Annotated in this window: 46 protein-coding genes; 6 read left to right on the plus strand and 40 right to left on the minus strand. The window is 66.5% G+C overall.

The window, feature by feature from the left end; all coding sequences use genetic code 11:
• Positions 1-63: 63 nt before the first annotated feature.
• The 31 genes from hisA to B0W80_RS21950 all read right to left on the minus strand — a co-directional run bounded on the left by hisA (position 64) and on the right by B0W80_RS21950 (position 30939).
• Entirely contained in the window at positions 64-810 is a 747-nt protein-coding gene (gene hisA / locus B0W80_RS21800) for a 1-(5-phosphoribosyl)-5-[(5-phosphoribosylamino)methylideneamino]imidazole-4-carboxamide isomerase (protein ID WP_077001258.1), read from the minus strand.
• Between the two features lie 48 nt (positions 811-858).
• Complete coding sequence (gene hisH, locus B0W80_RS21805) at positions 859-1515, minus strand: imidazole glycerol phosphate synthase subunit HisH (protein ID WP_256856647.1); 657 nt, start codon at positions 1513-1515, stop codon at positions 859-861.
• Positions 1512-2141 (minus strand): imidazoleglycerol-phosphate dehydratase HisB, encoded by a 630-nt coding sequence (gene hisB / locus B0W80_RS21810; protein ID WP_077001260.1) that lies wholly within the window; start codon positions 2139-2141, stop codon positions 1512-1514. The genes hisH and hisB overlap by 4 nt, the downstream gene beginning before the upstream one ends.
• Positions 2138-3232, minus strand: a complete 1095-nt coding sequence (hisC, locus tag B0W80_RS21815; RefSeq protein ID WP_077001261.1) for a histidinol-phosphate transaminase — start codon at positions 3230-3232, stop codon at positions 2138-2140. The genes hisB and hisC overlap by 4 nt, the downstream gene beginning before the upstream one ends.
• Positions 3233-3237: 5 nt before the next feature.
• The gene (locus B0W80_RS21820; RefSeq protein WP_256856646.1) at positions 3238-3525 is read right to left on the minus strand and encodes a Rap1a/Tai family immunity protein; all 288 of its coding nucleotides are present in this window, start codon (positions 3523-3525) and stop codon (positions 3238-3240) included.
• Between the two features lie 86 nt (positions 3526-3611).
• A complete protein-coding gene (gene hisD / locus B0W80_RS21825; RefSeq protein WP_077001262.1) occupies positions 3612-4937 on the minus strand; it encodes a histidinol dehydrogenase in 1326 nt (441 codons plus the stop codon).
• Between the two features lies 1 nt (position 4938).
• Complete coding sequence (gene hisG, locus B0W80_RS21830; RefSeq protein ID WP_077001263.1) at positions 4939-5580, minus strand: ATP phosphoribosyltransferase; 642 nt, start codon at positions 5578-5580, stop codon at positions 4939-4941.
• Positions 5577-6863, minus strand: coding sequence for a UDP-N-acetylglucosamine 1-carboxyvinyltransferase (murA, locus tag B0W80_RS21835; RefSeq protein ID WP_077001264.1), 1287 nt, complete (start codon positions 6861-6863; stop codon positions 5577-5579). The genes hisG and murA overlap by 4 nt, the downstream gene beginning before the upstream one ends.
• Before the next feature lie 18 nt (positions 6864-6881).
• The gene (locus B0W80_RS21840) at positions 6882-7124 is read right to left on the minus strand and encodes a BolA family protein (RefSeq protein ID WP_068675762.1); all 243 of its coding nucleotides are present in this window, start codon (positions 7122-7124) and stop codon (positions 6882-6884) included.
• A gap of 102 nt (positions 7125-7226) precedes the next feature.
• Positions 7227-7991: an ABC transporter permease gene (locus B0W80_RS21845; protein WP_077001302.1), complete on the minus strand. Its 765-nt coding sequence runs from the start codon at positions 7989-7991 to the stop codon at positions 7227-7229.
• Positions 7991-8938, minus strand: coding sequence for an ABC transporter ATP-binding protein (locus B0W80_RS21850; protein ID WP_077001265.1), 948 nt, complete (start codon positions 8936-8938; stop codon positions 7991-7993). The genes B0W80_RS21845 and B0W80_RS21850 overlap by 1 nt, the downstream gene beginning before the upstream one ends.
• Positions 8939-9002: 64 nt before the next feature.
• On the minus strand, positions 9003-9275 hold the full coding sequence (locus tag B0W80_RS21855) for a lipid asymmetry maintenance protein MlaB (protein ID WP_077001266.1): 273 nt from the start codon (positions 9273-9275) through the stop codon (positions 9003-9005).
• A gap of 13 nt (positions 9276-9288) precedes the next feature.
• Positions 9289-9939: a phospholipid-binding protein MlaC gene (locus B0W80_RS21860; protein WP_077001267.1), complete on the minus strand. Its 651-nt coding sequence runs from the start codon at positions 9937-9939 to the stop codon at positions 9289-9291.
• Between the two features lie 128 nt (positions 9940-10067).
• Complete coding sequence (locus B0W80_RS21865; protein WP_077001268.1) at positions 10068-10796, minus strand: VacJ family lipoprotein; 729 nt, start codon at positions 10794-10796, stop codon at positions 10068-10070.
• Entirely contained in the window at positions 10793-11296 is a 504-nt protein-coding gene (gene mlaD, locus B0W80_RS21870; protein WP_077001269.1) for an outer membrane lipid asymmetry maintenance protein MlaD, read from the minus strand. The genes B0W80_RS21865 and mlaD overlap by 4 nt, the downstream gene beginning before the upstream one ends.
• A gap of 12 nt (positions 11297-11308) precedes the next feature.
• Positions 11309-12091, minus strand: a complete 783-nt coding sequence (mlaE, locus tag B0W80_RS21875; RefSeq protein ID WP_077001270.1) for a lipid asymmetry maintenance ABC transporter permease subunit MlaE — start codon at positions 12089-12091, stop codon at positions 11309-11311.
• Positions 12088-12912, minus strand: a complete 825-nt coding sequence (locus B0W80_RS21880; protein WP_077001271.1) for an ABC transporter ATP-binding protein — start codon at positions 12910-12912, stop codon at positions 12088-12090. Before B0W80_RS21880 ends, mlaE begins: the two co-directional genes overlap by 4 nt.
• Positions 12913-13076: 164 nt before the next feature.
• A complete protein-coding gene (locus tag B0W80_RS21885; protein ID WP_077001272.1) occupies positions 13077-14555 on the minus strand; it encodes a glutamate synthase subunit beta in 1479 nt (492 codons plus the stop codon).
• A 39-nt stretch (positions 14556-14594) separates the two neighbouring features.
• Positions 14595-19340: a glutamate synthase-related protein gene (locus B0W80_RS21890; RefSeq protein ID WP_077001273.1), complete on the minus strand. Its 4746-nt coding sequence runs from the start codon at positions 19338-19340 to the stop codon at positions 14595-14597.
• A 192-nt stretch (positions 19341-19532) separates the two neighbouring features.
• Complete coding sequence (locus B0W80_RS21895) at positions 19533-20225, minus strand: transposase (protein WP_077001274.1); 693 nt, start codon at positions 20223-20225, stop codon at positions 19533-19535.
• Positions 20226-20229: 4 nt separating this feature from the next.
• Entirely contained in the window at positions 20230-21096 is an 867-nt protein-coding gene (locus B0W80_RS21900; protein ID WP_077001275.1) for an SAM-dependent methyltransferase, read from the minus strand.
• Entirely contained in the window at positions 21093-21668 is a 576-nt protein-coding gene (locus tag B0W80_RS21905; RefSeq protein ID WP_077001276.1) for a DUF1415 domain-containing protein, read from the minus strand. The genes B0W80_RS21900 and B0W80_RS21905 overlap by 4 nt, the downstream gene beginning before the upstream one ends.
• Complete coding sequence (locus tag B0W80_RS21910; protein WP_077001277.1) at positions 21665-22933, minus strand: CynX/NimT family MFS transporter; 1269 nt, start codon at positions 22931-22933, stop codon at positions 21665-21667. Before B0W80_RS21910 ends, B0W80_RS21905 begins: the two co-directional genes overlap by 4 nt.
• Positions 22930-24063, minus strand: coding sequence for a deoxyguanosinetriphosphate triphosphohydrolase (locus B0W80_RS21915; protein ID WP_077001278.1), 1134 nt, complete (start codon positions 24061-24063; stop codon positions 22930-22932). Before B0W80_RS21915 ends, B0W80_RS21910 begins: the two co-directional genes overlap by 4 nt.
• Before the next feature lie 109 nt (positions 24064-24172).
• Positions 24173-25273: a 3-dehydroquinate synthase gene (gene aroB, locus B0W80_RS21920; protein WP_077001279.1), complete on the minus strand. Its 1101-nt coding sequence runs from the start codon at positions 25271-25273 to the stop codon at positions 24173-24175.
• Positions 25274-25310: 37 nt separating this feature from the next.
• Positions 25311-25856, minus strand: a complete 546-nt coding sequence (locus B0W80_RS21925; protein WP_077001280.1) for a shikimate kinase — start codon at positions 25854-25856, stop codon at positions 25311-25313.
• Between the two features lie 24 nt (positions 25857-25880).
• A complete protein-coding gene (gene pilQ / locus B0W80_RS21930) occupies positions 25881-28025 on the minus strand; it encodes a type IV pilus secretin PilQ (protein ID WP_077001281.1) in 2145 nt (714 codons plus the stop codon).
• Positions 28022-28564, minus strand: coding sequence for a pilus assembly protein PilP (locus B0W80_RS21935; RefSeq protein ID WP_077001282.1), 543 nt, complete (start codon positions 28562-28564; stop codon positions 28022-28024). Before B0W80_RS21935 ends, pilQ begins: the two co-directional genes overlap by 4 nt.
• Positions 28561-29235, minus strand: a complete 675-nt coding sequence (locus B0W80_RS21940; RefSeq protein WP_077001283.1) for a type 4a pilus biogenesis protein PilO — start codon at positions 29233-29235, stop codon at positions 28561-28563. The genes B0W80_RS21935 and B0W80_RS21940 overlap by 4 nt, the downstream gene beginning before the upstream one ends.
• Before the next feature lie 7 nt (positions 29236-29242).
• The gene (locus B0W80_RS21945) at positions 29243-29863 is read right to left on the minus strand and encodes a PilN domain-containing protein (RefSeq protein ID WP_077001284.1); all 621 of its coding nucleotides are present in this window, start codon (positions 29861-29863) and stop codon (positions 29243-29245) included.
• Positions 29860-30939, minus strand: a complete 1080-nt coding sequence (locus B0W80_RS21950; RefSeq protein WP_077001285.1) for a pilus assembly protein PilM — start codon at positions 30937-30939, stop codon at positions 29860-29862. Before B0W80_RS21950 ends, B0W80_RS21945 begins: the two co-directional genes overlap by 4 nt.
• Before the next feature lie 242 nt (positions 30940-31181).
• On the opposite strand from B0W80_RS21950, the gene B0W80_RS21955 reads away from it, so the two are divergent.
• Entirely contained in the window at positions 31182-33593 is a 2412-nt protein-coding gene (locus B0W80_RS21955) for a penicillin-binding protein 1A (RefSeq protein ID WP_077001286.1), read from the plus strand.
• Between the two features lie 13 nt (positions 33594-33606).
• Here B0W80_RS21955 and cyaY read toward each other — a convergent pair whose 3' ends face one another.
• A complete protein-coding gene (gene cyaY / locus B0W80_RS21960; protein WP_077001287.1) occupies positions 33607-33939 on the minus strand; it encodes an iron donor protein CyaY in 333 nt (110 codons plus the stop codon).
• Between the two features lie 12 nt (positions 33940-33951).
• Here cyaY and B0W80_RS36245 point away from each other — a divergent pair, with 12 nt between their 5' ends.
• Both B0W80_RS36245 and lysA read left to right on the plus strand, forming a co-directional pair.
• A complete protein-coding gene (locus tag B0W80_RS36245; protein WP_077001288.1) occupies positions 33952-34209 on the plus strand; it encodes a lipoprotein in 258 nt (85 codons plus the stop codon).
• On the plus strand, positions 34206-35492 hold the full coding sequence (gene lysA, locus B0W80_RS21970; RefSeq protein WP_077001289.1) for a diaminopimelate decarboxylase: 1287 nt from the start codon (positions 34206-34208) through the stop codon (positions 35490-35492). Before B0W80_RS36245 ends, lysA begins: the two co-directional genes overlap by 4 nt.
• 7 nt (positions 35493-35499) lie before the next feature.
• Here the strand turns inward: lysA and B0W80_RS21975 are convergent, their stop codons facing one another.
• The 5 genes from B0W80_RS21975 to B0W80_RS21995 form a co-directional block, all read right to left on the minus strand.
• A complete protein-coding gene (locus tag B0W80_RS21975) occupies positions 35500-36147 on the minus strand; it encodes a sulfite oxidase heme-binding subunit YedZ (protein WP_077001290.1) in 648 nt (215 codons plus the stop codon).
• Between the two features lie 13 nt (positions 36148-36160).
• Entirely contained in the window at positions 36161-37159 is a 999-nt protein-coding gene (gene msrP / locus B0W80_RS21980) for a protein-methionine-sulfoxide reductase catalytic subunit MsrP (protein WP_077001291.1), read from the minus strand.
• Positions 37160-37253: 94 nt separating this feature from the next.
• Positions 37254-38570, minus strand: a complete 1317-nt coding sequence (gene ccsB, locus B0W80_RS21985; RefSeq protein ID WP_077001292.1) for a c-type cytochrome biogenesis protein CcsB — start codon at positions 38568-38570, stop codon at positions 37254-37256.
• Complete coding sequence (locus B0W80_RS21990; RefSeq protein ID WP_077001293.1) at positions 38567-40699, minus strand: cytochrome c biogenesis protein ResB; 2133 nt, start codon at positions 40697-40699, stop codon at positions 38567-38569. The genes ccsB and B0W80_RS21990 overlap by 4 nt, the downstream gene beginning before the upstream one ends.
• A gap of 106 nt (positions 40700-40805) precedes the next feature.
• Positions 40806-41486 carry a cytochrome c gene (locus B0W80_RS21995; RefSeq protein WP_077001294.1) on the minus strand — a complete coding sequence of 227 codons (681 nt, stop codon included), beginning with the start codon at positions 41484-41486 and terminating at the stop codon, positions 40806-40808.
• Positions 41487-41560: 74 nt separating this feature from the next.
• Here B0W80_RS21995 and yihA point away from each other — a divergent pair, with 74 nt between their 5' ends.
• Positions 41561-42316 (plus strand): ribosome biogenesis GTP-binding protein YihA/YsxC, encoded by a 756-nt coding sequence (gene yihA, locus B0W80_RS22000; RefSeq protein WP_077001295.1) that lies wholly within the window; start codon positions 41561-41563, stop codon positions 42314-42316.
• A complete protein-coding gene (locus B0W80_RS22005; protein ID WP_077001296.1) occupies positions 42313-43227 on the plus strand; it encodes an alpha/beta fold hydrolase in 915 nt (304 codons plus the stop codon). Before yihA ends, B0W80_RS22005 begins: the two co-directional genes overlap by 4 nt.
• Here the strand turns inward: B0W80_RS22005 and B0W80_RS22010 are convergent.
• Complete coding sequence (locus B0W80_RS22010; RefSeq protein ID WP_077001297.1) at positions 43221-44105, minus strand: lysophospholipid acyltransferase family protein; 885 nt, start codon at positions 44103-44105, stop codon at positions 43221-43223. The genes B0W80_RS22005 and B0W80_RS22010 overlap by 7 nt on opposite strands.
• Positions 44102-44989 carry a lysophospholipid acyltransferase family protein gene (locus B0W80_RS22015; protein WP_077001298.1) on the minus strand — a complete coding sequence of 296 codons (888 nt, stop codon included), beginning with the start codon at positions 44987-44989 and terminating at the stop codon, positions 44102-44104. Before B0W80_RS22015 ends, B0W80_RS22010 begins: the two co-directional genes overlap by 4 nt.
• Positions 44990-45171: 182 nt before the next feature.
• Between B0W80_RS22015 and metK the strand changes: the two genes are divergently transcribed.
• Positions 45172-46353, plus strand: coding sequence for a methionine adenosyltransferase (metK, locus tag B0W80_RS22020; RefSeq protein ID WP_077001299.1), 1182 nt, complete (start codon positions 45172-45174; stop codon positions 46351-46353).
• A gap of 70 nt (positions 46354-46423) precedes the next feature.
• Here the strand turns inward: metK and B0W80_RS22025 are convergent, their stop codons facing one another.
• Positions 46424-50032 carry an autotransporter-associated beta strand repeat-containing protein gene (locus B0W80_RS22025; RefSeq protein ID WP_218668933.1) on the minus strand — a complete coding sequence of 1203 codons (3609 nt, stop codon included), beginning with the start codon at positions 50030-50032 and terminating at the stop codon, positions 46424-46426.
• Positions 50033-50261 lie beyond the last annotated feature (229 nt).

A 50261-nucleotide genomic window follows, 5' to 3' on the forward strand; every position in this document is an offset into this window, starting at 1 on the left:
GTCGGGGGCCTGAGCGGTGGGCACCGCCAATGGTGGCGGCTGCCGATCGCGGTCAGCCGCCGTTCAATCGGCGTCGGCCAGTTCGTCCGCCCGGGCTTGCGCGGCCGCGAAGTCGAGGTCGCCCGAATAGATGGCACGCCCGCAGATCACGCCCTCGATGCCATCCGGCTCCGCCGCGCAGAGCTTGTCGATGTCGGCCATGTTCGACAGGCCGCCCGAGGCGATCACCGGGATGCTGAGTGCCTGCGCCAGCTTGACGGTGGCCTCGATGTTGATGCCCGACAGCATGCCGTCGCGGCCGATGTCGGTATAGATGATCGACTCGACACCGTAGTCTTCGAATTTCTTGCCCAGGTCGGCCACCTCGTGGCCGGTGAGCTTGCTCCAGCCGTCGGTGGCGACCTTGCCATCCTTGGCGTCGAGGCCGACGATGATGTGGCCGCCGAAGGCGCTGCACGCGTCCTTGAGGAAGCCGGGGTTCTTGACCGCCGCCGTGCCGATGATCACGTAGCGCAGGCCATCGTCGATGTAGCGCTCGATCGTGTCGAGGTCGCGAATGCCGCCGCCCAGCTGTACCGGGATGTCGTCGCCCACCTCGCGCAGGATGGCCTTGATCGCCGCGTGGTTCTGCGGCTTGCCCGCAAAGGCCCCGTTGAGATCGACCAGGTGAAGCCGGCGTGCGCCGGCCTCGACCCATCGGCGCGCCATGGCGGCCGGGTCTTCGCTGAAGGTGGTGGACTGGTCCATGTCGCCCTGCTTGAGGCGAACGCAGTGACCATCCTTGAGATCGATCGCAGGAATGAGGAGCATGGTGCGGGAGTGCGCGGAACGAGCGATGGTGAGCAGCGAAAAACTGCTTCAGGGATTCCAGTGGAGGAAGTTTCGGTAGAGCTGCAACCCATGGTCCGCGCTCTTCTCGGGGTGGAACTGGGTTGCAAAAATATTATCGCGTGCGATGGCGGCGGTAAAGCGTGCGCCATATTCGGCCTCGCCCGCACTGTGGCGCGAATCCGCCGGTCGCGCGTAGAAGCTGTGCACGAAATAGAAGTAGCTGCCATCCGGCACCTGCGCCCAGACGGGATGCGGCATGGTCTGGATGACCTGGTTCCACCCCATCTGCGGCACCTTGAAGCGGCTGCCGTCGGGCTGGACTTGCCCCTCGAGTTGAAACTTGACCACCTGTCCGGGGATCAGGCCCAGGCCATCCGTCGGACCCTCGTCGCTGGCCGACAACAGCATCTGCATGCCCACGCAGACGCCGAAGAGCGGCTTGTTCGCGGCGGCCTCGAGCACCGATTCCTGCAGGCCGGAGTCGCGCAGCTCGCGCATGCAGTCGGGCATGGCGCCCTGCCCCGGCAGCACCACGCGGGTGGCGCGGCGCACCACGTCGGGGTCGGCGGTGACGAAGACTTCCACGCCGACCTGGTCGGCCGCATGCTGCACCGCCTGCGAGACGGAGCGCAGGTTGCCCATGCCGTAGTCGACGACGGCGACGGTGTTTCCAGTACGGCTCAGAGCGACCCCTTGGTCGATGGGATGACGCCAGCCGAGCGCGGATCGAGTTCGAGCGCCGCGCGCAGCGCGCGCGCGAAGGCCTTGAAGACGGTCTCGCACTGGTGGTGGGCGTTGACGCCCTTGAGGTTGTCGATGTGCAGCGTGACGAAAGCGTGGTTCACGAAGCCCTGGAAGAACTCGTGGGTGAGCTGGGTGTCGAAGCCGCCGATCATGCCGCTGGTGTAGGGCACGTCGATCACCAGCCCGGGGCGGCCCGAGAAGTCGACCACCACGCGGCTGAGCGCCTCGTCGAGCGGCACGTAGGCATGGCCGTAGCGGCGGATGCCCTTCTTGTCGCCCACCGCCTGGGCCACGGCCTGGCCGAGGGTGATGCCCACGTCTTCCACCGTGTGGTGGCCGTCGATGTGCAGGTCGCCCTGGCAGTCGATGTCGAGGTCGATCAGGCCGTGGCGGGCGATCTGGTCGAGCATGTGGTCGAAAAAGCCGATGCCGGTGGAAAGCTTGGCGCGGCCGGTGCCGTCGAGGTTGACGCGCACGCTGATCTTCGTCTCCGCCGTGTTGCGGGTGACGGAAGCGATGCGCGCGCCGGCGGCAGTGACTGCTTCGGGGGCCGTGGGGGTGTTCATAGGGAGGCTTCGAGGGCCGCGAGCATCTGCGCGTTCTCGTCGGCGGTTCCGACGGTCAGGCGCAGGCAGTTCGCGAGCAACGGGTGCATTTTAGAAACGTTCTTCACCAGCACGCCGCGCGCCTTCATGCCCTCGAAGGTCTTGGCGGCATCGGGCAGGCGGACCAGGATCATGTTGGCATCGCTGGGCCAGCTCTTCACGCCTGGCATCGTGGCCAGTGCTTCGGCGACGCGGGTGCGCTGTTCGCGGATCTGCGCCGCCTGGGCCGCGAAGACTTCTGCATGCTCCAGCGCGAAAAGCGCGCACTCGCAGTTCAGCACGCTGATGTTGTACGGCGGGCGCACCTTGTCGATCTCGGCGACGAGCGCCGCCGGGCCGACCAGGTAGCCCAGGCGCACGCCGGCCAAGCCGAACTTGCTGAGCGTGCGCATCAGCAGCACATGGCCGTGCCGCGCCACGCGGTCGATATAGCTGCGGGCGGCGAAGGGCTGGTAGGCCTCGTCGATCACGACCAGCCCGTCCTGGCGGCCCTGGGCCTGGACGATGCGCTCGACGACGGTGTCGTCCCAGAGGTTGGCGGTGGGGTTGTTGGGATAGGCCAGGTAGACGATGGCGGGCTTCTCGCGCTCGATGGCGGCCAGCATCGCGGCCTCGTCCAGTTCGAAATCGGCAGTGAGGGGCACACCGATGAAGCGAAGGCCCTGGAGCTGCGCGCTCATCGCGTACATCACGAAACCCGGCTCAGGCGCGACGATGGCGGCGCCCGGCACATCGCAGGCCATGGCCAGCAGCGAGATCAGCTCGTCCGATCCGTTGCCCAGCATCAGGCCGAAGCCTTCGGGCACCCTGGCATGGGCCGCCAGGGCCCGCTGCAGATCGGCGCCGCGCGGCCCGGGATAGCGGTTCAGCGCCAGCGCACCCAGGCGCTCGCCCAATGCCGCCTGCAGCTCGGGCGGCAGGCCGTAAGGGTTTTCCATGGCGTCGAGCTTGAGCAGGCCGCGTGCGTCCTGCACGGCGTAGGCGTGCATCGATCGGACGTCGGTGCGGATGCGGCACGCCGCGCGGGCGGTGTCTTCGGAAGCGGAGGTCATTCGGATCAGTTGCAGCGATAGCTGTTGCGAAGCGCGGCCGAGACGACCAGCTGCACCGGCATGTCGGCCTCGTAGCTGTCGGCATTGCGCGTGAGTTCGGTCTGGTAGAGCGTACGCGCCATCGAGGGCTCGAGCCGGCGACCGTTGACGCAGAACAGCGGCTTCTGGCCGGCACGCTGCTCGGCCTCGCTGGCCTCGCGCAGGCCCTCGACCACGCCGACCAGGTAGTAGTTGGCGTAGAGCTTGCCGTCTTTCTCGTTCGATTCGAGCAGGCGCAGCTCGCGGATGCTCATGGCTTGGCTGGCAGTGCTTACCGCAAACAAGCCCAGCAGGGCCACGAAACCCAGGCAACGCGAAGACCAGCGCGCCGCAGATGTCATCACGGCTCCCGGCGCAGGCGCAGCCGCGCGGCCTCGGCGTGGGCCTGCAGGCCTTCGCCCTCGGCCAGCGTCACCGCCACCGGGCCCAGCACCTGTGCACCCGCCTCGCTGACTTCGATCAGGCTGGAGCGCTTCTGGAAGTCGTAGACGCCCAGCGGCGAGCTGAAACGGGCCGTGCCGCTGGTGGGCAGCACGTGGTTGGGGCCAGCGCAGTAATCGCCCAGGCTTTCGCTGGTGAAGGCGCCCAGGAAGATCGCGCCGGCGTGGCGCAACAGCGGCTCCCAACGGGCCGGCTCGCGGCTGCTGACCTCCAGGTGCTCGGGCGCGATGCGGTTGCTGATGGCGCAGGCCTCTTCCATGCTCTTCGTGTGGATCAACGCGCCGCGGCCGTCGAGCGAGGCCGCGATGATGGCCGCGCGCGGCATGGTCGGCAGCAGGCGGTCGATTTCCTGCTGCACGCGCTCGATGTAGGCGGCGTCGGGGCACAACAGGATGCTCTGGGCCAGCTCGTCATGCTCGGCCTGGCTGAACAGGTCCATCGCCACCCAGTCGGGCGGCGTGCTGCCGTCGGCCAGCACCAGGATTTCGCTGGGGCCCGCGATCATGTCGATGCCCACGGTGCCGAACACGCGACGCTTCGCGGCTGCCACGTAGGCATTGCCGGGGCCGGTGATCTTGTCGACGGCCGGGATCGTGGCGGTGCCGTAAGCCAGCGCGGCCACGGCCTGGGCGCCGCCGATGGTGAAGGCGCGGGTCACGCCGGCCACGTGTGCCGCGGCGAGCACGAGCGTGTTCTTCTCGCCGCCGGGCGTCGGCACGACCATGATGATTTCGCCCACGCCTGCCACATGGGCCGGAATGGCGTTCATCAGCACGCTCGACGGGTAGGCCGCCTTGCCACCGGGCACGTAGATGCCGACGCGGTCGAGCGGCGTGACCTTCTGGCCCAGCAGCGTGCCGTCGGCATCGCGGTAGCTCCAGCTCTCGCCGCTGGCCTTCTTCTGGGCCTCGTGGTAGCTGCGCACGCGCCGCGCCGCAGCTTCGAGCGCCTCGCGCTGCACGGCAGGCAGGCTGTCGAAGGCGGACTGCAGCTCGGAGGCGCGCAGCTCGAGCGCGTCGAGGCTGGCGACGTCCAGCCGGTCGAAGCGGCGGGTGTATTCGAGCACGGCCTCATCGCCGCGCTGGCGCACGTCGTCCAGGATGTCCACCACCACCTGCTCGATCGCGGCGTCGGTGTCCGCCGACCAATGCAGGCGCGCCTTGAAGTCGGCCTCGAAGGTGGCCGAGGCTGTCGACAGGCGGGCGGGCGTGGCTTTCAGGTTCATCTCAGGCGGAAGGAATGGCCGACGCGAACGCGTCGATGATGCGGCGGATCGGCGCCTGCTTGAGCTTGAGCGCGGCCTGGTTGACCACCAGCCTCGCGCTGATGTCCATGATGCGCTCGACCTCGAACAGTTGGTTCGCCTTGAGGGTGTTGCCGGTCGACACCAGGTCGACGATGGCATCGGCCAGGCCGGTGAGCGGCGCCAGCTCCATGCTGCCGTAGAGCTTGATCAGGTCCACGTGCACGCCCTTGGTCGCGAAGAAGTCGCGCGCCAGGCCGACGTACTTGGTCGCCACCTTGATGCGCGAGCCCTGGCGCACGGCCGAGGCGTAGTCGTAGTCCGCGCGCACCGCCACGCTCAGGCGGCAGGCCGCGATGCGCAGGTCCAGCGGCTGGTAGAGGCCCTGGTTGCCATGTTCCAGCAGCACGTCGAGCCCGGTCACCCCCAGGTCGGCACCGCCGTACTGCACGTAGGTGGGCACGTCGGAAGCGCGCACCAGCACCACGCGCACGTCGGGCCGCGAGGTGCCGATGATCAGCTTGCGCGATTTCTCGGGGTCTTCGCTCACCTCGATGCCGGCGGCCGCCAGCAGCGGCAGGGTCTCGTCGAAGATGCGTCCCTTGGACAGTGCGAGCGTGATCACGGCTGGTACTCCGCCGGGCCGGCGACCCGCTCGATGTCGGCACCCAGGCCGCGCAGCTTGCCTTCCATGCGGTCGTAGCCGCGGTCGAGGTGGTAGATGCGGTCGACCAGCGTCTCGCCATCGGCCACCAGGCCGGCGATGACCAGGCTGGCCGAGGCACGCAGGTCGGTCGCCATCACGGTCGCGCCCGACAGCTGAGGCACGCCCTCGATCACGGCCACTTTGCCGTCGGTCTGGATCTTGGCGCCCAGGCGCAACATCTCGTCCACGTGCATGAAGCGGTTCTCGAAGATGGTTTCGGTCACAGTCGAGGTGCCCTCGGCGATCACGTTGAGCGCCATGAACTGCGCCTGCATGTCGGTGGGGAAGCCCGGGTACTCGGTGGTGCGGAAGCTCTGCGCCTTCAGGCGGCCCTGGCTGCGCACGCGAATGCCTCCATCCACCGCACCGACCTCGGCGCCGGCTTCGCGCAGCTTCTCGATGACGGCGTCCAGGTGGTCGGCGCGGCCATGCCTGAGCAGCACGTCGCCGCCGGCGGCCGCGACCGCGCACAGAAAAGTGCCGGCCTCGATGCGGTCGGCCACCACGCGGTGGGTCGAGCCGTGGAGTTTGTCGACGCCCTGGATGTGGATGCGGCTGCTGCCGTGGCCTTCGATCTTCGCGCCCATCTCGATGAGCATCTCGGCCAGGTCGGTGATCTCGGGTTCCTGGGCGGCGTTTTCGAGCACGGTCTCGCCATCGGCCAGCGCGGCGGCCATCAGGAAGTTTTCGGTGCCGGTGACGGTCACCATGTCGGTGGTGATGCGCGCGCCGTGCAGGCGCCGGCGTCCGCCTGCGATGCCCGCCACCATGTAGCCGTGCTCGACCACGATGTCCGCGCCCATGGCCTGCAGGCCCTTGATGTGCTGGTCCACCGGCCGCGAGCCGATGGCACAGCCGCCCGGCAGCGACACCTTGGCCTTGCCGAAGCGCGCGAGCAGCGGCCCGAGGGCGAGCACCGAGGCCCGCATCGTCTTCACCAGTTCGTAGGGCGCCTCGGGCGTGTGGAGCGCGCCGGCATCCAGCGCCACCGTGCCGTTGTCGTCGCGCTCCGCCGTCACGCCCATGTTGCGCAGCAGCTTGAGCATGGTCGACACGTCGTTCAGGCGCGGCACGTTGTGCAACGTGATGGGGCGGTCGGTGAGCAGCGCCGCGCACAACTCCGGCAGCGCGGCGTTCTTCGCGCCGGAAATGAGTACCTCGCCGCGGAGCTGCCGCCCGCCGCGAATCAGGAGTTTGTCCATGAAAGGTCCGCGAGAAAACTAGGAGTTCTGGGCCGCCCATTCCGCGGGCGTGAAGGTCTTCATCGAAAGCGCGTGCACCTCGTCCGTGTGCATTTTGGCACCGAGGGTGGCGTAGACGCGCTGGTGTCGCTGGATGGCGCGCTTGCCCTCGAACTCGGTGGAAACGATGGTGGCGTACCAGTGACGACCGTCACCCTCGAGGGTGATGTGTTCGCAGGGCAGGCCGGCCTGAATGATGGATTGGAGTTCTTCGGCAGTCATAAGAGGGAAAGAGCCGGCGCCGGGCCGCCCCAAGGCGGCTCAGCCCCCTCGGGGGGTGGCGTTACGCGAGCGCAGCGAGTGAAAAGCCTGGGGGCCATGTCCTTAGCCTCGGATCTTGTAGCCGATGCGTAGGAGGTGGATGGCGATCGCGCTCACGACCAGCCAGGCCCCCCCGACAATCGACAGGCTCACCCAGGGCGAAATGTCGCTGATGCCGAAGAAGCCGTAGCGGAACCCGTCGATCATGTAGAAGAAGGGGTTCAGGTGGCTGACCTTCTGCCAGAACGGCGGCAACGAGTTGATCGAATAGAACACGCCCGACAGAAAGGTCATGGGCATGATCAGGAAGTTCTGGAACACGGCCATCTGGTCGAACTTTTCGGCCCAGAGTCCGGCGATCAGGCCCAGCGTACCGAGGATGGCGGCGCCCAGGAAAGCGAACACGACGATCCAGATCGGCGCCTCGAAGCCCGGCACCGCGAAGAGCGCCGTCACGATGAAGACCCCCAGGCCCACGGCCAGCCCACGCACGATCGACGAGCCGACATAGGCCATGAACCAGCCCCAGTGCGACAGCGGCGTCAGCAGCACGAAGACCAGGTTGCCCATGATCTTGCTCTGGATGATCGAGGACGAGCTGTTGGCGAAGGCGTTCTGCAGCACGCTCATCATGACCAGCCCGGGCACCAGGAAGGCCGTGTAGCTCACCGTCCCGTAAACCTTGACGTGGTCTTCCAGCACGTGGCCGAAGACCATCAGGTAGAGAAGCGCTGTCAACACTGGCGCGCCGACGGTCTGGAATCCGACCTTCCAGAAGCGCAGTGTTTCCTTGTAGAGCAGCGCGCGCCAGCCCAGCGCATTGATCATCATCGTGCGACCTCCAGGGGCGTCTGTTCGCCGGCCATCAGGTCGATGAACACATCTTCGAGATCGGCCTTGCGCATTTCCACGTCCTCGACGTCGAGCCCTGCTTCACGGATCGCGGCCAGCAGTTGCTCGACCTCGTGCGCGTTCTGGGCCGGCAGCTGCACGATGCGGCCGGTGATGCGCGCATGCTGCGCCAGTTCCCAGGGCAGCATGCCGTCGGTCTTGAAGCGCAGCACGTTGCTCGCCGCCGAGCGCAGCAGCTCGCTGGTGCGGTCGAGCGCGATCACGCGTCCCTGCTTGAGCATCGCGATGCGGTTGCACAACGCCTCTGCCTCTTCAAGGTAATGGGTGGTCAGCAGCACGGTGCTGCCCTGCTTGTTGAGCTTGGCGACGAACTGCCACAGAGTCTGCCGCAGCTCGACGTCGACGCCGGCGGTGGGCTCGTCGAGCACGATGACCGGTGGCTTGTGCACCAGCGCCTGCGCAACCAGCACACGGCGCTTCATGCCGCCCGAGAGCTGGCGCATGTTGGCGCTGGCCTTGTCGGCAAGGCCCAGGCTGCTCAACAGCTCGTCGATCCAGTCGTCGTTGTTCTTGATGCCGAAGTAGCCGGACTGGATTCGCAACGACTCGCGCACGTTGAAGAAGGGGTCGAACACCAGCTCCTGCGGCACCACGCCGAGCTGGCGCCGGGCCTGGCCGTAGTCGCGCTGCACGTCGAAACCATGCACGCTGATGGTGCCGGCACTGGGCCTGGAAAGGCCGGCCAGCATGCTGATCAGGGTGGTCTTGCCGGCGCCGTTGGGGCCCAGCAGGCCGAAGAACTCGCCTTCCTCGATCTGAAACGTGACCTGGTCGACGGCCTTGAGGCCGGGTTTTCCCTGGGCGCGCTGTTGGCGCGAGGCGGGGTAGGTCTTGGAGACCGATTGGAAGGAGATCGCGGGCATGAGAGCCCGGGATTTTAGGGCCCCGGCGTTTTCGCGCTGCCGGGGCGGCCAAAGGCCTCTCGGCTCAGGGTGCGGCAGGCAGCAGGCCCGCGACGCCGTAGAGCGACGCCAGCTCGCGCAAGCGCGGCGGCAGCCCCTTGACCGCGAAGCCGCGCCCCAACGCACTGGATTCACGCCGGCATTCGAGCAGCACCGCGAGTGCGGACGAGTCGAAATGCTCGAGGGCGGTCGCGTCCACCACCGTGGACGAGGCGCCCTGCCCCGCCAGGCCCTGGCGCAGCATCAGCACGCAGGCCGGCGCTTCGTCGTGCGTGAGCCTGGGCGGCAAAACGAGCATCGCGCGAATGCCCTTACTTCTTGCCGTTGCGCGAGTTGCGCTCCGCCAGCGCGGCGATCAGGCCGTCGATGCCCTTCGAGCTGATCTCCTGCGAGAACTGGCTGCGATAGGTATCGACCAGCCACACGCCGAGCACATTGAGGTTGTAGACCTTCCAGCCGCCGCCTTGGCCCGGGGTCTTTTCGAGGCGGTAGTCGAGTTGCACCGGATCGCCGGTGCCGCGGACCTCGGTGCGCACCAGCACTTCCTTGTCGTCGGGCGATCCGCGGAAGGGCCGCACGGTCACCGACTGGTCGCTCACCTGGTCGAGCGCGCCCGCATAGGTGCGCACCAGCAGCTTCTTGAATTCATCTTGCAGGCGCTGTTGCTGCTCGGGCGTGGCCTGGCGCCAGGCCGGGCCCACGGCGGAGGCCGTCATGCGCTGGAAGTTGACGTTGGGCATGATCTTGGCGTCGACCAGAGCCATGATCTTGGCCACGTCGCCGGCCTTGATGGACTTGTCGGCCTTGATGGTTTCGAGCACGTCGGTCGAGATGCGCTTGACCAGCTCGTCGGGCGTCTCGTCGGCAGCATGCACGGGGCGCACGAAGGCGGCGGCGCCCGCGAGCAGCAGCCCGGCCAGGGCCAGGCGTCCGAGGGAGCGTCGTTGCAGGGTCTGGATCATCGAAAAAAGTCCCTTTGTGAAGTTTCAGGTCCGGCGTCCGGTCTGGGATTGGAGGCAGCTCTGCAACGGCAGGTTCCCGCCGCAGGGCGGGCACCGGCAACGGGATGCAAACGCGCGCGTCTCCGACCTCAATCGGTGTCGTCGTCCGGCGTCTCGCCGTTGTGGATCTCGCTGCGCCGGCGCTGCAGATAGGCGTCGCGCGTGAACGAGTACTTGTCGAGGGCGGCTTCGCCCAGCAGTTCGCTGGCGCGCAGGAAGTTGGAGCGGGTGTCGACGACGCGCAACACGTACATCGAATTGCGCCACGGGATATCGTGGATCCGGTTGACCAGATCGCCCTGGCGATCGACCAGCAAAGCCGAGCCGTCGCGAACGGTGGACGGGCCGAGCAGCGGAAGCACCAGGTAGGGGCCGCTGGGCACGCCCCAACGCCCGAGGGTCTGGCCGAAGTCTTCGGAATGGCGATCGATGCCGGCTTCGGTGGCGATGTCGAGCAGCCCGCCCAGGCCGAAGATGGTGTTGACGTTCACCCGCATGAAGTTGTCGGCGCTGTAACGCAGGTTGAGCTGCAGCACGCTGTTGGCGAAGCTCCAGACGTCCGACAGGTTGCCGAAGAAGTTGTTCACGCCGGTGCGCACGAAGGACGGCAGCACGCGGCGGTAGGCGCTGGCCACCGGCTTGAGCACCGCGTCGTCGACGCTGTCGTTGAACCGCGAGACGCCGCGATTGAATGGCTCGAACGGATCGCGGGGGTTGGCGCCCGGGCCGGTCGCGCAACCGGCCAGCAGGGCCAGGGCGGCTGCCGCCACCAGGGTGCGGAGGCCCGGCGAGGTGGGTCGTGGGGTCGGAGTTTTCATTTCTTGTTGCTGTTGGCCGGCGCGCTCGCGGCCGGTGGGGTGCTGCCGTCGGCGGCCCTGTTGTAGAGGAACTGGCCAATCAGGTTTTCGAGCACGACGGCGGACTGCGTCGAGGTGATGACGTCACCGGCTTGCAGGTTCTTCTCCTCGGCGCCCGCTTCGATGCCGATGTACTGCTCGCCGAGCAGGCCGCTGGTCAGGATCTTGAGCGAGCTGTCTTTCGGGAAACTGTAGCGGCTTTGCAATGCGAGCGTGACGCTGGCCTGGAAGTTCTTGTCGTCGAACGTGATCGATTCGACGCGGCCGACCACCACGCCGGAACTCTTGATGGCGGTCTGTGGCTTCAATCCGCCGATGTTGTCGAAGCGCGCGGTGACCGCGTAGGTCTTCTGGAAGTTCAGGCTCAGCAGGTTCGCGGACTGGAGCGCGAGGAACAGCAGCGCGGCAGCGCCGATGAGCACGAACAGGCCGACCCAGACGTCGTTCTTGGAGCGTTGCATGGTTGGTTTCTACTAGATGCTGAACATCATGGCAGTGAGAAGGAAGTCGAGGCCGAGGACGGCCAAGGATGCAGCGACCACCGTGCGCGTGGTCGCACGCGACACGCCCTCGGGCGTCGGCTGCGCCTCGAAGCCCTGCAGCAGCGCGATGAAGGTCACGGTGAATCCGAACACGATGCTCTTGACCACGCCGTTGCCCACGTCGCGCCAGACGTCGACGCCGCCCTGCATCTGGCCCCAGAAGGCACCGGGGTCGACGCCGAGCATCAGCACGCCCACGACGTAGCCGCCGATCACGCCGACCGCGCTGAACACCGCGGCCAGCAGCGGCATGGTGATCACGCCGGCCCAGAAGCGCGGCGCCAGGATGCGCTGCACCGGGTCGACCGCCATCATTTCCATGGCGCTGAGCTGCTCGCCGGCTTTCATCAGGCCGATCTCGGCCGTCAGCGACGTGCCGGCGCGGCCCGCGAAGAGCAGAGCGGCCACCACCGGGCCGAGTTCGCGCACCAGGCTGAGCGCCACCAGCAGTCCCAGCGCCTCGGACGAGCCGTATCGCTGCAGCGTGTAGTAGCCCTGCAGCCCGAGCACGAAGCCGACGAACAGGCCCGACACCGCGATGATCGCCAGTGAATAGTTGCCGAGAAAATGGATCTGGTCGCGCACCAGGCCGAAGCGGCGCAGGCTGCGCGCGCCGCGGAAGCTGAGGCTCAGGAACAGGCGCAAGGCCGCGCCCAGGTCGACCAGCTTGGAGCGGACCGCGAATCCGACGTCGGCGGGCTTGTACCAGCTCACGCGCGTTCCCCGTGACTGTTGTTGCCGAAGTCATCCTCCACGGTGACCCCGGGATAGTGGAAATGAACCGGCCCGTCGGGCAGCGCGTTGACGAACTGATGCACCAGCGGCTCGGTGCTTTCGCGCACCTCTTCGGGCCGGCCCTGCGCGGCGATGCCGCCGTTGGCCAGGATGATCACGTGGTCGGCGATGCGGAAGGTCTCTTCCAGGTCGTGCGACACGACCACGCTGGTGAGGCCCAGCGTGTCGTTGAGCTGGCGGATCAGCCGCGCCGCCGTGCCCAGCGAGATCGGATCGAGGCCGGCGAAGGGCTCGTCGTACATCACCAGGTCAGGGTCGAGCGCGATCGCCCGGGCCAGTGCCACACGGCGGGCCATGCCACCCGACACTTCGCTGGGCATCAACTGGCGCGCCCCACGCAGGCCCACGGCATCGAGCTTCATGAGCACGATGTCGCGCACCAGCGCCTCGGGCAGCCGCGTGTGTTCGCGCAGCGGGAAGGCGACGTTCTCGAACACGCTCATGTCGGTGAAGAGCGCACCGAACTGGAACAGCATGCCCATTCGGCGACGCGCGGCATAGAGCGCGTCGCTGCCCATGCGGCCGATGTCCTGCCCATCGAGCAGCACTTCGCCGCGCTGGGCGCGCACCTGCCCGCCGATCAGCCGCAGCACGGTGGTCTTGCCGCCGCCGGACGCACCCATGAGCGCCGTCACCTTGCCGCGAGGCACGGTGAAGGACACGCCGTCGAGGATCGCGCGATCGCCATAGCCGAAGCGGACGTCGCGAAACTCGACCAAAGAGGGATCTGATTGATTCATGGGCAACAAAAAAGCCGGGGCGCCTGAGGCATCCCCGGCTCACGGAGGCCGACCATGATAAATGAAGCATGGGGCGTGCCCATCCGACGAACGGAGGGGCTAATCGCCCGCTAATTCCCCACGATAACCTGGGATTTCCTGCGATTCCTTGCTGACTGGCCTCGTCAGCGCGGCAAATCGCTGTAGCCCATCAGAAATTCGTCGACCGAGCGCGCCGCCTGGCGGCCTTCGCGAATGGCCCACACCACCAACGACTGGCCGCGGCGGATGTCGCCGGCAGCGAACACCTTGGGCACGTTGGTCGCATAGCCACCAATGAACTCGACCGAGGCCTTGGCATTGCCGCGCGCGTCCTTCTCGACGCCGAAGGCGTCCAGCACGTTGCCTACCGGGCTCACGAAGCCCATCGCCAGCAGGACCAGGTCGGCTTTGAGCACCTGCTCGCTGCCCGCGACCTCGACCATCTTGCCGTCCTTCCACTCGACGCGAACCGTCTTGAGGCCGGTGACCTTGCCCTTCTCGCCGATGAATTCCTTGGTGGAGATCGCGAACTCGCGCTCGCAGCCTTCTTCGTGGCTGGAGCTGGTACGCAGCTTGTAAGGCCAGTACGGCCAGGTCATCGGGCGGTTCTCTTCCTCGGGCGGCTGCGGCATCAGCTCGAACTGCGTGACGCTCACCGCGCCATGGCGGTTGCTGGTGCCCACGCAGTCGGAGCCGGTGTCGCCGCCGCCGATCACGATCACGTGCTTGCCGTCGGCCCGAAGCTGGCCCTTGACCTTGTCGCCGGCATTGAGCTTGTTCTGCTGCGGCAGGAACTCCATGGCGAAATGAATGCCGTCGAGCTCGCGGCCCGGCGCCGGCAGGTCGCGCGACTGCTCGGCACCGCCGGTCAGCAGCACGGCGTCGAATTCCTTGTCGAGCTGCTCGGGCGTCACGATTTCCTTGGCCCAGTTGGTGACCTTGGAGCCCTTGCCCAGCGGGTCCTTGGCCGCGCCGACCATCACGCCGGTGCGGAAGGTCACGCCCTCGGCCTTCATCTGCTCGACGCGGCGGTCGATGTGGACCTTCTCCATCTTGAAGTCGGGAATGCCGTAGCGCAGCAGGCCGCCGATGCGGTCGTTCTTCTCGAACAAGGTGACGTCGTGGCCGACGCGCGCGAGCTGTTGCGCCGCGGCCATGCCGGCCGGGCCGGAGCCGACCACGGCGACCTTCTTGCCGGTCTTGTGCTTGGCCGGGCGCGCCGCGACCCAGCCTTCGTCCCAGGCCCGGTCGATGATCGCGTGCTCGATCGACTTGATGCCGACCGCGTCGTCGTTGACGTTGAGCACGCAGGCGGCCTCGCAGGGCGCGGGGCAGATGCGGCCGGTGAACTCGGGGAAGTTGTTGGTCGAGTCGAGCACGACGAAGGCGCTCTGCCAGTCGCTCTGGTAGACCAGGTCGTTGAAGTCCGGAATGATGTTGTTGACCGGACAGCCGCTGTTGCAGAACGGCGTGCCGCAGTCCATGCAACGCGCGCCCTGCACCTTGGCCTGCTGTTCGTCGAGGCCGACGACGAATTCCTTGTAGTGCTTGACGCGCTCTTCGACGGGCTTGTAGCCCTCCTCGATGCGCTCATGCTCCATGAAGCCGGTGATCTTTCCCATCGTGGTTCCTTCTGTTCCTTGTCGTTCGCGAAGCCGGCGTCAGACGGCCGCCACGGGCTTGCTGGCGGTCGCGTGCGGCTCCAGGCCGACGTGCGCGTTGTTGCCGCTGCTCGTGAGCTCGACCTTGCGGTCGTGGATTTCGGCCAGAGCGCGCTTGTATTCGTTCGGGAACACCTTGACGAACTTCGTGCGCGTCACGGCCCAGGTGTCGAGGAGTTCGCGTGCGCGCTTGCTGCCGGTCCAGCGGTGGTGCTCCTCGAGCAGCTTCTTGAGCTGCGCCTCGTCGGTCTCGCCGTCGTGCCAGATCTTGCGGTGCACGCTCGCGGTCTGCTCGGCGGAGGTGAGCACCTTGTCGAGCGACACCATCGCGAGGTTGCAGCGCGAAGCGAACTGGCCGTCCTCGTCGTAGACGAAGGCGACGCCGCCGCTCATGCCGGCCGCGAAGTTGCGGCCGGTCTTGCCGAGCACCGCGACCGTGCCGCCGGTCATGTATTCGCAGCCGTGGTCGCCCGTGCCCTCGACCACCGCGGTCGCACCCGACAGCCGCACCGCGAAGCGCTCGCCGGCCACGCCGCAGAGGTAGGCCTCGCCGGTGGTCGCGCCGTAGAGCGCCGTGTTGCCGACGATGGTGTTGCGCACCGCTTCGCCGCGGAAGTCCAGGCTCGGCCGCACGACCACGCGGCCGCCCGAAAGGCCCTTGCCGGTGTAGTCGTTGGCGTCGCCGATCAGGTACAGCGTGATGCCGCGCGCGAGGAAGGCGCCGAAGGACTGGCCGCCCGTGCCTTCGAGCTGGATGCGGATCGAATCGTCGGGCAGGCCCTGCGGATGCACCTTGGTCAGGGCACCCGACAACATCGCGCCGACGGAGCGGTTGACGTTGCGCGCGACCTCGATGAACTGCACCTTCTCGCCCTTGTCGATCGCCGGGCGCGACTTCTCGATGAGCTTCACGTCGAGGCTCTTCTCGAGGCCGTGCTCCTGGTTCTCGACGTGGTAGCGCGGCACATCGGCCGGCACGTTCGGCTGGGCGAACAGGCGGCTGAAGTCGAGCCCGCGCGCCTTCCAGTGCTCGATGCCCTGCCGGGTGTCGAGCAGGTCGGCACGGCCGATGAGGTCGTCGAACTTGCGGATGCCCAGCTGCGCCATGATCTGGCGCACTTCCTCGGCGACGAAGAAGAAGTAGTTGACGACGTGCTCGGGCTTGCCCGAGAACTTCTTGCGCAGCACCGGGTCTTGCGTGGCCACGCCCACCGGGCAGGTGTTGAGGTGGCACTTGCGCATCATGATGCAGCCCTCGACCACCAGCGGCGCGGTCGCGAAGCCGAACTCGTCGGCGCCCAGCAGCGCGCCGATGGCGACGTCGCGGCCGGTCTTCATCTGGCCGTCGGCCTGCACGCGGATGCGGCCGCGCAGGCGGTTGAGCACCAGCGTCTGCTGCGTCTCGGCCAGGCCGATTTCCCACGGGCTGCCCGCGTGCTTGATCGAGGACCAGGGCGATGCGCCCGTGCCGCCGTCATGGCCCGCGATCACCACGTGGTCGCTCTTGCACTTGGCCACGCCGGCCGCGATGGTGCCCACGCCCACTTCGCTCACGAGCTTGACGCTCACGCTCGCATGGGGCGCGACGTTCTTCAGGTCGTGAATGAGCTGAGCCAGGTCTTCGATCGAATAGATGTCGTGGTGCGGCGGCGGCGAGATGAGGCCCACGCCCGGCACCGAGTAGCGCAGCTGGCCGATGTAGTTCGACACCTTGCCGCCCGGCAGCTGGCCGCCTTCGCCCGGCTTCGCGCCCTGCGCCATCTTGATCTGCAGCTGGTCGGCCGACGCCAGGTACTCGGCCGTGACGCCGAAGCGGCCCGACGCCACCTGCTTGATGCGCGAGCGCAGCGAATCGCCGTCCTGCAGCGGCAGGTCGACCTCGACGTTGGCTTCGCCGATCACGCTCTTGAGCGTGTCGCCCATCTTGATCGGGATGCCCTTGAGCTCGTTGCGGTAGCGGTTCGGGTCTTCGCCGCCCTCGCCCGTGTTGCTCTTGCCCCCGATGCGGTTCATGGCGACGGCCAGCGTCGAGTGCGCCTCGGTGCTGATCGAGCCGAGCGACATCGCGCCGGTGGCGAAGCGCTTGACGATCTCGCTCGCCGCTTCGACCTCGTCGACAGGAATCGCCTTGGACGGATCGATCCTGAACTCGAACAGGCCGCGCAGCGTGAGGTGTCGGCGGTTCTGGTCGTTGATGAGCTGCGCGTATTCCTTGTAGGTGTTGAAGTTGTTCGAGCGCGTGCTGTGCTGCAGCTTGGCGATGGCGTCGGGCGTCCACATGTGCTCTTCGCCGCGCGTGCGCCAGGCGTATTCGCCACCGGCGTCGAGCATGTGCGCGAGCACCGGGTCGTCGCCGAACGCGGCCTTGTGCATGCGAATGGCTTCCTGCGCGATCGCGAACACGCCGATGCCTTCGACGCGGCTGGCGGTGCCGGTGAAGTACTTCGCCACGGTCTCGCTGTTGAGCCCGATGCATTCGAAGAGCTGCGCGCCGCAGTAGCTCATGTAGGTGCTGACACCCATCTTCGACATGATCTTCGACAGGCCCTTGCCGACCGCCTTGACGTAGTTGTAGATCGCCTTCTCGGCGCTCAGGTCGCCGGGCAGGTCTTCGTGCATCGCGGCCAGGGTTTCCATGGCAAGGTACGGATGCACGGCCTCGGCGCCATAGCCGGCCAGCACGCCGAAGTGATGCACTTCGCGCGCGGAGCCCGTTTCGACGACCAGGCCGGCCGTGGTGCGCAGACCTTCACGCACGAGGTACTGGTGGATGGCCGACAGCGCCAGCACCGCCGGGATCGCAACCTGCGTCGGGCTCACCGCGCGGTCGCTCACGATCAGGATGTTGTTGCCGCCCTTGATCGCATCGACCGCCTCGGCGCACAGCGACGCGAGCTTGGCCTCGACGCCCTCCTCGCCCCAAGCGAGCGGATAAGTGATGTCGAGCGTGTAGCTCTTGAACTTGCCCTGCGTGTACTTGCCGATGTCGCGCAGCTTCGCCATGTCGCCGAAGTCGAGGATCGGCTGGCTCACTTCGAGCCGCATCGGCGGGTTGACCTGGTTGATGTCGAGCAGGTTCGGCTTCGGGCCGATGAAGGACACCAGCGACATCACGATCGCCTCGCGGATCGGGTCGATCGGCGGGTTGGTCACTTGCGCGAACAACTGCTTGAAGTAGTTGTAGAGCAGCTTGTTCTTGTTCGACAACACGGCCAGCGGGCTGTCGTTGCCCATGGAGCCGATGCCCTCTTCGCCGGCCTGCGCCATCGGGCTCATGAGGAACTTGATGTCTTCCTGCGTGTAGCCGAAGGCCTGCTGGCGATCGAGCAGCGCGACCTGGCTGACGGGCGCCTGCACGGTCTCGGCCTCGACGCTGTCGAGCTTGATGCGCAGGTTCTCGATCCACTGCTTGTAGGGCTTGCTGTTTGCGAGCGTGGCCTTGACTTCCTCGTCGTCGATCATGCGGCCCTGCTCGAGATCGATCAGGAACATCTTGCCGGGCTGCAGGCGCCACTTGCGCACGATCTTCTGCTCGGGCACGGGCAGCACGCCGGACTCCGAACCCATGATGACCAGGTCGTCGTCGGTGACGCAATAGCGCGACGGGCGCAGGCCGTTGCGGTCGAGCGTGGCGCCGATCTGGCGGCCGTCGGTGAAGACGATGGATGCCGGGCCGTCCCACGGCTCGAGCATGGCGGCGTGGTATTCGTAGAAGGCGCGGCGGCGAACGTCCATCGTCGCGTGCTGTTCCCACGGCTCGGGAATCATCATCATCACGGCCTGGCTGATCGGGTAGCCGGCCATCGTGAGCAGTTCGAGGCAGTTGTCGAAGGTGGCCGTATCGGACTGGTCGGCGAAGCTGATCGGGTACAGCTTCTGCAGGTCGGCGCCCAGCACCGGCGACGACATCACGCCTTCGCGCGCCTTCATCCAGTTGTAGTTGCCCTTGACCGTGTTGATTTCGCCGTTGTGCGCGACGTAGCGGTACGGGTGGGCCAGCGGCCACTCGGGGAAGGTGTTGGTCGAGAAGCGCTGGTGCACCAGGCCCAGGGCCGAAACGCAGCGCTTGTCCTGCAGGTCGAGGTAGTACGTACCGACCTGGTCAGCCAGCAGCAGGCCCTTGTAGACCACAGTGCGGCTCGACATGCTGGGGACGTAGTACTCCTTGCTGTGCTTGAGCTTGAGGCGCTGGATGTTGGCGCTGGCCGTCTTGCGGATGACGTAGAGCTTGCGCTCCAGTGCGTCTTGCACGATCACGTCGTTGCCGCGGCCGATGAAGACTTGGCGCAGCAGCGGTTCTTTCTTGCGCACGTTGGGCGACATCGGCATGTCGCGGTTGACGGGCACGTCGCGCCAACCAAGCAGGACCTGGCCTTCGGCCTTGATCGCGCGCTCCATCTCCTGTTCGCAGGCTTCGCGCGAGGCATGTTCCTTGGGCAGGAAGATCATGCCGACGCCGTATTCGCCGGGCGGCGGCAGCGTGACGCCCTGCGCGGCCATCTCTTCGCGGTACAGCAGGTCAGGCAGCTGGATCAGGATGCCGGCGCCATCGCCCATCAACTTGTCAGCGCCCACGGCCCCGCGGTGGTCGAGATTTTCGAGAATCTTGAGACCCTGCACCACGATGTTGTGGCTCTTCTCGCCCTTGATGTGGGCGACGAAGCCGACGCCGCAGGCATCGTGCTCGTCGGCGGCCGAATAGAGGCCGTGTTGTTGGAGATATTCGATCTCGGCAGCCGTCGTCATGGCGCACTCCTTCAGTTTTTTCGCAGGGAGGGGAAGGATATTGCGTTGCACAAACAATGCCAAGCACTTAATTCGGGGTCAGATTCCAATTAAATGTTGACTTTTTGCGTCGGATTAGAAAAGGGGACAGATTGAATTGAGCGACTGCCGCTCCGCGAGCGACAAGCCGGCAAAGGCAAAAATGCTGTCGGCTCAGCCGCGCGAAAGAGGCGGTCGTCCCGGCCGAGCCTTGAGCACACGACGCACTGTGTTCTTCTGAAGCTTCTCGATGAATTCAGGACTGCCGACCGCCCAGCCGTGCAAGGTGGCGTCCGTCAAAGCGAGCTGGTCGGCCGCTGCGACGCCCCCGCGCACCAATTCGGCGTAGGCCGCCTCGCGCGCGAAGGGCGTGTTGCCGAGCGTCCAGTACAGCGAATGGGGCGTCAGCAGCTTGTCGTGGCGCAGGCCTGCGTAGTGCGCATGGCTCGACCACGGATAGTCGCGCGCGTCGTTCACGAGCCCGGCCCGCACCGGGTTCAGGTCGATGTACGCCATGCAGGTCAGCAGGTAGCGATCCGTCTGGATCAGCGTGGACTTGTACCTGCCCTCCCACAAGGTGCCGGTGCGGCCGTGGCGATCGTTGAAGTAGCGCACATAGCGGCGCCCCACCGACTGCATCCACAAGGGCAGTCCATCGTCGCTGGCCGGGGTGGCGAGCAGGTGGTAATGGTTGTCCATGAGCACATAGGCATGGAGCGCGATGCCGAAGCGCTGGGCGTTCTCGCCGAGCAGGCCCAGCAGCATCTCGCGGTCGGCATGGTCGACGAAGATGGGCTGGCCGTTGTTGCCGCGCTGGATCACGTGGTGCGGCTGATCGGCCAGCGTCAGGCGAGGCAGGCGTGCCATCTTTTCAGCGCAGGCTGAAGCGCGTTTCCAGCAGTGCCTCAAGGCCGAACTGGGCCAGCAGTTCCTGCAGCCGGGCCGCGGCGCTGGCTTTGCGGTGACCGGTGCGGCGGGCGATGATGAGCTCGTTCTTCAGGCTGTGCTCCCAGCCGACCAGCTCGGTCACCGTCACCTGGTATCCGTGCGCCTCGAGATAGAGGCAGCGCAGCACGTTGGTGAGCTGGCTGCCGATCTCCCGCGTGTGCAGCGGGTGCCGCCACAGCTCGGCCAGGGGCGTGCGCGACAGCGAAAGCGCCTTGCCCTGGCGCAGGCAGGCCGCCACCTCGGCCTGGCAGCACGGCACCAGCGCCATGAAGCGCGCCTGTTTCGCCAGCCCGAAGGCGATGGCGTCGTCGGTGGCGGTGTCGCAGGCATGCAGCGCCGTCACGACGTCGATTCGCTCGGGAAGCTCGGCAGCGTCGGCAGATTCGGCTGCGCTGATGTTGAGGAACGACATGCGGTCGAACCCCAGTCGGGCAGCCAGCGCGCGCGACCTGTCGACCAGGTCGGCCCGCGTCTCGATTCCGTACACGTGCCCGCCGGCGCGTGCCCGGAAGAACAGGTCGTAGATGATGAAGCCGAGGTACGACTTGCCGGCCCCGTGGTCGGCCAGAGTAGCTTCGCCGCCCTCTTCCGGCAGCTCGGCCAGCAGCTTCTCGATGAACTGGAACAGGTGGTAGACCTGCTTGAGCTTGCGCCGCGAATCCTGGTTGAGCCGCCCCTCGCGGGTGAGGATGTGCAATTCCTTGAGCAATTCGACCGACTGCCCCGGACGCAGAACCTGCTGGAGTTCCGCCTCCGCCTTCGTCGGCGCTGCCGTGACTGCTTTGCTCATCGTGTTGCTCCTCCCGGCCCGACATCGAGCGCCGCCCAGCCGTCGGCGCCCAATTGCTCCAGGGTCTGCATGTTGCGCTCGAAGATGGCCTCGGCGTCCGGAAACGCATCGACGGCACGGCTCACGCTGTCTTCGCGCAGCAGGTGCAGCATGGGATAAGGCGCGCGGTTGGTCGCGTTCGTGATGTCGTCGGAATCGGTGCCCGCGAACTGGAAGCGCGGGTGAAAGCTGGCGAGTTGCAAGTCGCCCTCGAATCCCGCGCGTTCGAGCCGGCGCTCGGCACGGCCGGTGAACGCGTTGAAGTCCAGAAAATCGGCCAGGCTGTTCGGCACAATCAACAGCGTGGTGTCGCGCTCGGCGGCACTGCAGGCGGCCAGCGCATGGGCCTCGTCGAGCAGTGCGTCCAGCAAGCCACCCTCGTCCGCCGGCAGGTAGACGGCGTGATGAATCTGGCCTCGCACGTGCACGGCCTTCGCGAACGGGCACAGGTTGAGCCCGATCACCGCGCGCTCGAGCCAACGCCGGGTGTCGGCCAGCGCCTGTTCGGCGGACACAGGGGCAGCGCGGTTCATGCGACATTTCCCGAGCGTGCCCGCGCCGGAACCAGGCGCGCCGCCAGGGCCAGGCCCGCCATCGAGCAAGCCAGCGTGACGGCCCAGGTCCACTGCCACCCGCCCACGCGATGCGCAATCCATGCAACCACCGGCGGCGCGACGAACTGACCCAGCGACGAGGCCTGCTGCATCATCCCCACAGTGGTGGACACGGTCGACGGCCCGGGCGCAAGCCGCACCGACAGCATGAACAGGGTGGCCGGAATCATGCCGCCCCCCAGCGAGAACAGGCAGATGGCCAGGTAGCGCAAAGCCGGCGGCAGGCTCACCGCACTGGCTGCAGGCCCGATCTGCGCGAAGGCCGCGACGCTGGCGAGCGCCATCACTACGAAGCCCCAGCGCAACAGCCGCTCCGGCGCAACGCCGCGCTGCAAGAAGCGCCCGCCGAAGACGTTGCCGACGATGTTGGTCGCAGCGGCCAGGGCGGTGAGCCCCGCGCTCCAGCCGGCTGGCACGCCGGCTTCTGCATAGATGGCGGGCAGGAAGCCGATGACGGCCATCCATTGCGACGAGTACACCGCGAAAGCCAGGGCGAGGGTCCAGGGCTCGCGGGATCGGACGGTGTCGAGCAGGCGGCTCGACCCTTGCGCCGGCATCGCTTCTTTCACAGGCGATGGCTTGTCCACCGGCACGACCCGCCAGACCCACAGCGCCGCGGCTGCCGAAACGGCTGACAACATCCACCACCAGCCTGGCCAGCCGCGCCAGGCGATCAGCAGCGGACCGAGCAGCAGCGCCAATGCCACACCCAGCGGCATATAGGCACCCCAGAGGCCCAGCGCCTTTTTCTCTGCATCCGTTGGTGACAGGGCGCGTATCAGCCCGGGCCCCGGCATCACGGCCAGCAGAAAGCCCACGCCTTCGAGGGCACGCAAGGCGAACAGCCAGCGGACAGTGGCCGGGCCCGGATCGGGTGCGCCACCGACCACGCCGCCGAGGATGCTGGCCACCGTAACCACCACCAGGCCGGCCAGCATGCTGCGCCGCAAGCCGACGGTGTCGGCCATCAGCCCGACCACCATGCCCAGGGTCATGCCGGCCACCTGCACCAGCGACAGCAGGAAGCCCGCTTCGACCAGCCCGATACCGAGCGTCGCCTGCAGCGCCGGCACGGCGGGCGGCAGCTTGCCCAGGTGCAGCGCCGCGGCGACGCCGGCCAGCACGACGGCAAGCGCAGCGCCGGGAATGCGGTCGGCGGCCTTCGCCGGATGAAGCTGCTTCATGGTTCGATCCACCGCCGACCCGTCAGGCGCTCGTGCTCGCGCATCGCGAAGCGGTCGGTCATGCCGGCGATGTAGTCGGCCACCGCACGTTGCGGGTCATCGCGTTGCGTATAGGACGCCGGCATCTGGGCGGGGTCGTCGGTGTAGGCGGCGAACAGCTCGCGGACCACCTCCTGCGCCCGGCCGGTGGTCTGCATTACGCGCGGGTGACGGTAGAGGTTGCGAAAGAGAAACTGCTTCAGTTCGATGGACTGCGCACGCATGGCCGGACTGAAATGCACCAGCGGCGCGGCACGGCGCACGGCATCCGCATCGGCCGGGGCCGCCGCTTCGATCGCACTGCCGGTCGCGTCGATCACATCGTAGACCTGCGCGCTCAGCATGCGCCGGATGGCTTCGTAGAGAACGCGCCGCCCCTGAAGCTGCGGATGTTCGTGACGCGTTTCGCGCAGGTAGCGGCTGAAGAGCGCCACCTCGTCGAGCGCGTCGAGCTCGATCAGCCCCGAGCGCACGCCGTCGTCGATGTCGTGCGCGTTGTAGGCGATTTCGTCGGCCAGGTTGCACAGCTGCGCTTCCAACCCGGGTTGGCTGCGCTCGCAGAAGCGGCGGCCGATGCCGCCCGGCTCGGCCGCCTCCAGTCGTTCGGCGTTGGCGCGCGAACAGTGCTTGAGGATGCCCTCGCGGGTCTCGAAGCTCAGGTTGAGACCGTCGTACTGTGGATAGCGGAGTTCGAGCGCATCCACCACGCGCAGGCTCTGCAGGTTGTGCTCGAAGCCGCCGTGCCCGGCCATGCAGGCGTCGAGCGCGTCCTGCCCGGCATGGCCGAACGGCGTGTGGCCCAGGTCATGGGCCAGGGCGATGGCTTCGACCAGGTCTTCGTTGAGGCGCAATGCCCGCGCGATCGAGCGACCGAGTTGCGCCACTTCGAGCGAATGGGTGAGCCGGGTGCGAAAGAGGTCACCTTCGTGGTTGAGGAAGACCTGCGTCTTGTAGACGAGACGTCGGAAGGCGGTCGAATGGACGATGCGGTCGCGGTCGCGCTGAAAGGCGTCGCGCGTCGGCGCCGGCGGCTCCGGGTGTCGCCTGCCGCGAGAACGCGCCGGGTGACTGGCGTAGGGGGCCAGGTTCACGGGATCGCCTTGCTCACGTTCGCCACCGGCTGCGCCTTGCGCGAGCGCTTCACAAGGAAGAGTCGAACGCCTTCGGGCGACCGGGCGGAGCGCACGTGCAACGTCCTGGTCAGGCCGCGCAGCCTTGCGCCAGCACCTCGCGCACGATGGCATCGGGGGCGCCGCGCATGACGGCCGAGCCAGGCTTGTCGATCACCACGAAACGGATCTCGCCGGCTTCGGATTTCTTGTCGATGCGCATCAGCTCGAGGTAGCGCTCGGCGCCGAGCGCTGGCGCCACCACCGGCAGGCCGGCCCGCTCGATCAGGGCTGTCAGCCGCTGCACGAAAGCTTCGTCCACGCCGCCGAGCCGCTGCGACAGGCGTGCCGCCAGCACCATGCCGCATCCGACGGCTTCGCCGTGCAGCCACTCGCCGTAGCCGAGACCCGATTCGATCGCATGGCCGAAGGTATGGCCGAAATTCAGGATGGCGCGCAGACCCGTCTCACGCTCGTCCTTCCCCACCACGGCTGCCTTGATCTCGCAGCTGCGCCGCACCGCATGCGCCAGCGCGGCCGGGTCGCGGGCCATCAATCCGTCGATGTGTTCCTCGATCCAATCGAAGAACGCCATGTCGTAGATCGGGCCGTACTTGATGATCTCGGCCAGGCCTGCGCTCAGCTCGCGTGCCGGCAAGGTCGCCAGCGTGGCCAGGTCGCACAGCACCAGCCTCGGCTGGTAGAAGGCGCCGATCATGTTCTTGCCGAGCGGATGGTTGATGGCCGTCTTGCCACCCACCGACGAATCCACCTGTGCCAGCAAGGTGGTCGGCACCTGGACGAAGGGCACGCCCCGCATGTAGCTCGCCGCGGCAAAGCCGACCATGTCGCCGACCACGCCGCCACCGAGCGCGAACAGAACCGTCCGGCGATCGCAGCCGTGACCCAGCAGCGCGTCGAAGATCAGGTTGAGCGTCTGCCAATCCTTGTGCACTTCGCCGTCGGGCAGTTCCAGAACGTGCACCGCCTGGAAGCGGCCGGACAGGGTGTCGCGCAAGGCTCGAACGTACAGGGGCGCAACCGTGGTGTTGCTGACGATCAGGGCCGCGGCGGCGGCAGGTACGGCATCGAAATGGCCCGGCTCGCCGAGCAGGCCACTGCCGATCAGGATCGGATAGCTGCGCTCGCCGAGCTGGATCTCGACCCGCTCGGGGGAGACGGACACTGGCATGGCCCCGAGTGTAGGCGCATGCCGCGCGGCCTTCGGCTCAGTGATGCGGATCGCTTCCCGTGCCGGGGGGTATGAGGCCCGCCATTTCCAGCTGCATCACGATGATGTTCACCAACATTGCGACCGATGGCCGGCCCGTCTCGACCACGTCGTGCGCCGTTTCGCGGTAGAGCGGATCGCGTGCGCTGTAAAGCTCATGCAGTCGACCCAGCGGGTCGGCCACCTGGAGCAAGGGCCGCTTGACGTCGTGGCGCAGTCTGCGGAACAGATCCTCGGGCGAGGAGCGCAGGTAGATCACGTGAAAACGTTCGCGCAGCTGCAGGCGGTTGGCCTCGCGGAGCACCGAGCCGCCGCCGGTGGACACGATGCCATGCGAGGCGGCCGCCAGTTCTGCGATCACTTCTTGTTCGAGATCGCGAAAGCTCTGCTCGCCTTCGCGCTCGAAGTAGTCTCGGATGGAGCAGCCGATGCGCCGCTCGATCAGGTCATCGCTGTCGATGAAGGGCAACTGGAGCCGCTGGGCCAAGCGCCGGCCCACTGCGGATTTTCCGGCGCCCGGCAGGCCGATGAGTGCGACCGCCACGCGTGTTGCGAACGCCGGCGCGCGTCAGCGCGCGGCGTTACGGTCGGTAATCATCTTCGGGGTGATAAAGACGAGCATTTCTGTCTTGTTGATAACGCGCTCGCGTTTGCGGAACAGCGCCCCCATATAGGGAACTTCACCCAGCACCGGCACACGCGATTCGTTGTTGGTTTCGGTGAGCTCGAAGATACCACCGATGACCACCGTGCCGCCGTTTTCGACCAGCACCTCGGTCTGCACGTGCTTGGTGTCGATCGCGAAACCGGCGGTCGTCGCCTGGCCCACGGTGTCCTTGTTGACGTCCAGCGTCAGGATGATGTTGCCCTCGGGCGTGATCTGCGGCGTCACCTCGAGCTTGAGGTTGGCCTTGCGGAACGCGATGGAAGTCGCACCGCTGGAGGTCGCGACCTGGTAGGGCAGTTCGGTGCCCTGCTCGATCAGCGCCTTGGTCTGGTCGGCCGTCACCACGCGAGGGCTGGACACCACCTTGCCCTTGCCATCGGCTTCGAGCGCCGAGATTTCGAGGTTCAACATGCGCGAGAAGCTCGAATTGAACAGCGAGATGGCGAAGGTGCCGGGTGCATTGCCGTTGCCGGCCACGCCGGTGGAAGGCAAATTGACGAAGTTCGAATTCGTGAAGGTGGTTAGCGCACTGCCCGGGGTCGTCCCGGTCGCTGGCGTCACCGTCGGGAACGCGCCGACGTTGCCGAAGATGGGACGGCCATTGTTCGAGCCCACCGTGCCACCGGCGACGCCGCCGCCGAGCCTCACGCCCAGCGACTTACCGAAGGTGTCCGACGCCTCGACGATGCGCGCTTCGATCAGCACCTGGCGCACCGGAATGTCGAGCTTCTGGATCAGCTCGGCAACCTGCTGCAGCCGCGACGGGATGTCCGACACGAACAGCTGGTTGGTACGCGATTCGGCGATCACGCTGCCGCGCGGGCTCAGGATGCGGGTCGTGCTACCAGAGCCGCCACCGCTGGCCGCACCGGAGCCGGTCAGGCCCTGGGCGATCGTGACCGCCTTGGTGTAGTTGAGCTGGAAGGACTGCGTGCGCAGCGGCTCCAGGTTCTGGATCGCGGCCTGGGCCTCGAACTCGAGCTTTTCCTTGGCGTTGATCTCGTCCTTGGGTGCGATCCACAGCACGCTGCCGTTCTTGCGCATGCCCAGGTTCTTCGCCTGCATGATGATGTCGAGGGCTTGGTCCCACGGGACGTCCTTCAGGCGCAGGGTGAGCGCACCCGTCACCGAATCGGAGGTGACGATGTTGAAGTTCGTGAAGTCCGCGATCACCTGGAGCAGCGAACGGATCTCGATGTTCTGGAAGTTCAGCGAGAGCTTCTCGCCGGTGTAGCCGACACCCTGCGTGAGCTTGGTCGGGTCGACCTTGCGGGCACGCACTTCGACGACGAACTGGTTCTCGCTCTGGTAGGCGCTGTGCTCCCAATCGCCACGCGGCTCGATGATCATGCGCACGCGGTCGCCCGCCTGCTGCGTCGTCACGGTCTGGACCGGGGTGCCGAAATCGGACACGTCGAGGCGGCGGCGCAGGCCTTCGGGAAGCGTGGACTTGGTGAACTCCACCACCAGGTTGCGTCCCTGCTGGCGGATGTCGACGCCCACCTGGTTGTTGGCCAGATCGACCACCACGCGGCCGGTGTTGTCCGAACCGAGACGGAAGTCGACGTCGCGCAGCGGCAGCATGTCGCGATTGCGATTCTCCGAGAAGGCCTGCGGCGTCGAAGCCACGAGCGCCGCACCAGGGACGGGCTCGAGCGACACCAGCAGCGATTTGCCCTGGACCTCGGCCTTGTACGCGGTCGCCTGCTTCAGGTTGAGAACCAGGCGCGTGCGTTCACCGGCCTGCACGACATTGATGGACCGCAGATTGCCCTGATTGACGTCGATCGTCGAGCGCCCGATGGCATTGGAGACACCCGCGAAATCGAGCGCGATGCGTGCCGGCGTCTGGATCGCGAAGCCGGGAGGCGCTGCATTCAGAGGTTGAGCCAGGTCGATACGGACGACCTCCGCGCCGGATTGCAGCGAGGTCGTGACCGACTCGATTGCGTTCTGCGCATGCGCCACGGCCATCGCGCCACAGGCGAGCAGGCCGGCGCCAACGACGCGCAACCACTGCGCGACCTTGAAATTCTTGCGTTTCATTTCGACCTCTCTTGCAACTGCAGCGTCGCCACGCGTTCGATCCATTCACCGGCGGCGTCCTGCACGATTTCACGCAAGGCGAGTTCGGTTTCGCTGATACGGGTAATGCGCCCGTAATTGAGTCCCAGATAGTTGCCGACCCGCACTTGGTAGAGCAGTTTGTCGACCGTGACCAGCCCCACGGGCTGGCCATTACGCATCATGCTGCCGACCATGGCCATCGAGTCGAGCGGGAAGGCTTCGAGCGCTTCCTTGCGCCGTGCCAGTTCCGGTGCGATCAGCCCTGATGTGCTGGGTTGGCTCGAATCCCGGCGCAGGGCTTGCGTCAGCTTTTGCATGTTGAAGGGCTCGAAGGCACTTCCCTCGGTGAAAGCCTGGGGCGTGAACTTCTTGGGTTCGGTGATCGGCGGCACGGTCGGCCGCACCTGTGCCTTTTGATCGGCCATCCAGCGCGCGAGCTCTTCCTGGTCGGAGCCCATGCAGCCGCCGAGACCGAAGGCCGCGGCGCAGAGACACAGTGAGTAAATGAGCCGTTTCATCTCTTCTTCGCTGCTTCGGCAGCGGCGCGCTTCTGCGCCGCCTGCTCTTCCTCGTCCAGATAGCGGAAGGTCCGCGCCGTGGCGTCCATGGTCAACGCACCGTCCTTGCCGGGGGTGACCGTCAGGTTGTTGAGGGTCACGATCCGCGAGAGATTGGCGACGTCGGCGACGAAGGCACCCATGTCGTGGTACCGGCCCGTCACACGCACGGCGATGGGCAGTTCGGCGTAGTAGTCCTTCACGACGACCTGGCCGGGACGGAACAGCTCGAACTGGAGGCTGCGGCCGAGTCCCGCCTGGTTGATGTCGGAGAGCAAGGCGTCCATTTCGGCCTTGCTCGGCAGTTGCTTCTCGAGCAGCGTCACGTACTGCTGCACCTGCTCGCGCTGCTTCTTCAGCAATTCGAGGTTGGCGGCCTGCCCCACCTTCTTCTGGTAGTCGGCCCGCAGTGCGACTTCCTTGGCCTTCTCTGCCTCGAGTTCGTCGTTCGAATTGGTGAGCCACACGAACCAGAGAGCGACCAAGACCACGATCGCGACCAGCACGCACAGCGCATAGCGCGGCACCGCTGGCCAAACCGAAGGGTCATTGGGGTTGAGGTTGCGGAACTGATCGCCGAAGCGCTGCACGGCAGCGCCGATGTCGATGTTGGATGCGCGTTTGGTTGCCATGTGCTGCTCAACCCTTGATTGCGGCAGAGCCCGTGGCGCCCGCTGCGCCCGGAGCCTTCTGGGCGTCCGTGGGCCGCTTGAGGCCGATGCGCATGGTGAAGTTCGCGACGCGGCGCTGGTCGCGCGCGCTCAGGCTGACGTTGCCGGCCGTGATCTCGACCAGTTCCGGCTTGACCAGCCAGGGGCTGTTGTTGCCGAGGTTGCGCAGCAGTTCCGACACACGCTCGTTGGACTGGGCCTGGCCCAGCAACGTGACGGTCTGGTTTTCCTGCTTCATGCTGGTCAGGTAGACGCCGTCGGGCAATTGCCGGACGAGCTCGTTGAGCAGATGCACCGGCATGTTGCGGTCACCCTGGAGATCTTCCACCGCCGTCTGGCGTGCACGCAGTGCCGCGATCTCGGCCTGCAGAGTGGAAATTTCCTTGATCTCGATTTCGAGTTTGGTGATCGCTGCTTGGAGCAGGCTGTTTTTCGTTTGCTGGCCGGCGATTTGCGCCTGGTACCAGAGAAAAGCCGCACCGGCGATCACGCAGCCCAGAACGGCCGAAGCGCCCAGGGTCGCATAAAAAGTCTCGCGCCGGCGCTTGCGCGCAGCCTCCCTGTGCGGGAGCAGGTTGATCAGGATCACTGCAGAAACCTCCGCATCGCGAGGCCGCACGAGGTCAGGTACGAGGGCGCCTCGCGCCGAACTTTCTTCTCGCGGATGCCGCCGCCGATTTCCATGCCATCGAAGGGATTGACGAGCGAGCAGGCAAACGACGTTTGACGGGTCACGGCGCTCGTGAGGCCCGGCAGTGCAGCGGAACCGCCGGCAAGCAGCACGTAGTCGACGCGGTTGTGCGGTGTGCTGGTAAAGAAGAACTGGAGGGCCCGCGCGATTTCCTGGGCAATGCTCGCGACGAAGGGCTTGAGCACACCGGAGCCGTAGTCATCAGGCAAGTCGCCGCTGCGCTTCTTGGTTTCGGCCTCTTCCGCGGAGAAGCCGTACTGGCGCACGATCAGTTGCGTGAGCTGGGCGCCGCCGAAAGCCTGGTCGCGGTCGTACAAAACTTCCTGGTTACGCAACACCTGCATGCTGGTGGTGAAGGCGCCCACTTCGAACAGCGCTACGACCGCGTCGCGGCCCTGCCCTGGAAGTTGCTCGATCAGACGCGCAGTGGCCAGTCTCGATGCATACGACTCGACGTCGAGGATGACAGCCTTGAGGCCGGCTGCTTCCGCGAGGCCCTGGCGGTCCTGCACCTTTTCTTTGCGCGAAGCGGCGATCAGGACCTCGACGTCGCCGACCGTGCTCGCGCTCTGGCCGATCACGCAGAAATCGAGGCTCACTTCGTCGAGCGAGAAGGGGATGTACTGGTTGGCCTCGGATTCGACCTGAATCTCGAGTTCCTGCTCGCTCATGCCGCCGGGCAGGACGATCTTTTTGGTGATGACGGCGGATGGCGGCAGCGCCAAGGCCGCGCTCTTGGTGCGACTGCCGCTCTTGCGCACGACGCGCCGGACGGCCTCTGCCACTTCGTCGAACTTCTCGACATTGCCGTCGGTGATCCATCCGCGCTCCAGAGGCTCGATCGCGCAGCGCTCCAGAACCAGCTTGCCGCTGGCATCGCGGCCAAGTTCGACCAGCTTGACACTGGACGAGCTGACGTCCAACCCGAGCAAAGGCGCAGGTTGACGGCGAAACAGCGTTCCGAGAGCGGCCAAGATAAATCCCGTTCCGTTTGTAACGATTAGAAATATTTGCGTGTGGGTGCATGCTAGCAGGACGTTTACGGCCCACCAAGCGCGACAACCTCAAGTGTTGTATCAAGCGTTGTCAAAAGGGAACGTAACACGCCGGATTCACAACTTACGTCACGAATGCGAGTACTTGGGTTTTATCTCCCTCGCAACACCCGCCTGAGGGGTCCGCTTTTTATAATCGGCGTTGACTTCACCTCCCCCTCATGCCCGAAAAGACACGCCCCAACGGGCCCGCCAAGCCATCCCCATCCACCACGCGCCCCGCCTGGCTCACCTGGCTCGTGCGCATCGTGCTGTGGGGCATGGGCATGGTCGCGGCGGGGGTAGTGGCACTCGCCTGCGTCGTGGCCGTGGCATTGGCCGTCGCCTACCCGAACCTTCCCGACATCTCCGAACTCGCCGACTACAGGCCCAAGCTGCCTCTGCGCGTGTTCTCCTCCGAAGGCATTCTGATCGGCGAATTCGGCGAGGAGCGCCGCAACCTGACGCCGATCGCCACGATTCCGAAGGTCATGAAGGACGCCGTGCTCGCTGCGGAAGATGCGCGCTTTTACGACCACGGCGGCGTCGACTACAAGGGCCTGGTGCGGGCCGGCCTCGCGAACATGAATCGCGTCAAGAGCCAGGGCGCCTCCACCATCACGATGCAGGTGGCGCGCAACGTCTACCTGAGTTCCGAGAAGACCCTGACGCGCAAGATCTATGAAGTCCTGCTCACCTTCAAGCTCGAACACCTTCTGAGCAAGGACCAGATCTTCGAGATCTACCTCAACCAGATCTACCTGGGCAATCGCGCCTATGGCTTCGCGGCCGCCTCGGAGGCCTATTTCGGCAAGCCGCTCAAGGACATCTCCATCGCCCAAGCCGCGATGCTGGCCGGGCTGCCGAAGGCACCGGGCGCGAACAATCCGGTCAACAACCCGTCGCGCGCACGCGGCCGCCAGTTGTATGTGATCGACCGCATGCAGGAAGCCGGATTCATCACGGCCGATCAGGCTGCCGAGGCCAAGAAGGAAGAACTGCACCTGCGCGACGGTGCCGACCCGACGCGCCTGCACGCCGAGTACGTGGCTGAAACGGTGCGGCAGCTGATGTATGCGCAGTACGGAGACAGCACCTACACACGCGGCTTGAAGGTCTACACGACGCTGGTAGCGGCCGACCAGGCGGCTGCCTACAAGTCGCTGCGCAAGGGCATCATGGATTACGAGCGGCGCCAGATCTACCGAGGCCCCGAGAAGTTCGTCGACCTGCCCACCAATCCGAAGGAGCTGGATGAGGCCGTCGACGACGCGCTGGCCGAGCATCCCGACAACGGCGACGTGATGTCGGCCGTGGTGCTGAAGGCGAGCCCCAAGGAGATCACCGCCGTTCGCGGCAACGGCGACACGCTGCAAATCGTCGGCGAAGGGCTGCGGCCCGCGCAGTCGGGCCTGGCCGACAAGGCACCGCCCAACATCAAGATCCGCCGCGGTGCAGTGATCCGCGCCGTGAAGACCCCGAAGAACACCTGGGAAATCACGCAGCTGCCCGAGGTCGAAGGCGCCTTCATCGCGCTCGACCCACGCGATGGCGCAGTCAAGGCCATGGTCGGCGGCTTCGACTTCGACAAGAACAAGTTCAACCACGTCACGCAAGCCTGGCGCCAGCCGGGCTCGAGCTTCAAGCCTTTCATCTACTCGGCTGCCCTCGAAAAAGGTTTCACGCCGGGCACGGTCGTCAACGACGGCCCGCTGTTCTTCGACGCCGGCACCACCGGCGGCCAGCCCTGGGAGCCGAAGAACTACGACGGCAACTTCGAAGGTCCGATGTCGTTGCGTCGGGCGCTCGCCAAGTCGAAGAACATGGTGTCGATCCGGGTTCTTCAATCGATCGGCACGCGCTATGCGCAAGACTGGATCGGCAACTTCGGCTTCGAGCGCGAAAAGCATCCTGCCTACCTGCCGATGGCGCTGGGTGCCGGCGCGGTCACCCCGATGCAGATGGCCACGGCGTATTCGGTGTTCGCCAACGGCGGCTATCGGGTCAACCCATACCTCGTCACGAAGATCACGGATCACAAGGACAAGGTCTTGGTGGAAACACAACCGCCTCTGCTCAACGAGACGATGCGCGCGATCCCGCAACGCAACGCCTTCATCATGGACAGCCTGCTGCAGGAAGTTGCCCGCAGCGGCACGGCCGCCAAGGCGCAGGCCACGCTCAAGCGGCCCGACCTCTACGGCAAGACCGGCACCACCAACGATTCACTCGATGCGTGGTTCGCTGGCTTCCAGCCGACCATGGCCGCGGTGGCGTGGATGGGCTACGACACGCCACGAAAGCTCGGCGATCGCGAGACTGGCGGCGGACTGAGCCTGCCGATCTGGATCGGCTACATGGAAACCGCCATCAAGGGCGTGCCCGTGACGGAGCTGACGGCGTCCGCACCGCCCGGCGTGGTCAACGTCGGTGGCGAGTGGTACTACGACGACTACGCTCCTGGCCGCGGCGTGGCCACGCTCGGCGTCGAGGCAGGGCCGACGCCGTCGGCCGAAGCGATTTCCGGTGCGCCCATCGGCCCGGCGCCACAGCCGGAAGAGCGCAGCCGCATCCTCGACCTGTTCCGCAACTGACGCCGACGCTGGCTCAGCCGGCCGCGAACTGCAGCGCCAGGCCCGATTGCGCGCTCGCCTCACGCGTCAGTTGGCCGAACAGTTCCTCCCCGCTCTTGGTGTCGACCCACGCGCCGCCGTCATGCCGGTAGTGGTAGCCGCCCGAGCGCGCAGCGAGCCATATCTCTTGCAACGGCTTCTGCAAGTTGACGATGAGCTGGCTGCCGTTGAGAAAGGTGATGGTGATCATGCCGCCGACGCGCTGGTTGTCCAGGTCGGCATCCGTCGTGTCGTTGATGTGGTCGCAGCTGCGCTCGATGGCGGCCAGCGCCGCTTCGGCGCGGTCCATGTACTCGGGGTCGGTCATTACAATTTCTGCATGTCGAATGTCCGTCAAATTCTAGTGAGCGCCATTGGCCTCGTGCTCGTCGGGGTCGCGCTCGGCGGCTGCGGCCAAAAGGGCGCCCTTTATCTGCCGACCGATCCTGCCGCCAAAGGCCGCGCCACGCTGCCCGAACTGGTGATGCCCCGCACGGGCGGCAGCGATGCCGCGAGCGGCGGTACCGGCAACACGCCCGTGCAGCCCCCCGCCGACGCCAGCGGCACTTCGACCCCCCGGAACGAAGGAACGAAGTGAGCGACCCGACGCAAAGCCTGCCGGGCCATCCGCACATCGCGTACCGCGGTGGCGCACTCCACGTCGAAGGCGCATCTCTCGCTGCACTTGCGCAGGAGCACGGCACTCCCCTCTTCGTCTACTCGAAGCAGTGGATGCTCGACGCACTGGCGGCCTACCAGCGCGGCTTCGAGGGCCGCGACGCACTGGTCTGCTACGCGATCAAGGCCAACTCCTCGTTGGGCGTGCTGCGTATCTTCGCAGAAGCAGGCTGCGGCTTCGACATCGTTTCCGGCGGCGAACTCGCGCGCGTGCTCGCGGCCGGCGCCGATCCGGCGAAGGTGATCTTTTCCGGCGTCGGCAAGACCAAGGCCGAGATGCGCCAAGCCCTGGCTGCCGGCATCGCCTGCTTCAACGTCGAGAGCGAAGCCGAGATCGACGTGCTCAACGCGGTCGCGCTGGAAGAAGGCCGCCGCGCCGCGATCAGCGTGCGCATCAATCCTAACGTCGACCCTAAGACGCACCCCTACATCTCCACCGGGCTCAAGGGCAACAAGTTCGGCATTGCGCACGATCGGGCCGTGGCCATCTATCGGCATGCAGCCTCGTTGAAGGGCCTGCAGGTGGTGGGCATCGATTGCCACATCGGGTCGCAGATCACCGACGCCGCGCCTTACCTCGAAGCACTAGAGCGCGTGCTCGACCTGGTCGAGGCCATCGAGAAGGCGGGCATCCCGCTCCATCACCTGGACTTCGGCGGCGGACTCGGCATCGACTACAACGGGGACACGCCGCCTGCGGCCGATGCGCTGTGGCGGCAGTTGCTGGCGCGCCTCGATGCCCGCGGCTTCGGCAAGCGCCGGCTGGTCGTCGAGCCGGGCCGTTCGCTGGTCGGCAATGCGGGTGTATGCGTGACGGAGGTGCTCTACACCAAGCCGGGTGAAGCCAAGAACTTCTGCATCGTCGATGCGGCGATGAACGATCTTCCCCGGCCCGCGATGTACCAGGCCTTCCACCGCATCGTGCCGCTGGCGCCGCGCCAGGGCGGGCACGCTGTCAGCTACGACGTGGTGGGCCCGGTCTGCGAAAGCGGCGACTGGCTCGGCCGCGACCGCACGCTCGACGTGCAGGCGGGCGACCTGCTGGCGGTGCTGTCGGCCGGCGCCTATTCGATGGCGATGGCGAGCAACTACAACACGCGCGGACGTGCGGCGGAAGTGCTGGTCAGCGGCGAGCGTGCCAGCCTGATCCGCCGGCGCGAAAGCATCGAGGACCAGCTGCGCACCGAACGCCTGGCCGACTGAGCCGGCATCACTTGCTCATCTGCACGCGGCCGGCCGGAGCGGCCTGCGGCCCACTCTTTCTGTTGCGGACGAAGTTCCACACGCGCCAGCCGAGCAGCACCGCCACGATGGCGGCATAGACGAACACCTCGGCAAAGTTGTTCTTGCCAGCCCGCATCCAGAAGAAATGCAGCAGGCCCAGTCCCGCGATCACGTAAACCAGCTTGTGCAGCGCCTGCCAGCGCTTCGCGCCCATTGCCTTGATGGCCCGATTGAAAGACGTCGCCGCCAGCGGCGTCAGCAGCACGAAAGCGCTGAACCCCACGAGGATGAATGGACGCTTGGCGATGTCCTTGGCGATCTCTGCGAGGTCGAAGCCCATGTCGAACAGGCTGTAGCTCAGCAGGTGCACCACGACATAGAAGTATGCGAAGAGCCCCAGCATGCGCCTGAAGCGTGCCAGCGCGTTGACCTTGAAGGTGACGCGCAGCGGCGTGACGGCAAGCACGATGCAGATGAATCGCAGGGTCCAGTCGCCGGTCGATCGGATCAGGTGCTCCGCCGGATTGGCGCCCAACCCGTCGGTGAAGGCGCCATAGGCCAGCCACGCAAAAGGCAGCAGGCACAGCACGAACACCAGCGGCTTGGCGGCCGGGTGCAACAGCAGCTTGTTCATGGCACGGCCTGGCTCAGTAGAACTTCTTGAGGTCCATGCCGGCGTAGAGCTGGGCGACCTGCTGCTCATAGCCGTTGAACAGCAAGGTCTTGTGCCGCTTGGCGAACAGCCCCGAGCCATCGCCGATGCGCCTTTCGGTCGCCTGGCTCCAGCGCGGATGGTCGACGTTGGGGTTCACGTTCGAGAAGAAACCGTACTCTTGCGCCGCCGCCTTGTTCCACGCCGTGCCGGGCTCCTTCTCGACGAAGCGGATCTTGACGATGGATTTGGCGCTCTTGAAGCCGTATTTCCACGGCACCACGAGTCGCACCGGTGCGCCGTTCTGATTGGGCAGCACCTCGCCGTACATCCCGAAGGTCAGTAGCGTGAGCGGATGCATGGCCTCGTCCATGCGCAGCCCTTCGGCATACGGCCAGTCGAGGACGCGCGAGCCGACGAAAGGCATGGTCTTCGGGTCGGCCAGCGTCACGAACTCGACGTACTTGGCGTTGCCCTGCGGCTCGACCCGTTTGATCAGCTCGGCCAGCGAGTAGCCGACCCACGGGATGACCATCGACCAGCCCTCGACGCAGCGCAGCCGATAGATGCGCTCTTCCTGGGCGCTGAGCTTGAGCAGGTCGTCGATGCCGTACTTGCCGGGTTTCTTGACCAGGCCTTCGACCTCGACGGTCCAGGGCCGGGTCTTCAGCGTGTGCGCGTTCTTGACCGGATCGCCTTTGTCGGTGCCGAACTCGTAGTAGTTGTTGTAGCTCGCCGCGTCCTTGTAGTCGGTGAGCTTTTCCATCGTCTGGGCGCCGGCCACTCCCGACTTCTCACCCTTCAGCGCAGCCAGCTTGCCGGGTGCGGCGGCTTGCGCCAGCGCGTCGCGGCCAGCCCAGGATGCCAACGCCGCACCGGCCACGCCGCCGGCCAGCAGCCTGAGCATGTCGCGCCTTCCTTCATAAGCGGCGCGCGGCGTGATCTCGCTGGAGCGGGGGTGATTGAAGCCGGAATCATCGGAACGAATCAACATGGAGCGCCTTTCAGCTGTTTTGTCGTACTGGGATCAGTTCGTCCCAAGAGCTGATTAGGTTACGCATCGGCGGTTCCTGTGGATTCGTCCTCCGCTACAGGGTGCCGTAGCTGTGCAATCCGCTCAGGAACATGTTGACGCCGAGGAAGGCGAAGGTGGTGACGGCCAAGCCAGCCAGCGCCCACCAGGCGGCCACGGTGCCGCGCAGCCCCTTCACCAGCCGCATGTGCAGCCATGCCGCGTAGTTGAGCCAGACGATCAGCGCCCAGGTTTCCTTCGGGTCCCAGCTCCAGTAGCCGCCCCAGGCATCGGCAGCCCACAGTGCGCCCAGCACGGTGGCGATCGTGAAAAAAGCGAAGCCGACGGTGATGGCCTTGTACATCACGTCGTCCAGCACCTCGTTGGCCGGCAGCCGGGCCGCGATGCGCCGGCGCCCCAGAAGGATGCCCGCGGCGATCAGGGCCGAGATGGCCGCATAGACGAACCAGTAGCTGCCACCGGCTTCCTGCGCACGCTGGCGGAAGGCCACGGGGACGAAGCACAGCGCCACGCCCAGCAGCCACATGGGCGTAAGCCGGTACCAGCGCGTCTCGGTCGCCTGCTCCTTGATGAGATAGGCGAACGCCACCATGGCCGCCAGCGCGAAGGTGCCGTAGCCGATGAAGTTGGCCGGCACGTGGAGCTTCATCCACCAGCTCTGCAGGGCAGGCACCAAGGGCTGGATCTCGTGGGCCTCGCGTACCAGCGTGTACCAGAGCAGGAAGCCGACCGCCGCGCTCACCACCAGCATCACGAAAGCGCCGAGAGCGCGCGTGCCGTAACGCGATTCGTAGTAGAGGTAGAAGGTGGCCGTGAGCCAGCAGAACAGCACGAACACCTCGTACAGGTTGCTCACGGGGATGTGGCCGATGTCCGGGCCGAGCTGGTGGCTCTCGTACCAGCGCACCATGGTGCCGATGAGCGCCATCGTCACTGCCGCCCAGGCCAGGCGCGAGCCGATGAGGTCCATCGTGTCGCCCTGCTTGCCGGCGAAGAAGCCGATCCAGTAGAAAAGGGTGCTCATGAAGAAGAGCACGCTCATCCAGAGGATGGCCGACTGGCTGGAAAGAAAGTACTTGAGCCAGAAGACCTGGTCGGCGCGCGCCAGGTCGCCCTGGTACGAGACGATGCCCAGCAGCGCCGCCGCCGCGACCACGATGGCCAGCACGCTCAAGGGCCGCCAGAACCAGCCCAGCCAGATGGCGAAGGGCATAGTCCCCAGCAGGATGACCTTCTCGTAGACGTCCATCGCATTCGCGTAACGCGAGAACGCGAACAGCCCGCCGGCCAGCACGAGCACGGCGAACACCCAGTCAAAGGCGTTGCGCCGCGAAAGCCAGCTGTCGTGAAGCGTGAGGGTGGTGGTGCTCATGGTGCACTGTCCTTTCGGAGGGCGAGCAGCCGGTCTTTCAGGCGCTCGAATTCGCGGTCGCTGTCGATGGTCTTGCGGTTGACCGAGAAGGCCATGGTGGCGGCCGTGCCGTCACCCTCCGCATCCTTGGCCAGCCACACCCAGAGCCTGCGTTCGCGGACGTAGAGCATGGCAAAAATGCCGACGATCAGCAACAGGCAGCCCAGGTAAACGATGTTCTTGCCAGGGGCGCGGGCCACCTGGAACACGCTCGCCTGCACCTGCTGGAAGTCGGTGAGCATCATGGCGACCGGGGCCGGGTAGAAATGCGCGTCGCTGAGCGCGAGCACAGCCTGGGTGAGGAAGGCCTGTGTCTTGTCGTCGGCGGGCAGGGCGGCGAGGCTCGCCTTCTCGCGGCTCAAGTTCAACACCTCGTAGAGCACGTCGTTGAGGATGCGCACCAGCACCGCCCCGGCGCGCTCGCGCTCGGCCTCGGGCACGTTGGCTTCCATGAATTCGGCGATCGCCTGCCAGCCGCCGTTGCTCACGGCATCGGCCCTGGCGCGCTCGGCGCCGGCGAAGAGCGCCAGCGCCCGCGCGGCAGACGAGCGCAGTTGCTCGGCCAGTTCGGGGCGCTTGGGATCGGTGCTGCGCGCGATGTACCGCTGGATCGCGGTGGAGCGCATCTCGGCATCGTTCAGTGCGGCGCGCATGCGCACGAAGCCGTCCATCGAACCCTGCTCGTCGGAGGGCACGCGCAGGTAGCGGAAGGGATCTTCCGGTCGTTCCCGCATGCCGAGCAGGAAGACCGGTTGGCCGTCGCCGGTGTCGACGGGCACCATGTAATTCTGATACTCCCGGGCCTGGCCGGCCGCGTCGCGCAGCTTGTAGCCGATGCTAGGACCGATGTTGCGCAGCACCTTGGGCTTGTTGGTCTTGTTGGCCGCGCCGAGCCGCGACTCGATGTCGCTTCGAAGATCGACCTTGCGTACGTCGGCGCCACTGGTCAGCGCGCCAGCGTCGGCGAAGTTCTCGACGTTGATCACGCGCAGCGCCGTGTATTCGAGCGTCAGACGCTCCGTGCCGTTGGTGATCTCGGCCGTGTTGCCGATGATGCCTTCGAGCTCGAACGTCTTGGCCGACGCCCCCATGGGCACGGCCTTGAGCTTCACGCTGGAGCCGCCGTCGTCGAAGCTGGACTGGTAGATCTCGATGCCCTTGTAGCTCGCCGGGTGGTTCACCTCGATGCGCGCCGGCACCTGCTGGCCGGTCTCGCGGTCGTGCAGCACGACCTCGCTGGCGAAGAGCTTCGGCATGCCGGTCGCGTAGTAGTCGACGATGAACTTCTTGAGCTCGATGGAGAAGGGCAACTCCTGCAGCAGCACACCGTCGGACTGGTTCAGGATGGCGACGCTGCCCTGCCCTCCTTCGGGCACCAGGATGTTGCCGCGGAAGGTGAGGTTGTTCGGCGACAGGCGGTGCTGCGGCGCCACGTCGGCGATGAGCCCGCCCCCGGTGTAGACGCTCTTGCCGTTGAACCAGGTCTGGGCCCGCACGATCAGGTCGCCGTCGAGCAGCCCGCCCAGGCACACCAGCACGATCGCGCTGTGCGCCGCGATGTAGCCCAGCTTGTTCGCACCACCCGCACGCGCCGCCACCATCCAGCCGTCACCGTCGCGGTGCTGCAACTTGACCTTCCATCCGCCGCCCGCGAGCAACTGGCCGATGCGGTTGGCCGCGACGTCGGGCGTCTCCCCGAGCACGGCCTCCGCTCGCTGGCCGAAGGCACGCAGGCTCTGGACGCGGATGCTTTCCTTGTAGTTCTTCAAATCGGCCAGGATGCGCGGCGTGTTGCGTCCGATGCACAGCGACGTGCTGATCACCAGGAAGGCCAGGATCAGCAGAAACCACCAGGCGCTGTAGATCGAATCGAGCCGCGCCGCGCGGAACACCTCGGCCCAGAAGGGTCCGAACTGGTTGACGTAGTTGTTGATCGGCTCGTGCTGCTTGAGCACGGTGCCGATGATGGACGCGATGCAGATGACCGTCAGCAGCGCGATCGCGAAGCGCATCGACGACAGCAGTTCCACCAGCGCGCGAAGCGCGTGGGGGCCGCTGCGCACGCGTAGGCCGTGGGTGGAAACTGACATGACGCAGGATGAGAAATGCAAAAGGGCGGGCGATCCTCCCTGGGATCGGCCCGCCCTGTTGGGGTTTGTTATCGGCGGTTAGTTCAGGCTGGTGCGCCTGGAAGGATCAGCGCAGGCCGGCGATGTAGTCGGACACGGCCTTGATCTCGCGGTCGTTGAGCTTGGCGGCGACGCCGGTCATCTGCGGGCTGTTCAGGCGGGCGCCGTCGCGGAACTGGTTGAGCTGCACCACGGTGTAGTCGGCATGCTGGCCGCCCAGGCGCGGGTACTGGGCAGGGATGCCGGCGCCGTTCGGGCTGTGGCAGCCGGCGCAGGCCGGGATCTGGCGTTCGCCGATGCCGCCGCGGTAGATCTTCTCGCCCAGTGCGACCAGGTCCTTCTCTTTCGAGAAGCCGGGCTTGACCTTCTTGGCGCCGACGAAATACGCGACGTTGCGCATGTCTTCGTCGGACAGGGCCGAGGCCAGCGGCTTCATGATGGCGCTCTTGCGCTTGCCGGACTTGAAGTCCTGCAACTGCTTGAGGATGTATTCGGGGTGCTGCTGCGCCAACTTGGGGTTGGCCGCGATGGCCGAGTTGCCGTCTGCGTTGTGGCACGACGCGCAGCTCTGGCTGTTGGCCGGGGTGTTGTTGAAGATGGTGTCGCCCTTGGCGGGATCGGGCTTGGCAGCCTTGGCAGGCGCCGCGGCGGCGGCCGGCTTGCTTGCTTGATCGTCGTCTGCCGCGACGCTGGTGCTGGCGGCGACGCCCATGAGGGCTGCAAGCAGGATACTGGCGAACAACTTCATATCGGGGGCTTGGGATTTATGGCGCAAAACCGGCGGATTCTACAATGTGACGCCCCGTGACCCTGGCTCCAACGATGACCGCTCCGAGCCGCAAGCCGGCAACCCCCTATCCCCGCAAGACCGCCGTCGCCGACAGCGCGGCCGCCGAACGCTTCCGCGCCGCCCGCGGTTGGCTGCATACCGCGCACTTCCTCACCAGCGCTCCGCAGCTCGAACACCTGCCGCCCGTCGGGCTGCCAGAAATCGCCTTCGTCGGCCGTTCGAACGCCGGCAAGTCCACCGCCATCAACACGCTGACCCAGCAAACGCGCCTGGCCTACGCCTCGAAGACGCCGGGCCGCACCCAGCACATCAACCTGTTCGGCGTCGGCCGGCAGAAGACGGACGACGCAGTGCTGGCCGACCTGCCCGGCTACGGCTATGCGGCCGTGCCGCGCGAGGCCAAGCTGCGCTGGCAACGTGTGATGGGCAATTACCTGATGACGCGCGAGAGCCTGCGCGGCGTGGTGCTGATGTGCGATCCGCGCCATGGCTTGACCGAGCTCGACGACATCCTGCTCGAGGTGATCCGCCCGCGCGTCGAGCAGGGCCTCAAGTTCCTGGTGCTGCTGACCAAGGCCGACAAGCTCTCGCGCGCCGAGGGCGCCAAGGCGCTGTCGATCGCGCGACTACAGGCCGGCGGCGGCGAGGTCAAACTGTTCTCCGCCTTGAAGCAACAGGGCGTGGACGAAACGGCCGAGCTGCTGTGGCACTGGACGCATCCGCAGAAGACCGACGAAGATGCGTCCGCCGAGTCGACAGAAGGAAAAGAAAGAGACAGCCCGCCATGATCCAGACCTTTGCCCGCACGCTGCCCAACGGCACCACGCTCAGCTGCCGCGCCGCCGGCGAGCCCGGCCGCCCGTTGATGGTGTTCCTGCACGGCTTTCCGGAAGCCGCCTTCATCTGGGACGAGCTGATGGAGCACTTCAGCCGGCCGGAGCATGGCGGCTGGCGCTGCGTGGCGCCCAACCTGCGCGGCTTCGAGAAGTCCAGTTCGCCCAAGGAGGTCGAGGCCTATCGCGCGCATCTGCTGGTCCAGGACATCGAGCAACTGGCGCGCAGCGAACGCGACGACGGCCGCATCGAAGTGCTGATCGCGCACGACTGGGGCGGCGCCTTCGGCTGGGGCTACGGCAACCAGCACGGGGACACGCTGGGGCGGCTGGTCATCATCAACTCGCCGCACCCGGGCACCTTCATGCGCGAGTTGCGCGACAACCCGGCCCAACAGGCGGCCAGCATGTACATGAACTTCCTGGCGCGGCCCGACGCCGAGGCCATGCTTTCGGCCGACGACTACAAGCGCCTGTGGCTGTCGTTCACCCAGATGAAGGCCGGACCCGACGGCTATGGCTGGCTCACCGAAGAGGTCAAGAACCAGTACCGCGAGGTCTGGGACCACGGACTCACGGGCGCCTGCAACCTCTACCGCGTGACGCCGATGAAACCGGCGATTCCCGGCAAGCCGGCGGCCGAGTTTCCCGAACTGCCGCGCGAACGGCTGGTGGTGAACGTGCCGACCTTCGTGTTCTGGGCCCTGGACGACGCTGCATTGCTGCCAGGCCTGCTCGAAGGTTTGGAAGACTACGTGCCGAAACTCGATCTCAAGAAGGTGCCCGACGCGACCCACTGGATCGTGCACGAACAGCCGCAATACGTGGCCAGCGAGATCGAGGCTTTTCTCGCGCGCACTCAGTAGACCGACGCCGCGCCATCGGGCCGAGTCTTGAAGCGCCGGTGCACCCAGTAGTACTGCGAGGGCATGGTGTCGATGTAGCCCTGCAGGCGCTCGTTCATCAGCGCGGTGTCGGCCACCACGTCCTCGGTCGGGAAGTCGGCCCAGGCGGGCAGCACCTCGATTTCGTAGCCCGTGGGCGTGAGCTTGGAAACCACCGGCACGACCTTGGCACGACCCAGCCGTGCGAAGCGCGACAGCGACGGCACCGTCGCGGCGGGCACGCCGTAGAAGGGCACGAAGACGGTCTGGTCGCGGCCGAAGTCCATGTCGGGCAGCAGGTACAGCAGCCCGCCCTTGCGCAGCCCCGCGATGATCGGCTTGATGCCATCGACCCGGTTCAGCGTGATCACGTTGCCGAAGCGCTTGCGGCCCTCTTTGATCCACGCATCCACCATCGGGTCGCGCTGGGTGGTATAGATGGTGGTGGAAGGCCGTGCCGTGTGCATGGTCAGGGCCGTGGCCGCGGCATCGAGGCCATAGAAGTGCGGCGCGAACAGGATCATCGGGTCGGTACCGTTGGCGATCTCGTCGATCTCGCCGGAAGCGCCCTTCACCTTGAGGCGGGCCGCCACGGTGGCTTCGGGCGCATGCCAGAGCCAGCCCCGATCGAGCCATGATTGCGCGACGTAGACGAAGGTCTCGCGCGCGATGCTTCGCCGCTCGGCCTGCGACTTCTCGGGAAAGCACAGGGCGAGGTTGGCATCCACCACCTTGCGCCGCGACCCTGCCACGCTGTGCAGCACGTGGCCCAGGAACGTGCCGAAACCGCGTACCACGGGCAGTGGAACGTGAGCCAAGGCGCGCATGAACCCGATGCCGATCTGGGAAAACAAGCTCATGGCGTCGACTCCGCCACGACCGGCGCTTCACCGCGCGGCTGCTTGTAGCGCGCGTAGTCCCAGACGTACTGCCCCGGCAGCGCGCGGATCAGCGCGGCGATGCCCTCGTTCATGGCCGCCGCGGCGGCCTCGGGCGTGGCCTTCGGATCGCCCAGCGCGGTTCCCTCGCAAGGCGTCAGGCGAATGGCGTAGCCCGCACCGCGCGGAAGCCGCTCGCACACGCCGAAGAACACGCGCGCACCGGTCTGCTGCGCCAGCCGCGGCAGCAGGGTCATCGTGTAGGCAGGCCGCCCGAGGAAGGGCGCCCACACGCCCTGCCCCAGCGGCGGCACCTGGTCGGGCAGGATGCCCGTGTAGCCACCCTGGCGCAGCGTGCGAATGAGGCCGCGCACGCCCGCGACGCTGGTCGGCAGCGTCTGCAAACCGCGCCGTTCGCGCGAGCCCGAGGCGAGCAGGTCGGCCATCCACTTCTTGCGATGCGGCCGGAACAAGGCGGTGATCGGTCCATGCGTGCCGACGAAGCGCTCGCCGAGCGCCTGCCCCAGGATTTCCCAGCAGCCGATGTGCGGCGACGCGATGATCACGCCCTTGCGGGCCGCGAGCGCGGCCTCGAGTTCGTCAACGCCATCCCAGCGGACGATGCGCGGCAGCACGCTTTCGTCCTGCCCGCGCGCCCAAAGCCACGGCAGTTCCGCCGCCATCGCACCCGCGGCGCCGATGGCGGGGCGGTACTGGTCGGGGCTGAAGCCGGCACGCTCCGCGTTCTCTCGAAAACGCCGACGGTAGGTCGGCGAGCCCCACCAGACGAGCCAGCCCAGGCAGCGGCCGGCGGCCTGCATCCATCGCAGCGGCACGTGGGCGAGCAGTCGAAACAGAAAAATCATCCAGTCGGAGGGGGTGGAAAACCAGGCGCGCGCGCAGCGTACCGCGCGGCTCGAATAGAATGCAAATTGTCGCTGAGTTATGGAACTACTTGCAGGGCGACGTTAAACATCACTGCTAAAGCGTTCGCCAGACTCCCGACGGATCGGCAACGCGCCGATTCAACCACAGGAGTTTTCACGACATGGCGAACGACTTTCTCTTCACTTCCGAATCCGTTTCCGAAGGCCACCCCGACAAGGTTGCCGACCAGATCTCGGATGCCATCCTCGACGCGATCTTCGAGCAGGACCCCCGCAGCCGCGTGGCCGCCGAGACGCTGACCAACACCGGCCTCGTGGTGCTGGCCGGCGAGATCACCACCAACGCGCACGTCGACTACATCCAGGTCGCACGCGACACCATCAAGCGCATCGGCTACGACAACACCGACTACGGCATCGACTACAAGGGCTGCGCCGTGATGGTCTGCTACGACAAGCAGTCCAACGACATCGCCCAGGGCGTGGACCACGCGAGCGACGACCACCTGAACACCGGTGCCGGCGACCAGGGCCTGATGTTCGGCTACGCCTGCGACGAAACGCCCGAGCTCATGCCCGCGCCGATCTACTACGCCCACCGCCTCGTGGAGCGCCAGGCCCAGTTGCGCAAGGACGGCCGCCTGCCCTTCCTGCGCCCCGACGCCAAGAGCCAGGTGACGATGCGCTACGTCGACGGCAAGCCGCACAGCATCGACACCGTGGTGCTCTCCACGCAGCACCATCCCGACCAGAGCGAAACGCCGACCAAGATGAAGGCGTCGTTCAACGAAGCCATCATCGAAGAGATCATCAAGCCGGTGTTGCCGAAGGAATGGCTCAAGGACACCAAGTACCTGATCAATCCGACCGGCCGTTTCGTCATCGGCGGCCCGCAGGGTGATTGCGGCCTCACCGGCCGCAAGATCATCGTCGACACCTACGGCGGCGCCTGCCCTCACGGCGGTGGCGCCTTCTCGGGCAAGGATCCGAGCAAGGTCGACCGCTCGGCGGCCTACGCCGCGCGCTACGTGGCCAAGAACATCGTGGCTGCCGGCATCGCGCGCCAGTGCCAGATCCAGGTCGCTTATGCGATCGGTGTCGCACGCCCGATGAACGTCACGGTCTACACCGAGGGCACCGGCAAGATTTCCGACGAGAAGATCGCCGCGCTGGTGCAGGAACACTTCGACCTGCGTCCGAAGGGCATCATTCAAATGCTCGACCTGCTGCGCCCGATCTACGGCAAGACCGCCGCCTACGGCCACTTCGGGCGCGAAGAGCCCGAATTCAGCTGGGAGCGCACCGACAAGGCTGCGGTCCTGCGCGCCGCGGCAGGCCTTTAAGCCTTCTGCTGCCAGCGACACGGCAAGTTGTCGCGCGGCTCGCCTGCCACACGGCGGACGAGCCGGCGTTTCACCAATGCATCCGCAGGCCGGCCGAGGCGTTGAGTTGCGACTTCACGCGTGACTCGCCGCCGACGGCCCACAGCCTGCCGACCTCGCCATACACGCTGGTCGACGCGTCGAGCGACAAGGTGAAGCCCGCCGACAGTTCCGCAGAAGCGCCGCCGGTGCTGCTGACGATGGACGTCACGGCGGCCGGACTTGAGAAACGGGCTACGTCGTTTCCGCGCGAGGCTCTGTAGAGATTCAGCCGCGCATAGGGCTGAAGCCGGCCTGCGCCGGTAAGCACATCCCCCTTGAGGCGTATCCCGAGGCGAGCCAGCCAAGTTTCGGCCCGGTCCTGCTGCACGCGAGCACCAACGATGTCGACTGCGTCGAGCTCGTTGTGCAGATGCACCAGCTGCAACTGCGGCTCGACGTGCCAGCCCTCGCCGAGCCTGAACAGCTGCCCGGTTTCCAGCGACGCACTCAGGCTGCCGCCCTTGCCTTCGACACGCTGGCCGCCGAACGGCTCGAGCACGTAACGATGCCGGCCAGCCTGCAGCACCGCATCGACGTAGAAGCCCTCCGCATCGCGGTAAGTCGCGTAGCCACCCGCGTACTGGTTGCGCAACTCGTTGCTGCCCACCGCCAGGTTGGCCACCCCGCGCGCGAAACCTCTGACGCGCGCATCGCCGTCGAGCTGGCCGATGTAGATGCCAGCACGCCAATCCGAATCGACCCACAAATCGGTGCCGGCCTGGATTCCGCCCAGTCGTAGCTCGCTCCAGGGTGTGACCATGCCCGCCTGCCGAAGAGTCCGGCCGGCGCCGACCACTCGACTCCAGAAGCGGTGCCCGTCTCGAGGTTGTCCTTCCGTGTCGCTCGCCGACGAACGCAAACCACGATCGTCATCGCCGATGCGCTGGTGCAGGTTGCCCAGCATGACGAGGTGACCCTGGCGCAATTGCTCGGGCAACGCGGCAAGGAGGGGGACCTCGGCGCGGTAGGTTGGAAGCAAGATGGCCGCAAGCGAATCGGTAGGAGGCTTCACCGTCTCCGTCGACGTTGCCGCTGCCGAGGACGGGGCCGTTGCCTCTGACGGAGCCTTGGCCGGTTCGGACGAAGCTGCCACGGCAGTGGAGCGCAGGTACCAGTTCTGCCCGGCACCACGGAGATCGCCGGCATGCAGGCGGTATTCGTAGGCACCGGCGTCCACGTGCTCGCCCAGCAGGGAGAAGGCATCCCGGGTGCCCTGAGCCGTGGTGGCGGCGCCGTTGCTGGCGCCGACGAGCTCGATGCCGTTTCCGGTCGTCAGTGCACCCAGGCCACCCTGGTTGAGAACCTGGATGACGGTACGGCCGCTGGCGATGGCGCCAGCGCCATCGAGGACGAGGCGATCGCTGACGCTGCTGCTGCTCTCGAGGAAAGTGCCCAGCCGCAAGACGCCACGGGTTCCGGCATAAGCACCGGTGACGGTGAGCGTCGTTCCGGGCACGACGCCGACCAGCGACACCACCCCACCGTTGTTGAGGCCGGCCATTCGCTGGCTGAAGCCGGCCAGGTCGATCACAGCGCCCGGGACGACGTCGTGCACGGAGCCCGCACTGAAGGTGCCGGCAACCGCGGCGCGCAGCGTGCCCTCGTTGACCGCCGTGGTGCCGGCATAGGTGTTGACACCGGCAAGGACGAGGGTGCCGCTTCCAATCTTGCTGAGCATCCCCGGGCCGCTGATGCCGCCGGCGATGGTCGCAGTGAAGGGGCCTGTGTCGATGGTTGGATCCACGGCATCGGTGAACACGATGGGATTGGCCACGACAAGGCGATCGGCAGCGAAACGAAGGGTGGTGCCTTCGTGCATGGCGAGGCCTCCGCTGCCCAAGGCATTGTTGTTGCCGATGGCGATTCCACCCTGCTTGAGGTCGGTGCCGCCGCTGTAGCGGTTTTCGGCTGCAAGTGTCAGCATGCCGCCCCCGGTCTTGATCAACTTGCCGATGCCGGTGACGGTGTTCGCCAGCGTGGCATCGGAGGGCTGGTCGATGTGCAGTTCGGCGGCGTTGTCGATGCGCCCGCTACCGAAGCTTGCCGCATGGCCGCGCAGGGTGCCGGTCCGGATCGTCGTGCCGCCCTCGTAGCTGCCGGCATTCGCGAGCACGAGCGTGCCCGCGCCGTCCTTGGTCAAGGCCCCCTGCCCCGTGACTGCCTGTTCAACCGCAAAGGTGGCATCGACGCCGACGATGTCGATGCCGCCGCCGTTCGCGCCCAAGAAGACGTTGCGCGATGTCGCCTCGAACGCAGTGCCGGTGACCTGGAGGGTTCCGCCATCGAGTGCGAGGCGGCCTGACCCGAGCGGACGATCGGCAGACACAGACAGCTTTCCGTCGATGATCGTCGTGCCGCCGCTGTAGGTGTTGGCACCGGTGAGGGTCAAAGTGCCGGAGCCTCGCTTGACCACCGCTCCACTGCCGCTGATGGCCCCCGGGAAAGTGCTCGCATCGCCGCGGTTGAAGACCAGCGCGCCATTGTTGGTCACGTCACCCACGATGGCCCCATGGCTGCCGCCGTCGCCCACCTGGAGGGCGCCCGCATCGATGACGGTGCCGCCCGTGTAGCTGCTCGTGCCCGTCAGGACCAGCGTACCGGCACCTGTCTTGCCGAGCGAGCCACGGCCGCTGACGGCGTTGGCGAACACGGCATCGACGGGCTGGTCGATCAGAAGCGCTGCGTTGTCGACGATGCCACCACTTCCGAAGCTGCCGGCGCTGCCGACCAAGGTGCCGGCGTGCAGCGAGGTGCCACCGGCGTATCGATTGGTGCCCGAGAGCACAAGCGTCCCTGCGCCTTCCTTGCTCAGACCGCCGGGGCCCGCCAGCGCCTGGGGCACGGTAAAGGTGGTGTCGGATTGGACGATGTCGAAACCGCCTCCGGCGACACCCCACGTGATGGTCCTGGGCGTCGAGACGAAGGCACCTCCGGTGACTTGCAGGGTGCCTCCATCGAAGGTCATCGAGCCCGAGCTGGAGCCGAGGTTGGCGTCGGCCGAGACCGACAGTTTGCCCTCCGAGAGCACGGTGCCGCCGGCATAGGTATTCGGCCCCGTCAACGTGAGGATGGCAGCACCGCGCTTGACGAGGAAGCCCGTTCCGGCAACGACCCCGGCCAGACGAAGATCGGCGTCGGTCTGAAACCCACCGCCGCCGGCCCAGAGGACGATGGCGCGACCTGTCGTGAGGGCCACTGTGTTCTGCAGGGCACCGCCGTCGAGCGTCAGCGTCGAGTCGGACGCTCCGAGATTCTGATCGGCTTCGATCGACAGCCGGCCTCCGGTGACGATGGTTCCACCGCTGTAGGTGTTGGCGGCCGCCAGCACCAGGCGGCCGGCGCCTGTCTTCACCAGGCCGATGCTGCCGGCGTGGGCACCGGCTCCGCCGGACCCGGTCTGATCGGCGATCACATCGCTGACGGTCTGCAAATTGCCGACGTCCGGTGCAAATGTCAGCGCGCTGGAGCCCCCTTGCATGAAGATGCCGGAGCCGAAGGCAGCACCGCCTTGCGCACCGCCGCCGCCGGCCGCGCCGCCAGCCACGCTGTTTCCGCGCACCTCGAAGCGGCCGCCCAATGTGAGCGAACCACCGTCCATGACGAAGACTGCGCCTCCCATGCCGGCGCCGCCACCACCGCCGCCATTGGCCGGCGACGGCACTCCGGAGTAATCGGCGCCTCGTCCGCCATGGCCTCCGCCAAAGCCCCCGGCTCCAGCGCCGGAGACCGCTGAACCACCGCCACCGCCACCGAAGCCGCCGGCCGCGCCGGCAAATGCATACGTTCCACCGCCGCCGCCGCCGAAGCCGCCCGCGCCGCCCGAGCCC

The organism is Variovorax sp. KK3 (genome assembly GCF_001984055.1).
Classification (GTDB): domain Bacteria; phylum Pseudomonadota; class Gammaproteobacteria; order Burkholderiales; family Burkholderiaceae_C; genus Variovorax.

Coding starts and splice junctions, on each gene's coding strand:
- hisA (WP_077001258.1), bottom strand. CDS start 810: ATGCTCCTCATTCCTGCGATCGATCTCAAGGATGGTCACTGCGTTCGC.
- hisB (WP_077001260.1), bottom strand. CDS start 2,141: ATGAACACCCCCACGGCCCCCGAAGCAGTCACTGCCGCCGGCGCGCGC.
- hisC (WP_077001261.1), bottom strand. CDS start 3,232: ATGACCTCCGCTTCCGAAGACACCGCCCGCGCGGCGTGCCGCATCCGC.
- B0W80_RS21820 (WP_256856646.1), bottom strand. CDS start 3,525: ATGAGCATCCGCGAGCTGCGCCTGCTCGAATCGAACGAGAAAGACGGC.
- hisD (WP_077001262.1), bottom strand. CDS start 4,937: ATGAACCTGAAAGCCACGCCCGCCCGCCTGTCGACAGCCTCGGCCACC.
- murA (WP_077001264.1), bottom strand. CDS start 6,863: ATGGACAAACTCCTGATTCGCGGCGGGCGGCAGCTCCGCGGCGAGGTA.
- B0W80_RS21840 (WP_068675762.1), bottom strand. CDS start 7,124: ATGACTGCCGAAGAACTCCAATCCATCATTCAGGCCGGCCTGCCCTGC.
- B0W80_RS21845 (WP_077001302.1), bottom strand. CDS start 7,991: ATGATCAATGCGCTGGGCTGGCGCGCGCTGCTCTACAAGGAAACACTG.
- B0W80_RS21850 (WP_077001265.1), bottom strand. CDS start 8,938: ATGCCCGCGATCTCCTTCCAATCGGTCTCCAAGACCTACCCCGCCTCG.
- B0W80_RS21855 (WP_077001266.1), bottom strand. CDS start 9,275: ATGCTCGTTTTGCCGCCCAGGCTCACGCACGACGAAGCGCCGGCCTGC.
- B0W80_RS21860 (WP_077001267.1), bottom strand. CDS start 9,939: ATGATCCAGACCCTGCAACGACGCTCCCTCGGACGCCTGGCCCTGGCC.
- B0W80_RS21865 (WP_077001268.1), bottom strand. CDS start 10,796: ATGAAAACTCCGACCCCACGACCCACCTCGCCGGGCCTCCGCACCCTG.
- mlaD (WP_077001269.1), bottom strand. CDS start 11,296: ATGCAACGCTCCAAGAACGACGTCTGGGTCGGCCTGTTCGTGCTCATC.
- B0W80_RS21880 (WP_077001271.1), bottom strand. CDS start 12,912: ATGAATCAATCAGATCCCTCTTTGGTCGAGTTTCGCGACGTCCGCTTC.
- B0W80_RS21885 (WP_077001272.1), bottom strand. CDS start 14,555: ATGGGAAAGATCACCGGCTTCATGGAGCATGAGCGCATCGAGGAGGGC.
- B0W80_RS21890 (WP_077001273.1), bottom strand. CDS start 19,340: ATGACGACGGCTGCCGAGATCGAATATCTCCAACAACACGGCCTCTAT.
- B0W80_RS21895 (WP_077001274.1), bottom strand. CDS start 20,225: ATGGCACGCCTGCCTCGCCTGACGCTGGCCGATCAGCCGCACCACGTG.
- B0W80_RS21900 (WP_077001275.1), bottom strand. CDS start 21,096: ATGAGCAAAGCAGTCACGGCAGCGCCGACGAAGGCGGAGGCGGAACTC.
- B0W80_RS21905 (WP_077001276.1), bottom strand. CDS start 21,668: ATGAACCGCGCTGCCCCTGTGTCCGCCGAACAGGCGCTGGCCGACACC.
- B0W80_RS21910 (WP_077001277.1), bottom strand. CDS start 22,933: ATGAAGCAGCTTCATCCGGCGAAGGCCGCCGACCGCATTCCCGGCGCT.
- aroB (WP_077001279.1), bottom strand. CDS start 25,273: ATGCCAGTGTCCGTCTCCCCCGAGCGGGTCGAGATCCAGCTCGGCGAG.
- pilQ (WP_077001281.1), bottom strand. CDS start 28,025: ATGAAACGCAAGAATTTCAAGGTCGCGCAGTGGTTGCGCGTCGTTGGC.
- B0W80_RS21935 (WP_077001282.1), bottom strand. CDS start 28,564: ATGAAACGGCTCATTTACTCACTGTGTCTCTGCGCCGCGGCCTTCGGT.
- B0W80_RS21940 (WP_077001283.1), bottom strand. CDS start 29,235: ATGGCAACCAAACGCGCATCCAACATCGACATCGGCGCTGCCGTGCAG.
- B0W80_RS21955 (WP_077001286.1), top strand. CDS start 31,182: ATGCCCGAAAAGACACGCCCCAACGGGCCCGCCAAGCCATCCCCATCC.
- cyaY (WP_077001287.1), bottom strand. CDS start 33,939: ATGACCGACCCCGAGTACATGGACCGCGCCGAAGCGGCGCTGGCCGCC.
- B0W80_RS36245 (WP_077001288.1), top strand. CDS start 33,952: ATGTCGAATGTCCGTCAAATTCTAGTGAGCGCCATTGGCCTCGTGCTC.
- B0W80_RS21975 (WP_077001290.1), bottom strand. CDS start 36,147: ATGAACAAGCTGCTGTTGCACCCGGCCGCCAAGCCGCTGGTGTTCGTG.
- msrP (WP_077001291.1), bottom strand. CDS start 37,159: ATGTTGATTCGTTCCGATGATTCCGGCTTCAATCACCCCCGCTCCAGC.
- ccsB (WP_077001292.1), bottom strand. CDS start 38,570: ATGAGCACCACCACCCTCACGCTTCACGACAGCTGGCTTTCGCGGCGC.
- B0W80_RS21990 (WP_077001293.1), bottom strand. CDS start 40,699: ATGTCAGTTTCCACCCACGGCCTACGCGTGCGCAGCGGCCCCCACGCG.
- B0W80_RS21995 (WP_077001294.1), bottom strand. CDS start 41,486: ATGAAGTTGTTCGCCAGTATCCTGCTTGCAGCCCTCATGGGCGTCGCC.
- yihA (WP_077001295.1), top strand. CDS start 41,561: ATGACCGCTCCGAGCCGCAAGCCGGCAACCCCCTATCCCCGCAAGACC.
- B0W80_RS22005 (WP_077001296.1), top strand. CDS start 42,313: ATGATCCAGACCTTTGCCCGCACGCTGCCCAACGGCACCACGCTCAGC.
- B0W80_RS22010 (WP_077001297.1), bottom strand. CDS start 44,105: ATGAGCTTGTTTTCCCAGATCGGCATCGGGTTCATGCGCGCCTTGGCT.
- B0W80_RS22015 (WP_077001298.1), bottom strand. CDS start 44,989: ATGATTTTTCTGTTTCGACTGCTCGCCCACGTGCCGCTGCGATGGATG.
- metK (WP_077001299.1), top strand. CDS start 45,172: ATGGCGAACGACTTTCTCTTCACTTCCGAATCCGTTTCCGAAGGCCAC.
- B0W80_RS22025 (WP_218668933.1), bottom strand. CDS start 50,032: ATGGACGGTGGTTCGCTCACATTGGGCGGCCGCTTCGAGGTGCGCGGA.